Source organism: Methylobacterium sp. EM32, from assembly GCF_040593685.1.
Classification (GTDB): domain Bacteria; phylum Pseudomonadota; class Alphaproteobacteria; order Rhizobiales; family Beijerinckiaceae; genus Methylobacterium.
Genome location: NZ_JBEXZS010000068.1, coordinates 1 through 54483, shown reverse-complemented (window position 1 = coordinate 54483; position 54483 = coordinate 1). Strand labels below are relative to the sequence as shown.

Genomic DNA, 54483 nt, shown 5'->3' with positions numbered 1-54483 from the left:
GGTGGAGCAGCCCGGTAGCTCGTCAGGCTCATAACCTGAAGGTCACAGGTTCAAATCCTGTCCCCGCAACCAAACCAACAAAGAACCCCGCGAGGCGCGAGCCTCGCGGGGTTCTTTGCGTTTCGGCTCTGTCGCCGGTCAGTAATTGCGGCGCGTCACCACCCAGATGGCGTGGATCAGGCCCGGGATGTAGCCGAACAGCGTCAGCAGCACGTTCAGGATGAACTGCAGGCCGAACCCAACGGTGAACAGCACGCCGATCGGCGGGATCACGACGAGCAGGATGATGCGGATGATGTCGCCCACGGTGTCTCCGTCCTGACGCTCGGGAATGGAAAGCTCTGCTGTGAACGGCGTGCGCCGCGAACTGTTCCCGATCGGTCGGCGAAACCCCTCCCGCGCGCGCAGCGGGAGGGGAGGGGGAATCAGGGCCGCAGCAGCACCTTCCCCATCGCCTCGCGGCGCGCCAGGATGCCGAGGGCGGCCGCCGCCTCGTCCAGCGGGTAGACGCCGTGGACCTTGGCGGAGAGGCGCCCCTCGCTCACCAGCGCCAGCAGCCGGGCCTGGTTGGCGGCGTGGCCCTCGGGCTCGCGCCGGAGGAAGGCGCCCCAGAACACGCCCTGGATATCGATGCCCTTCAGCAGCGCCAGGTTGAGCGGGATCTTCGGGATCTCGCCGGCCGCGAAGCCGACGACCAGGAAGCGGCCCTTCCAGTTGAGCGAGCGCAGGGCCGGCTCGGAATAGGCGCCGCCGACCGGATCGTAGACGACGTCGATGCCGGCCTCGCCGCCGAGCCGCTTCAGCCCGTCGCGCAGCGATTCCTGGCTGTAGTCGAGGGTGAGGTCGGCGCCGTGCGCCTTGGCAAGGTCGAGCTTCTCGGCCGAGGAGGCGCAGGCGATCACCCGGGCGCCCATCGCGTGGCCGAGCTCCACCGCCGCCAGCCCGACGCCGCCGGTGGCGCCCAAAACCGCCAGGGTCTCGCCGGGCTTCAGGTTGGCGCGGTCCTGCAAGGCGTGCAGCGAGGTCCCATAGGTGACGGAGAGGCCCGCCGCCTGCTCGTCGCTGACGCCCTCCGGCACCCGGGTCAGGCCGGAGACCGGGGCGACGACCCGCTCGCGGCAGGCGCCGTAGCCGAGATGGACGATGACGCGCTCCCCGACCCGGAACGCCTCGACCCCCGGCCCCAGGGCCTCGATCACCCCGCAGGCTTCGGCGCCCGGCGAGAACGGCAGCTCCGGCTTCACCTGGTAGCGGCCGGCGATGATCAGCGTGTCGAAGAAGTTGAGCGCGGCGACCGTCACCCGCACCAGGGCCTCGCCCGGGCCGGGCACCGGATCCGGCACCTCCTCGATCACCAGGTCCTCGGGGCCGCCGAGCGCCTTGCACAGGAGCGCCTTCATGCCGTCAATCCTCCCCGCCGCACGCCGGCGGCCTGATGTCGAGTGGTGGGCCAGGCCGTCGCCCCTGGCAAGTCGGGACTGGATCAGCGCCGCTCGTAGGTGCCGACGAGTAGCCCCTTGGCGAGGACATGGCCGTGCATGGCCGCGAGCAGCGCGCCGCGACCGGGGACGCCCTCGAGCCCGAGATGCCGGTTGAGGGCGTAGACCTGGAACAGGTAGCGGTGCGGGCCGTGGCCGGTCGGCGGGTCGGGCGGCAGGTAGCCCGCCTTGAGGAAGGTGTTCTTGCCGACCTCCTCGACCGTGCCGTCCGAGCCGGGGCTCGCCAGCGCGCCCTCGGGCAGGCTGTCGCTCGCGGGGTCGAGGTCCCACGCGATGGCGTGGACGATCGGCTTGGGCGTCGGGCTGTCGGCATCCTCCACCAGCAGCACCAGGGCGGCGGTGCCGGCCGGGAGCCCGGTCCAGGCCAGCGGCGGCGAAAGTTTCTCTCCGTCCTGGGTGAAGCGGGCCGGCATCGGGGTGCCCTCGGCGAAGGCCGGGCTCGTCACCCGGATGATCGCGGGCGCAGCCTCGAACTCGGCGTGATACGCGGTCTTCTCAGGACCGGCCCGCAGCCCCGACAGGGCCTCGCCCAGAGCGTGGGGAATCTTTTCCAGCATGGACCCGTCTCCTCCCGTCGTCCCAAGGGGAAACCGGGGAGGCGGGGCGGGGTTGCTTCGCTCAGGCGCCGGGCCTCTCGGCCGCGATCATGTAGTTCACCGCCGTGTCGCGGGCGGCGCTCCAGCGGTTGGTGAGCGGGTTGAAGACGACGCCGGTCGTGTCGGTGACGGTGAGGCCGCCGGCCTCGACGGCGTCGCGCAGCTCGTCCGGGGTGACGAACTTGTCCCAGTCGTGGGTGCCCTTCGGCAGCCAGTTGAGAACGTATTCCGCCCCCACGATGGCCAGCGCGAAGGAGCGCATCGTCCGGTTGATCGTGGCGGCGAAGAACAGGCCGCCGGGCTTCACCGCCGTGCAGGCTTTGCGCACGAAGACCGGCATGTCGGTGACGTGCTCGACCACCTCCATGGCGCAGACCACGTCGAAGCGCTCGCCGGCCGCTACCACCGCCTCGATCGTCTCGGCCCGGTAGCGCACCGGCACGCCGGCCTCGTCGGCATGGGCCTGTGCGATCTTGACGTTGGTGACCGCGGGATCGAGGCCGGTCACCTCGGCGCCCAGGCGCGCCAGCGGCTCCGACAGGACGCCGCCGCCGCAGCCGACATCGACGAGGGTGAGGCCCGAGAGCGGCGCCGGCGCCAGCGGGTCGCGGCCGAGATGGCGGCAGACCGTGTCGCGGATATAGGTGAGGCGCACCGGGTTGAAGCGGTGCAGCACCCGCATCGGCCCGGCCTCGTCCCACCAGGTCACGGCGAGGCGATCGAAGCGGGCGACCTCGTCGCGGTCGATCGAGGGTCCGGTCGGTTCGCTCATCGGCGCCAGGCTTTCGTGTGGGGAAACAGATCCATCTCGACGTCGAGGTAGCGCAGCCGCCGCCCCGGGCCAACCGCCGTGGGACGTCATGCGCAGGGGATGGCATGCGCGGGACCGGCACCTCGGGTCGCAAAGTTGACACCGCCCCGGACCGCTTGTACCCGCCGGACGCCCGCGGCTTCGCGCTGCGGCAGAAGACAGTTTGTTCGATCGGATCCCCATGCCCCGCCTGGTGATGAAATTCGGCGGCACCTCCGTCGCCACGGTCGACCGCATCCGCAACGTCGCCCGCCACGTCGCCCGCGAGGTGCGGGCCGGCTACGAGGTGGCGGTCGTCGTCTCGGCGATGTCCGGCAAGACCAACGAGCTGGTGGCCTGGTGCAAGGACGCCTCGGCCCTCTACGCCCAGTCCGAGTACGACGCGGTCGTCGCCTCGGGCGAGCAGGTCACCTCGGGCCTGCTCGCCATCGTGCTCAACGAGATGGGCCTCAAGGCCCGCTCCTGGCAGGGCTGGCAGATCCCGATCGAGACCTCCGACCAGCACGGCTCGGCCCGGATCCAGGCCATCGACGGCGCCCGCCTCGATGCCGGCTTCAAGCGCGGCGAGGTCGCGGTCATCGCCGGCTTCCAGGGCATCCACGCCGAGACCGGCCGCCTGACGACCCTCGGGCGCGGCGGCTCGGACACCAGCGCGGTCGCGGTCGCGGCGGCGATCGGCGCCGAGCGCTGCGACATCTACACCGACGTCGACGGCGTCTACACCACCGACCCGCGGGTGGTGCCGAAGGCCCAGCGCCTCGAGAAGGTGGCCTTCGAGGAGATGCTCGAGATGGCCTCGCTCGGGGCCAAGGTGCTGCAGGTGCGCTCGGTCGAGCTCGCCATGGTGCACCGGGTGCCGACCACCGTGCGCTCCTCCTTCGACGACCCCGACGACGCCCGCCCCGGCACCCTCATCTGCGACGAGGACGATATCGTGGAACAGCAGATCATCACGGGCATCGCCTTCTCCAAGGACGAGGCGCAGATCACGCTTCGCCGGGTGAAGGACAAGCCCGGCATCGCCGCCGCCATCTTCGGCCCGCTCGCCGACGCCAACATCAACGTCGACATGATCATCCAGGTCGTGTCGGGCGACGGCGCGGCCACCGACATGACCTTCACGGTGCCGGCAGCGGATTACGAGCGCGCCCGCGCGATCCTCGACGCGCAACGCGGCGCGGTCGAGTTCGAGCGCATCGAGGGCGCCACCGACGTGGTCAAGGTCTCGGCGATCGGCGTCGGCATGCGCAGCCATGCCGGCGTCGCCGCCAAGGCGTTCCGGGCGCTCGCCGAGAAGGGCATCAACATCCGGGCGATCACCACCTCGGAGATCAAGTTCTCGGTGCTGATCGACACCGCCTATACCGAGCTGGCGGTGCGCACCCTCCACTCGCTCTACGGCCTCGACAAGGCCTGAACGTCTCGACCCGGACGCGCTCCGGGCTCCGACGAATCGACCGTCGACGCCCCGTCCGCGACGCCTCGCGGGCGGGGCGTTGCTGCATGGGGCGGGGGATCGGCCCCGTCCCCCGGAAAGGCCGCTTGCCCGCCGGGCGCCGGACTCGCTATACGGCAGTGACGGGGCCGATGCGTCAGGCCCGCGCAGGATCGGCCTCACGGTTGCACCGCGCCGGGCCCGGCTCGCCAAAGGGTGGAACACGACACGATGCCCGCAGCGCCTGGAGGCCCGCGCCTGCTACTGCGCCGCCTTCGCGAGGCCATGGCGGAGCCCGTCGGCCCGCAGGCGCGCCTCGACCGCATCGTCGTCCTGATCGCGTCCAACATGGTCGCGGAGGTCTGCTCGGTCTACGTCCTGCGCGACGACGGCAACCTCGAGCTCTTCGCCACGGAAGGCCTCAACCGCGAGGCGGTGCACCTCACCACCATGCGGGCCGGCGAAGGCCTGGTCGGCCTGATCGCCGCCACCGCCGAGCCGCTCTCCCTCTCCGACGCCCAGTCGCACCCCGCCTTCTCGTACCGGCCGGAGACCGGCGAGGAGGTCTACCACGCGTTCCTGGGCGTGCCGCTCCTGCGGGCCGGCAACACGCTCGGCGTGCTGGTGGTGCAGAACCGCACCTACCGGGTCTATTCCGAGGAGGAGATCGAGGCGCTCCAGACCACCGCCATGGTGCTGGCGGAGATGATCGCCTCGGGCGAGCTGCAGGCCCTGTCGCCCGGCACCGTCAGCGCCTCGCGCCGGGCGCTCAGCCAGGGTGGCGTGGCGCTCGCCGACGGCGTCGGCCTCGGCCACGTCGTGCTGCACGAGCCGCGCATCGTGGTGCGCAACCTGATCGCCGAGAATGTCGAGCGCGAGGCCACGCGCCTAGACACCGCCATCGCGGAAGTGCGCGCGGCCATCGACGACCTCGTCGAGCGCGGCGACGTCGCGGGCGCCGGCGAGCATCGCGAGGTGCTCGAAACCGTCAGGATGTTCGCCCATGACCAGGGCTGGCTCCGGCGGATGCGCGAGGCGGTGCTGTCGGGCCTCACCGCGGAGGCCGCGGTGGAGCGGGTGCAGTCGGACAACCGCGCCCGGATGCTGCGCCAGAGCGACCCCTACCTGCGCGAGCGCCTGCACGACCTCGACGACCTCGCCAACCGGCTGCTGCGCCAGCTCGTCGGCCGCCCGACGGTCGGGCCGGACGCGATGCCGGAGAACGCCATCCTGGTGGCCCGCTCGATGGGCCCGGCGGCGCTCCTCGACTACGACCGCGCCCGCCTGCGCGGCGTGGTGCTGGAGGAGGGCGGGCCGACGAGCCACATCGCCATCGTGGCGCGCGCGCTCGGCATCCCGGCGGTGGGCGAGGTGGCAAACGCCACGGCCCTGGTCGAGACCGGCGACGCCATCATCGTCGACGGCGGCACCGGCGAGATCCAGATCCGGCCCGGACCCGAGATCGAGGCGGCCTATGCCGAGAAGGCGAGGCTGCGCGCCCGGCGCCAGGAGCAGTACCGGTCCTTACGCGACGTGCCGGCGGTCACCCGCGACGGCGTCGCGGTCGGGCTGCAGCTCAATGCCGGCCTCATCGTCGACCTGTCGCACCTGAACGAGACCGGGGCCGAGGGCGTCGGGCTGTTCCGCACCGAATTGCAGTTCATGGTCGCCGAGCGGATGCCAACGGCGGCCGAGCAGCAGGTGCTGTACGAGGCAGTGTTCGACGCCGTCGGTGACCTGCCGGTGACGATCCGGACCCTCGACATCGGCGGCGACAAGGTGCTGCCCTACATGAAGGCGCTGGAGGAGGAGAACCCGGCGCTGGGCTGGCGGGCGATCCGCATCGGCCTCGACCGGCCCGGCCTCCTGCGGATGCAGCTGCGGGCGCTGCTCAAGGCCGCCCGCGGGCGGCCGCTCAAGATCATGTTCCCGATGGTCGCGACGGTGGAGGAGTTCGTCCAGGCGCGGGCGATCGTCGAGCGCGAGAAGGCGCATCTCACCCGCCACGGCCACCCGCTGCCGGTGGATTGCCGCCTCGGCGTGATGGTCGAGGTGCCCTCGCTGCTGTTCCAGATGGACGAGATCGCCGCCGAGGCCGACTTCCTCTCCGTCGGCTCGAACGACCTGATGCAGTTCCTGTTCGCGGTCGATCGCGAGAACCGCCAGGTCGCCAACCGCTTCGATCCGTTGAGCGCCGCGGCGCTCCGCGCCTTCCGGCTGATCGCCGAGCGGGCCGGGGCCGCCGGCACCCCGGCCACGGTCTGCGGCGAGATCGGCGGCCGGCCGCTCGAGGCGATGGCCCTGATCGGGCTCGGCTTCCGCGCGCTCTCGATGTCGCCGGCCTCGATCGGCCCGGTGAAGGCGATGGTGCTGGGGCTCGATGCCGGCGCCGTCTCGGCCTTCCTGGAGCGGGAACTGGCGCGGACCCGCGACGGGGCGTCGTTGCGCCCGGCGCTCGCGGCCTTCGCGGAGGAGCACGGCGTTCCGGTCTGACCGGCGCCGGGCCGATGACGCCGGCACCGCGAATTCGGCAACCTCGCCGTGCGATCGTTCCGACGTTGGGAAAGACCCTCTCCGGTTGCGAAGGCTCTGGGGCACCGGAGCTTGCGGCGGAGTTCGCCGGCCGCCGCCTTTCGAGCTGGCGCTGACCGGAGAGGGACGAGAGATGTGAACGGCTGGCCGTTCGTGACGATCACCGTCATGACGCAACCGATCGGATGGGTCGTCACCATCACGATTGGGCTCATCTAACGAAGTCTACCCAACAAGAGAGGTCACGGGGTGCTACCCGCGGCTCCTCGCCCGTAAGACAGGGCAGGCCACCTTCGTTCGTAAACGGGCGCGCGCGTCCGTCCGCCGGTGACACGGCTTTTGTCCACGGTCGCCGCGACTCCCCAACCCCCGCAGACCTGCTATACGCGGCACCATCTCCGGCACCGGGCGCGGGCCGCCCCGGATGACCCGGCTCGTCGCAATGGCCATATCCCGTTCATGATCGCGATCCCGTCCGACCGTCTCGACGCCATCCTGGCCCGCCACGACATCGTCACCGCCACCCTGAGCGCCGGGGAGGCCGAGGCGGAGAGCTTCGTGCAGCTCTCGCGCGAACTCTCCGAACTCGATGCCGTGGTCGAGGCGATCCGCGCCTTCCGGGCCGCCGAGACGGCGCTCCGCGGCGTCGAGGAGATGATCGAGGAGGGCGACCCCGAGATGCGGGCGCTCGCGGCGGAGGAGAAGCCGGAGGCCGAGGCCGCCCGCGACGCTGCGGCGCGTGCGCTCCAGCTCCTGCTCCTGCCGAAGGACGCCGCCGACGAGAAGAGCGCGATCCTCGAGGTGCGCGCTGGCACCGGCGGTGACGAAGCGGCGCTCTTCGCCGGCGACCTCTTCCGGATGTATTCGCGCTACGCCGACCTGAAGGGCTGGCGGGTCGAGGTCATCTCCGAGAGCCCCGGCACGATGGGCGGCTATCGCGAGGTCGTGGCCGAGGTGAAGGGGCGGGGCGTCTTCGCCCGGCTGAAATTCGAGAGCGGCGCCCACCGGGTGCAGCGGGTGCCCGACACCGAGACGCAAGGCCGCATCCATACCTCCGCCGCCACGGTGGCGGTGCTGCCGGAGGCGGAGGAGGTCGATATCCAGGTCAACGAATCCGACCTGAAGATCGACACGATGCGCGCGCAGGGCGCGGGCGGCCAGCACGTCAACAAGACCGAATCGGCGATCCGGATCACCCATGTGCCGAGCGGCATCGTGATCTTCGTCCAGGAAGAGCGCTCGCAGCACAAGAACCGGGCCCGCGCCATGGCGCTCCTGCGGGCCAAGCTCTACGACCAGGAGCGCAGCCAGAAGGACGCCGCCCGCGCCGCGGACCGGCGCGCCCAGGTCGGCAGCGGCGACCGCTCGGAGCGGATCCGCACCTACAACTTCCCGCAAGGCCGGGTGACCGACCACCGCATCAACCTGACCCTCTACAAGCTCGAAGAGGTGATCGCCGGCACCGCCCTCGACGAGGTGGTGGACGCGCTGATCACCGAGCATCAGGCGGCACTGCTCGCCGCCGAGGGGATGGCGTGACCGGGATCACCCCGGAGACGAGCCGGATCGCCGCCCGGGCGAAGGCCGCGGACGAACTCGCCGCCCGCGGCATCGAGACCGCCGCCCTCGATGCCCGGATCCTGGTCGAGGAGGCGCTGGGCATCACCGCCACCGACCTCGCGCTGCGCGGGGCCGAGCCGGTCGGACGGGCAGGCGCCGAGCGCCTCGGCGCCTACCTCGCCCGCCGCGCCGCGGGCGAGCCGGTGGCGCGGATCATCGGCGCCTGGGAGTTCTGGGGATTGCCGTTCGGGCTCTCGCCCGAGACCCTGGTGCCGCGGCCGGACACCGAGACCCTGGTCGAGGCGGCGCTGGGTCTGTTTCCGGAAGGCCCGCACCGCATCGCCGATCTCGGCACCGGCACCGGCTGCATCCTAGTCGCCCTGCTCACCGAGTGGCCGCGCGCCGTCGGCCTCGGCATCGACCGGTCGGTCGGCGCCCTGCGCACCGCCCGGGCGAATGCCGCCCGCAACGGCGTGGCGGAGCGTGCCGCCTTCGCGGCCGGGGACTGGGCCGCTTCGCTTGCCGGGCCGTTCGATCTCGTGGTGGCGAACCCGCCCTACATCGCGAGCGACGTCATCGCCGGCCTGTCGGGCGAGGTGCGCGACCACGATCCCCGCCTCGCCCTCGACGGCGGCCCCGACGGGCTCGACGCCTACCGCACCATCCTGGCCCAGGTGCCGCGGCTCCTGGGGCCCGGCGGGCATCTGCTGGTCGAGATCGGCTACGATCAGGAGGAGCCCCTGCGCCGGCTCGCCGCCACCCACGGCCTTAGCCCGCAGGTCCGGCGCGACCTCGCCGGGCACCCGCGGGTGGTCGCGATGACGGCAACGATCGAGACGTGACGCGGATTCTTGAGGTTCCTGTGGCCTTTGTGCATAAAATCGGCGCGAAGTCCCTTGGCGCCGCCGGCCGAACCCGCTAACGTCGCGGGGCAGATCGTGAACGGTCCGGACAACACAGCCAGGCTCAGTTCTTCGGGCGCGACATTGAGCGCGGACCTTTGGACGATCTTCCACCACCGGGCAGACCAATGAGCGCGTAGGCGGTCCGGTGCCCCGCATCTGTGGATCGACGGTGGCCGGACCGTGAGACGGCCCGCGGTCGCACAGGGCAAGGCGGACATCGCTGGGGAGACGGAACGCGGCCCGGCAGAGGCCGCCCGGCTCCGCGGACGACGACCCGCCGCGCGCGAAGTCCCGCCCTTCAAGTCGTCGAAGAGGGTCAGTCGAGGCCGATGAGACCGAACCAGAACAGGCGTATGCGTGGCCGCAACCGCAGCAACACCAAGGGGCCGAACCCGCTGACCCGGGCCTACGAGTCGAACGGCCCCGACGTGAAGATCCGCGGGACCGCCCAGCACATCGCCGAGAAATACGCCCAGCTGGCCCGCGACGCCCAGGCGAGCGGCGATCCCGTGATGGCCGAGAACTACTTCCAGCACGGCGAGCACTATTTCCGCATCATCGCCGCCGCGAACGAGCAGTATCGCCAGCAATACGGCGGCACCTACGGCCGCCAGGGCTACGACGACGAGGATGACGGCGACGATGAGGCCGCGCCGGCGAACGGCTACCCGGCCCAGGATCGCGGCCACAACGATCGCGGCGTCAATGGCTACGCCCAGTCCGGCTACGGCGCCGCCGACGATTACGGCGACCCCGGCCAGCAGCCGCAGCCCTACGACCATCGCGGCGACGACCGCCCGTCCCGCTTCGATCGGCAGGACCGTCAGGACCAGCCGCGTCAGGACCGACCTGACCGGCAGGAGCGCCGCGAGCGCTTCCAGAACCGCCAGGAGCGCCAGCAGCGCGACCGCCAGGAGCGGGCCGAGCAGCGTCCCGAGCGGCAGGACCGGGCCGAGCGCCAAGATCGCGTCGAGCGCCAAGATCGTCCTGAGCGGCAAGATCGTCCCGAGCGGCAAGGCGGCGAGCGTCAGGATCCGTCCCGCGCCGAGCAGCCGCGCCAAGAACCGGTGCGTCAGGAGCCTGTGCGTCAGGAAGCCCCGCGTCAGGACGGCTACCGCGAGGGCGGCCGCTCCGAGTACCGCCGCGAGCGCCGCCGCGAGGAGCCCCGCGCCGAGCCGATCCTGGCCGCCGACGAGCCGACCGGCCTGCCGGCCTTCCTGACCACCCCGGTGCGTCCCGTGGCCCCAGCGCCGGCTCCGGTCGAGGAGGCGCCGCCGGCGCCCCCCGCCACGCCGGTCGAGGCGGAGGCCGACGCCCCGGCACCCCGTCCCCGCCGCCGCCGCCGCACCCGGTTCGAGGGAGCCGAGGGGGCCGAGGGTGGGAGCGAGCCTTCCGGCGAGCTCTTCCCGAAGCCCGCCGAGTCGTCGGGGGAGTAGCTCCCCAGGGATGATCCGCCCGGTCTCCCGTTCGGGAGGCCGGGTTTCGAGGTCGCGCATGGTTGCCATGCCGCCGCACGAATTTTGCGCCGCCGCCCGTGGTGTTTCCGGCGCGGCTGCCTACCTGCCGCCCTGAAACGAACCCGATCTCAGGCGGAGCGCACCATGACCCACCACCCGGCACTCGCGCAGGGCCGCGTCGCCGTCGTCACCGGCGCGGCGAGCGGCATCGGCCTCGCGGCCGCCACGGCTTTCGCCCGGGCGGGCCTGCGGGTGGTGCTGGCCGACCTCCCCGGCGAGGCCCTGGACCAGGCCGGCCGCACCGTCGCGGCCGCGGCGCCAGGCGGCGCGGCGGAGGTCCGCGCGGTGCCGACCGACGTGACCAGGCCAGAGGCGCTGGAGGCCCTGCACCGCGAGGCCGAAACCCTCGGGCCGGTCGCGGTGCTGATGGCGAATGCCGGCATCGAGGCCGGCGGGCGCTTCTCCTCCGACGCCGCGACCTGGCACCGCATCATCGACACCAACCTGTGGGGCGTCATCAACGCCGTCCAGGCCTTCGTGCCGGGGATGGTCGCGGCGGGGACGCCCGGGGCGGTGATCGTCACCGGCTCGAAGCAGGGCATCACCACGCCGCCCGGCAACACGCCCTACAACGTCAGCAAGGCAGGCGTGAAGGTGACGACGGAGGCGCTGGCGCACGAGTTGCGCGAGACGGGATCCTCCGTCACCGCCCACCTGCTGATCCCGGGCTTCGTCTATACCGGCCTCACCCGCGCCCGCGGCGCGACGGAGAAGCCGGCCGGCGCCTGGACGCCGGAACAGACCGTCGACTTCATGCTCGAGCGGATGGCGGCGGGCGACTTCTACATCCTCTGCCCGGACAACGAGACCACCCGGGAGATGGACGAGAAGCGGATGCGCTGGGCCGCCGACGACGTGATCCGCAACCGCCCGGCCCTATCGCGCTGGCACCCCGACCACAAGGAGGCCTTCGCGGCCCACATGGCGGCGCCGCTGGAGGGTGGGAGCCACGGGGCGGACGAGGGCGTCAGGGAGGCCGCGGCGACGCCGGCCTCGTTCTGACGCGGCCGAGGGTCGACCGGTCGTCGCTCGACCGACTGAAAAATCCTTCCGGTCGTTCCGGGGCTGCGTCGCTGCCCCGCAACGACGCGGGAGGATGGGAGAAATGCCGCGAGAGGCGCAGACCGCGCGCCATCGACGCGAGACCGGACCGGACGAGAACGCCACGTTCGCCGAGACACAGCGGCTGGCCGCTCCCTTGCAGGGACAGCCGGCACCAGCGGGAGACCCGTCACCCGATGCACAAGATCATCCCCGTCGCCCCCTTCGATGCCGTCGTGTTCGGCGCCACCGGCGACCTCACGATGCGCAAGCTGCTGCCGGCGCTCTACTATCGCTTCCGCGACCGGCAGATTCCGGAGGAGAGCCGCATTGTCGCGGCGGCGCGCACCCGCCTCGACACCGGCGAGTACCGGGACCTCGCCGCCGCGGCCCTGGAGCGCCACGTGCCGGCCGCCGACCGCGACCCCGACACGCTGACCCGCTTCCTCGACCACCTGCGCTACGTGGCGGTGGACGGGGCCGGCGAGGCGGGCTGGCAGGACCTGGCGAACCTGCTCGCCGAGCATCCGGACCACGTGCGCCCCTACTACCTCGCCACCTCGCCGAGCCTGTACGGCGCGATCTGCCGCAACCTCAGCGCTCACGGGCTGATCGGCGAGCGCTCGCGCGTGGTGCTGGAGAAGCCGATCGGCCACGACCTCGCCTCGGCCCGGGCGATCAACGACCAGGTCGGCAAGGTCTTTCCCGAGAGCCAGATCTTCCGCATTGACCACTATCTCGGCAAGGAGACGGTGCAGAACCTCCTGGCCCTGCGCTTCGCCAACACGATCTTCGAGCGGCTGTGGAACGCCGACGTGATCGACCACGTGCAGATCACCGTGGCGGAGACGGTGGGGGTCGAGGGCCGCGGCGGCTACTACGACACGTCGGGGGCGCTCCGCGACATGCTGCAGAACCACATGCTCCAGCTCCTCTGTCTCCTCGGCATGGAGAGCCCGCTCTCGCTGGATGCCGACGCGGTGCGCGACGAGAAGCTGAAGGTGCTCCGCGCCCTGAAGCCGATCCCCGCCCACGAGGTGCCGCTGCGCACGGTCCGCGGCCAGTACGTCGCCGGCGCCGTCAACGGCCAGCCGGTGCCGGGCTACGTCTCCGACCTCGCCGAGGACCGCCAAAGCCTGACCGAGACCTTCGTCGCCCTGAAGCTCGAACTGATGACCCCGCGCTGGGCCGGGGTGCCGTTCTACCTGCGCACCGGCAAGCGGCTGCCCCAGAAGGTCTCCGAGATCGTGGTGCAGTTCCGCTCCTCGCCGTTCAGCATCTTCTCCGACGAGTTCGCCCGCGAGCCGAACCGCCTGGTGATCCGGCTGCAGCCGCAGGAGGGCATCAAGCTCGAGGTGATGACGAAGGAGCCGGGCCCCGGCGGCATGCGCCTGCGGGCGACGGGCCTCGACATCTCGTTCGAGGAAACCTTCAACCAGCGCTACCCGGACGCCTACGAGCGCCTGCTGATGGACGTGGTGCGCGGCAACGCCACCCTGTTCATGCGCCGCGACGAGGTCGAGGCGGCCTGGGCCTGGGCCGACACCCTGCTCAACGCCTGGGCCGACCGCCCGGAGCCGCCGCGTCCCTATCCGGCCGGCACCTGGGGGCCCACCGCGGCGATCGCCCTGATCGAACGCGACGGCCGCACGTGGCACGAGGATATCGGCTGACGCCGATCTGGCACGAGGATATCGGCTGACGCCGATCCGGCACGAGGATATCGGCCGGCGCGGCGGGGCTCATTGGAATAAATCCAAGATATCTCAAGAGGATGACGGCGGGAATGGACCTGTGGCGGCTTTCCTTCCGGCGCTCGCCGCTCTAGAGGAGCCGCGAGACAAAGGCCCGCTTCGCGCCCCGGGGCGCCGAGCGGGCGCCGAGGATTCCGTCATGTCGCCCTGCCGTCCCGCCCTCGCCAGCCTCCTGGTCCTCGCCGCATTCCTGGCCGGGCCCGCCCGCGCCCAGGAGGAGCCGGCGGCCGAGGCGCCCGCGGCCGAGGCCCCGGCCCACAAGCCCGCGCCGAAGCCGGCGCCCCGCCGCCCCGCGCCGAAGCCCGCGCCCGCCCCGAAGGCCGAGGCGGCGCCCGCTCCGGTGGCCGCCCCGACGGGGGTCTCCTCGACGGGGTCTTGGCCCAACGGCGCGAGCGCCGTGAGCGAGGTCTACGGCGACTGGACCGTCAGCTGCACCCGCGAGAACGAGAAGCGCCAGTGCCAGCTCTCGCAGGCGCAAGGGGTGGCCCAGACCGGGCAGCGCCGCTTCAGCATCGAGCTCAACGCCCCCCAGGACGGGCGCAGCAACGGCCTCATGCTGATGCCACTCGGCCTGTCGATCGATCCCGGCGTAACCTTCAAGCTCGACGACGCGACCCTCGGCAAGGGCGCGCCCTACACCTCCTGCGTCCAGGCCGGCTGCATCGTGCCGATCAGCTTCCCCTCCGTCGCCACCGACGCGATGAAGACCGCCGTGAACCTGCGCGTCACCGGCACCAAGCCCAACGGCGAACTCGAGACCATCACGGTGCCGCTCGCCGGGTTCGCGGCGGCGCTCGCCCGGATGTCGCAGCTCCTGAGCTGACGTCTTCACCGCCTGCTCACGGTTCGGGCGCAAGCTGGCGGGATGAGCATCGATTCCGCCTCCCTCGCCACCGGCGCCCTGGCCCAGCAGAACGCCGCCTTCAGCCAGCAGGTCGCGACCCTCGCGATGCGCCGCCAGATCGACGCCGAGCGCTCCGTCGCCGGCCTCGTGGCCGAGACGGCGAGCGCGCCAGCCGCTCCGGTCCCGCCGGGGCAGGGGCGGGTGCTCGACGTGACGGTGTGATCGCAGGGTCTGATCACGTCACACCGATCCCATCCACGACCTCGGGATGAGGTTGTAGATGGAAGGGGAGGGAGAGCAGCGAAGGGCTGCCTCCCGATCGGCTGGGACACGACATTGCGCGTCGGTCATCACGCTGCCGCCGGGCGCGCCAGCCTGTGCCTGCCCGTGAGGCAACCGGCGGCCAGAAAGCCCGGCCGGTCCCCGCGCACGTTTGGCACGAGACCTGCAATCCTTCCTCGCAGGCTGGCCGTACGGCCCGCGGGGCAAAGACGCCCGAGCCTTGGACACGGATGTCCGACAGACTGAGGAACCGGAACCGGAGCGCACCGGGCCGGAGGTCCTCACCCTGAAGCGCGTCGAAGACCCCCCGCGGGGGCTGCGTGAGGCTCCGATATGGCCAGTTTCAAGACCGTCATGAAGTCGGGTCATCCCCCGACCCTGTTCGCTGCGTTCCTGTACTTCGATTTCTGCTTCGCGATTTGGGTGCTCAACGGCGCCATGGGCCCGTTCATCACCGAGACCTACAAGCTCACGCCGGCCCAGACCGGCTTCATGATCTCGCTGCCGATCCTCGCCGGCGCGATCATGCGCTTCCCCCTCGGCGTGCTCGCCCAGTATATCGGGCGCAAGAACGCCGCGATCACCGAGATGTCGCTGATCGTCCTGGCGATGGCCTACGGATTCTTCCTGGTGCACTCGTTCAACGACGTGCTCGCCATGGGCGTGCTGCTCGGCATCGCCGGCGCCTCGTTCGGCGTGGCTTTGTCGCTGGGCTCGGGCTGGTTCCCGCCGGAGCACAAGGGCCTGGCGATGGGCATCGCCGGGGCCGGCAATTCGGGCACCGTGCTCGCCGTGCTGTTCGCCCCGCCGCTCGCCCAGGCCTATGGCTGGCAGGCGGTCTACGGCTTCGCCGGCGTGTTCATGCTGATCCCCCTTGCCGTGATGATCGTCTTCGCCAAGGAGCCGCCGGACCGCGAGCACCAGAGCTTCAAGGAGCACGTCTCCTGCCTGTTCGAGAAGGACGGCTGGGCCTTCAACCTGATCTACGTCATCACCTTCGGGGGCTTCATCGGGCTCTCCAATTTCCTGCCGACCTTCTTCTACGAGCAATTCGCCGTCACCAAGATCGAGGCCGGGCGCCTGACCATGCTGGCCGCCCTGATGGGCTCCGGCATCCGCATCCTCGGCGGCTACTTCGCCGACCGGATCGGCGGCATCCTGGTCCTGACCGTGGTGCTGCTCGCCGCCGTCGGCTCGTTCCTGGCGCTCACCGCGGCGCCGACGCTCGTCATGACCACGCTGCTGTTCATGATCTGCTTCGCGGCGCTCGGCGCCGGCAACGGCGCGCTGTTCCAGCTCGTGCCCCTGCGCTGGCCGACCAACACCGCGGTGGCGGGCTCGATGATCGGCGAGGTCGGGGCCCTCGGCGGTGCCATCCTGCCGAACGCCATGGGCCTGTCGAAGCAGTATACCGACGGCTTCGCCGTGGGCTTCCTGGTCTACGCCGCCTTCGCGGCCATCGTGCTCGGTTGCCTCGCCATGTGGTCGCGCAAGTGGGTCGGCGCCTGGGTCGGGCCCCGCGGCAAGGTCCTGGCCGCCGCCGAGACCGAGGCGCCGGCCGCGTCCGAGAGCCCGATCGGGACCGTGCAGCGCGCCTGAACGGCAGCACTGCCCGATCGCCACGCGACCGGGCAGAATTCTAGACCACGTCGCGCCCGTCGCTCACCACGCGGGCGAAGACCAGCACGTCGACCGCCGCCGCCCCGCCGCGCAGAAGCGCCCGGGCGGCGGCGTTGGCCGTCGCCCCGGTGGTCAGCACGTCGTCGACGAGGAGGACGCGCCGGCCCTGGAGGCGCGGCCGCGCTCCGTCCGGCACCCGGAAGGCGCCCTGCAGGTTCTCGGCCCGGGCGGCGCGGCTGAGACCCACCTGCTGGCGGGTCCGCCGCACCCGGGCGAGCAGCTCGGGCGCCACCGGCACGCCGCTGCCGCGCGTCGCGATGCGGGCGAGCAGGGCGGCCTGGTTGAAGCGCCGCCGCCACAGCCGCCAGCGCCAGAGCGGCACCGGCACCACGAGATCGGCCTCCGCCATCAGCTCGGCCCCCGCCCGCGCCATCATCGCCCCGAGCGCCCCCGCGAGGTCGAGCCGGTCCTCGTATTTCAGCCGCTGCACCAGGCGCCGCGCCGTCGCGTCGTAGCGCGCCACCGCGCGGGCGCGCTGATAGACCGGCGGGTCGGCGAGCGCGGCCGGCGAGAGCAGGCCCGGCGCCCCGAGATCGACCGAGAACGGCGTGCCGAGCCGCTCGCAATACGGCCGCTCGATGAAGCGCATCTCGCTCCAGCAGCCGGCACAGAGGGCGTGCGGCACCGCCGTCGCGGCCCCGCAGGCGATGCAGCTCGGCGGATAGACCAGCCCGACGAACCCCCGCAGCGCGAGGCCCGGCAGCCCGGCGAGGCGGCGCAGGCCGCTCACGCGCGCCGCTCCCCGCACCCGGACACTGCTGTATCGGCGGGCAGATCTGCCGCTCGGGAAAGCAGAGATCGGGCACCCATCATGGAGCCCTGCTGTGTTCGCGCGGAAACAGCGGGGCGCGAACGCTTAGCCGCGACTATTTCTCGGGCGAGAGGCATTGCCAGGCGGCAGCAATAGCCGCAAGATTGAGCATAACAAGAGAAACAGGAGGAAACGATCATGACGATGGCCTCGACCCTGTCCCGGCCCCACGATGTGCTCGGTGCGGCGCGGCAGGATTCGCTCCAGGCCCCTCTCGATGCCTACGGCTTCGCCGATGGTGCGGAGGCCGCCGACCGTTCGAGCTTGTGCCCGTCCTCCGTGCCGATCGAGAACCAGCGCGAGCGCGCCCAGCAGGAATTCAAGCAGATCTGGAATCTCTGCACGCTGACGCATTAGAGCATTTTCCGACGACGGGGATACCGGTTCCTCGCGGATCGCGGCACGACGCGGTCCGCGAGACCGGCCGGTCGCCGCGCACCCTCAGCGCGGCCGCACCCGCAGGGCGGCGAGGGCATCGTGGTGCAGCAGCAGCACGTCGGTCGCCGCTGCCAGCTTGCGGGCCGCCGGCGTGAACCCGGCATTCGAGACCACGGCGGCGCAATCGGCGCTCCAGTAGCTGCGGGCCGCCACCACCTCCTGCACCGCGCCGTTGCCGACCGGCTTCGCGTAGCGCTTGCACTGCACCACCAGCCTCACCCCGTCCCGCTCCGCCACCACGTCGGCGCCCTGGTCGCCCGCGGCCTTCGTGGTGCGCGCCTCCCAGCCGGCCCGCTCCAGCAGGGCGGCGCAGTAGCGCTCGTAGGCGAGCCCGTCCTCCGGCAGCGTCTCCGCCTCGTCCGGCACCGGGACGCTCAGGGATGCCGCCTCGACAGTGTCCAGGATCTCGTCCCACCGCGCCTCGATCAGGTCGCCGTAGCCCTCGGCCTCCAGCCGCGGCAGCACCGTGCGCTCGGCGAAGTAGGTGCGCTCGCGCAGCCAGCCGTCGAGGATCTCGTTGCCGTAGGGGTCGACGTAGCTCTCCTGCCGGCGGCGCAGGGCCAGGGTCTCGCGGTGGCGGCGGGCGATCGCCCGGACCCGCCGGCGGAAGCGGCCGCCGCGCCCGAGCCGGTGCACGACCAGCGCCAGCACCACCAGGCCGGCGACGGCGAGCGCCCGGGGGCCGAACCACAGGCTCGCCGCGCCCCCGGCCACGATCGGCCAGAACAGGCGGTCGGCGAGGCTGGAGGGGCGGCGCATCGGGGGACCTCTCGCGCCGCTTTCGACGTGCGGCCGGACAATCCGGACTCTCCGCGGGCCCGCCTTGTCCCCAGCCTAAGACACGGCCTGTCCCCGGAGTCATCCACAGCAGAACGCACGGGACCACACACATCCGAACCGCCCCACGGGGCCGAGCCCTGCGCGGCTTCGCCTCACGGGAGCGTGTCGAGGCAAAGCCTTCGCGGCGCTTGCATTCGGGCGGCCGGGCGGCCGATCCTGGCGTTTCGCCGAGAGCCCCGCACGGGCCGGCGCAGGGGAGTCCCCGGATGAGATCACGCGTCGTCGCGCTTCTCGCCTGCCTCGTCGTCGCGGGAACGGCCGGCCCCCCCGTTCGGGCGGGGGGCGATCCGGTCGAGGTCGACGTCGCCCTGGTACTCGCCGTCGACGTCTCCCTGTCGATGACCGGCGACGAGCAGGCGGTGCAGCGGGAGGGCTACGTCGAGGCGTTCCGCAATCCGGCGGTGCACCAGGCGATCCGCCAGGGCATGGTCGGGCGCATCGCCGTCACCTATGTCGAGTGGGCGGGCGTCGGCAACCAGCGCATCGTGGTGCCCTGGACGCTGATCGCCGGGCCCGAGGAGGCGACCGGCTTCGCCGAGAAGCTGGGCCAGAGCCCGCCCCGGCGCTCGACCTGGACCTCGATCGCCAGCGCCATCGACTTCTCGGCCGGCCTGCTCGCCGGCAGCGGCTTCGAGGCGACGCGGCGGGTGATCGACGTCTCGGGCGACGGCCCGAACAACCAGGGCCGCGCGGTGACCAAGGCGCGGGACGACGCCGTCGGCCAGGGGATCGTGATCAACGGCCTGCCGCTGATGATCCGCGAGCCGAGCGGGCCCTGGGACATCAAGGACCTCGACCTCTACTACCGCGACTGCGTGATCGGCGGCAGCGGCAGCTTCATGGTGCCGGTGCGCGAGCGCGACCAGTTCGCGGCGGCGATCCGCACCAAGATCATCCGCGAGGTCGCGGGCCGCGAGGGCGAGCCGCTGCTGCGGCGGGCCCAGGGCGAGCCCCGCGCCAACTGCTTCATCGGCGAGCGCCCCAATCCCGACTGGGATTAGGGCGCCCCATCACCGCAACTTTTAGTTGCGGCCACGGAAGCAGATCCGGCCCGCCCGCGGCTCAGTCCTCGCCGTCCAGGTCTTGACCGTTGGCAGCGCCGTCGCGCTGGAACTTGCGCCGCTGCTGCCCCAATCCCATGGTCTTCGCCAGTTCCGAGCGCGCGGCCGCGTAGTTGGGCGCCACCATCGGATAGTCCGGCGACAGGTTCCACCGCTCGCGATACTCCTCCGGCGACAGGCCGTAGCGGGTGCGCAGGTGGCGTTTGAGCGACTTGAACTTCTTGCCGTCCTCGAGACAGACGAGGTAATCCGGCATGATCGACTTCTTGATCGGCACGGCCGGGGTGAGGGGCTCGGCCGGCTCGGCGGCACCGGCACGGCCAAGGCCGTCCAGCGCGTGGTGAACCGAGGTGATCAGTCCCGGCAGATCGCCGACCGGAACCGAATTGTTGCTCACGAACGCCGCCACGATGTCCGCGGCGAGCCCGATATGGTTCGTCGACGCCTCACTCTCACTCATCACATCGGCCCTCTTCTGAAGGTAGACCCGCCGGACGCTTCGACATTCCCACCTCAGGACTCGGATGCCGCTGGGCCGGTCTGTCTTTGCTTAACGGTGCAACTATGATGTCGGCGCCGGAACCGCAAGGGAAAAAGAAGCAACGCCGGCCCAGGGTCAATCCTGCACTGCATTTCTTGTTGATCCCGGTTGCAGGGAGAGGTTGTGCTGAACTCACCGTTGGCGGGAGGGCCGTCCAACTCGACTGAGGGGCAAGGCCCGGCATCATCCTCTTTGGCTTATGCCTTCCGCGCGGCGACAGCACCTTTCGGACGAGAGGAAGAACATATATTGCTCATCGTCGATGTCAGGCAGCAGGACGTACCCCGGCGGCAGCAACCGTGAGATGGTAAGACGTCCACCGATGGTTACAGATGCATAAAATGTTTCGCAATTTCATCATGCACGAGCGGATCGACCGTGCGCGACGCTTCGCGCGTGGCCGCTCGCGCGGTCCATGTCCAAGGAAACGATTCCCGCTCTACACATGTTAGATTCGAGGCCGCCACATCCGATGGAAGCAGGCATCCCCCGATCCGAATAGCAACGACGATTGCGGCGCGACGCGGCCTCGATCGCGGGAGGGTGCGACCGTCTTGGACGAGCATAGGTCCCGGGAGGACGCTCCCGCGTCGGCGTCAGGCAGCGGCCCGGCCGGCGGCGCGCGGGGCCTGTTCCAGGGCGGCGACCGCCAGGACCTGGTCGCGCCCGCGCACCGCGTGCTCGCCGAGCGGCCGGGCCCGTACGCCGTCGGGCAGGCGCGGCAGCTTGGCCAGGAGGTCGCCGGAGATCAGCACCGGCGCGTCGAGGGTGCGGCACAGGGCCTCGAGCCGGGCGGTGACGTTCACTGCATCACCGAAATACGCGATCTTGTGCCGGTCGACCCCGACCTCGGCGGTGACGACCGGCCCGCCATGCAGGGCGGCGCGGATGCGCGGCACGGCGCCGAAGCGCTCCTGCCAGGCCGCCGCGTCCCGCGTCAGGCTCTCCTGGATCGCCAGCACGCAGGCGACGCAGCGCGCGCCTTGCAGGCCGCGGGCCATCGGCCAAGTGATCATCGCCATGTCGCCGATGAAGTCGTCGGTCGAGCCCTGGCAGCGCCGCACTGGCTCGGCGAGCGTCGCGAAGACCGCGCCGAGGAAGGCCTGGGTCTTCAGCGCCCCATGCGTCTCGGCATAGGCCGTCGAGCCGACGACGTCGACGAACAGGAAGATCCGCTCCTCCTCCACCGGCCGGTGGTAGCGTCCGACCAGGAGGTTGACGAAGACCTCGGCGCCGATGAGGTCGCGCATCCGCACCACGAAGACGAGGAGCGCCGAGACCGCGAGCGCGTAGACGAGCACCCGCAGCGAGGGCACCACCGCCACCGCGAAGGGCTCGGGCGTCAGGCCCGTGCTCCAGACGATCACGCCGCCGGTGGCGTGGCCCAGCGTGATCATTCCCACATAGGCGAGCTCGGCGATCGGCACGTAGAGGAAGGTCGGCAGGCGGCGCAGGCGCGCCTGGAGCCGCGGCAGCAGGGTGCCGCGCTCCATCAGCAGCGCGCAGGCGCCGATGAACACGCCATGGATCGCCGCCACCAGCGGGATGCCGTTCTGGAACAGCGCGTCGTAGAGCAGGCCCGCCCCGGCGCTGAGCGCGAGGATGCCGATCCAGAACCAGGCGTGCTGCGGGATCGGCAGCCCGGCCGCCCGCCAGGCTTCGGCGAGGCGCGCCGGAAAGCCGGCTTGCGCCGCCTCTCCCGATGAGCTGCGGTCGACGGGGCCGGCTGCGGGCACGGTGATGGTCTCCTGGCCGGCGCGGCTCCGGGTCCGGCCCGCGGCATTGCGGCACTTCACCTGCCATTCGCGCCGTTTTGAGGGCATCGGCAAGGGTGAAACGCACGGGGCCGCAGGAGCCGCGCGGATCGTCGCGAGACTTGGTGAAGACCTCGATGAAGTTACGGAACCGTCTTCTCGACTATGGCGTTTGGAGGACGATTCACCGCTCAAGCCTGGAGACCGGCATGTCCTTCCGCCTCGCCACCCTCGCGACCCTCGCCGCCCTCGTCACGGTTCCGGCCCTCGCCGAGGACGTGACGGTGATCCGTCGCGATTCCGCTCCCGTGGAGCGCAGCACCGTGATCGAGAAGCGCTCGGTCGAGTCGACCGGCTCGGTCGGCGGCTGCGAGACCAAGACCGTCAAGAAGACCAACGAGTTCGGCGACAGCAAGACCGTGCACAGCGAGCGCTGCGACTGATACGAGAACGGGGCGGCCCGCCTTGAGCCGCCCCGATCCAAGCCTTGAATTTATCAGTCTTAAATTTTCGAGACCTAACTCTCTAAGTCTTACTTCAGCAGACGCGCCAGGGCCTTGCCGGCCGGGGTCTTCATCTCCTTGGCGTCGAGGGTGCCGTCGTTGTCCGGGTCGGCCAACTTGAAGCGGGCCTCGACCAGGGCGAGGTACTCGTTCTTGTCCAGGGTGCCGTCGTTGTCCGGATCGGCCTGCTTCATGTCCTTGCGGCTGACGCGGCCCTGCAGCTCCTTGGTGTCGAGCGTGCCGTCCGCGTCCTTCTCGAGCTTGTCGAACACCGCGCCGGCCGCGGCCTTGGCCTCGGCGAGGTCGATCGTGCCGTCGGAATCCGTGTCGACCGCCGCGATGGTGCGGTCGGCCTTCGGCTTGGCCTCGGCCGAGGCGGGCAGGGCGAGGGGCGCGGCCAGGAGGGCGGCGAGCAGCAGGGTGCGGTTGAGGTTCATGGGAAAGCTCCGTGACGAAAGCCGGGCGCCCGATTCCTGTCTGGCGGGCAAGCCGGGATAATCTGGCAATCGGATACCTAGCCGGACGGCGAAGGTTTGCAAGTCCGATTCACGCTGGGGAAGGGCTCACGCCTCCACCTTCTCGGCCAGGACCTTGTCGACCCGGCGCCCGTCCATGTCGACGACCTCGAAGCGCCAGCCGCTGCGCTCGAACCCGTCGCCGGCGGTGGGGATGCGGCCGAGCTGGAAGATCACGAAGCCGGCGAGCGTCGAGAAGTCGTCGGTGTCGGGCCGCTCGGTGAAGCCGAGGCGCTCGAACGCCTCGACCGCCGGCATCATGCCGTCGATCAGGAGCGAGCCGTCCTGGCGCTCGACCACCATCGGCTCGTCGTCATCGGTCTCCGGGATGTCGCCGGCGATCGCCTCGAGGAGGTCGGTCTGAGTGACGATGCCCTCGAGGTCGCCGTACTCGTCGACGACGATCGCCATCCGGACGGGCTTGGCCTTGAAGGTCTCGAGCACCCGCAGGATCGGCATGCCCTCGTGCACGACGATCGGCTCGCGGATGATCGCGTCGAGGTTGATCGGCGCCCCGTCGAGGAGCTGGTTGAGCACGTCCTGCTTGCGCAGCACGCCGATGATCTCGTGGATCTCGCCCCGGCTCGCCACAAGCTGCTCGTGGCGGCAGGCCCGGATCGTCTCCAGCACCGCCTCGCGCGGGTCGTCGATGTCGATCCAGTCGACCTCGTGGCGCGGGGTCATGATGTCCCGCACCCTGCGCTCGCCGATGCCGAAGATGCGCTGCACCGCCGCCTGCTGCGCCTCCTGGATCAGGCCGGCCTCCTGGCTCGCCGCGACGAGCAGCGACAATTCGGCCGTGGAGTGCAGCGAGCCCTCGCCGGAGCCTGGCTGCAGCCCGCACAGGCGCAAGACGCCGTTGCCGAGCCCGTTGAGGAACGAGATCGCCGGGCGGAACACCAGCAGGAAGAGGCGCAAGGGCCGCACGATGGCGAGCGCCGTGCGCTCGCTGCGCTGGAGCGCCAGGCTCTTGGGCGCCAGCTCGCCCAGCACGATGTGCAGCGAGGTGATGACCACGAAGGAGAGCACCACCGCGACGGCGTGCGCCCCCACCGTGCCTGCGCCCTGCGGCAGGAAGGCGAGCAGGGGCTCGATCAGGTGGGCCAAAGCCGGCTCGCCAACCCAGCCGAGGGCGAGCGACGAGATGGTGATGCCGAGCTGCGTGGCCGCCAGATGCGAATCCAGGCTGTCGACCGCCCGTTGCAGGGCGCCGGCATTGGCCCGCTTCTCGGCGACGAGCTCCTGGACCCGGCTGCGGCGGACTGCCACCAGGGCGAACTCGGCCGCAACGAAGAACCCGTTCGCGAAGACCAGGAACACGATGGCGAACAGGCCGAGGCCCGTCCCCCAAGGACTGTCGGAGAAAATCACCGCCTCCCGTGGCGCGACCGGCCGCTCCCGGGCTCGGGCGCGGCCGGCCCCCTCATAGCAAGTCTGTCCCCCGGAGCCTATCCGTCAGACGGCGCGACCGCGCACTCCTCCACGGCCGATGCCGCCGAGTAAGCGGATGACGCCTTCTCATCCTTTCGCGGCGCAACATCTGGCTTCGACCGGCGGTTTCTGCTAGGCGCGCCCGAAATTCCTGCGCCGGCTCGGTGTCCGTCCCGTGCCCGCCCCACGACCGAAAGACTTAGGTTCATCATGGCGAGCGACCTCTCCCGCATCTCCCGCGCGCTCCTCTCCGTCTCGGACAAGACCGGGCTGGTGGAGTTCGCGCGTGCGCTCGCCGCCCGCGGCGTCACCCTGGTCTCGACCGGCGGCACCCACCGGACCCTGACCGAGGCGGGGCTCTCCGTCACGGAGGTCTCCGACCTCACCGGCTTCCCCGAGATGATGGACGGGCGGGTCAAGACCCTGCATCCGGGCGTGCATGGCGGGCTGCTCGCCATCCGCGACAACCCGGAGCACCAGGCCGCCATGCTGGCCCACGGCATCGCGGCGATCGATCTCCTCGTCGTCAACCTCTATCCGTTCGAGGCGACGCTGGCGGCGGGCAAGCCGGCGGCCGAGTGCATCGAGAACATCGACATCGGCGGTCCGGCTATGATCCGCGCGGCGGCCAAGAACCACAAGGACGTGGCGGTCGTGGTCGACGTCGCCGATTACAGTGCCGTGCTCGCCGACCTCGACGCCCATGACGGCGCCGTCACCTTCGCGACCCGCCGGCGGCTCGCGCAGAAGGCCTATGCCCGCACCGCCTCGTACGATGCCGCCATCTCGACCTGGCTCGCGGGCGAGATCGAGGCCGCGCCCGAGGCGCAGACCTTCCGGGCGCTGGGTGGGACGCTGGCGCAGGGCCTGCGCTACGGCGAGAACCCGCACATGAAAGCCGCGTTCTATCGCACCGCCGGCGCTCCGCGCCCGGGCGTCGCGACGGCGCGCCAGCTCCAGGGCAAGGAATTGTCCTACAACAACCTCAACGACACCGACGCCGCCTACGAGGCGGTGAGCGAGTTCGACCCCACCCGCGCGGCTGCGGTGGTGATCGTCAAGCACGCCAACCCGTGCGGCGTGGCGGAAGGCGCGAGCCTTCTGGAGGCCTACGAGCGGGCCCTGCGCTGCGATCCGGTCTCGGCCTTCGGTGGCATCGTGGCGCTCAACCGCACCCTCGACGCCGAGGCAGCGAAGAAGATCGTCGAGATCTTCACCGAGGTGATCATCGCGCCCGATGCCACCGAGGAGGCGGTCGCGATCGTCGCCGGCAAGAAGAACCTGCGGCTGCTGACCGCCGGCGGCATCGCCGATCCCCGCGCGCCCGGCCAGGCCTGGCGGACGGTGGCCGGCGGCTTCCTGGTGCAGGACCGCGACAACGCCGTCGTCGACGACATGCCGCTCAAGGTGGTGACGAAGCGCGCGCCGACCGAGGCCGAGCTGTCGGACCTGCGCTTCGCCTTCCGGGTCGCCAAGCACGTCAAGTCGAACGCCATCGTGTACGCCAAGGACGGCGCGACCGTCGGCATCGGCGCCGGGCAGATGTCGCGGGTCGATTCCTCGCGCATCGCCGCCTGGAAGGCGGCCGAGGCCGCCAAGGCCGCCGGGCTCCCCGAGAGCCTCGCCCGCGGTGCGGTGGTGGCCTCCGACGCGTTCTTCCCCTTCGCCGATGGCCTGCTCGCCGCGGCCGAGGCCGGTGCCACGGCAGTGATCCAGCCCGGCGGCTCGATGCGCGACGACGAGGTGATCCGCGCCGCCGACGAGGCCGGCCTCGCCATGGTGCTCACCGGCCACCGCCACTTCCGGCACTGAGGAACCTTACGGCCGGCCCGTTGACCCGTGAGCCGGCCTCGGCCAAGCCTCGCTAGAACGTGACGACAAGCGGGGCTTCTACGAGGATGCGGCTGGACGAACACCCCTTGCGGGCGCGGGTGCTGGCGGAGGTTCACGCCCGGCCCTTCACCCCGGTCAAGACGCCGCGCCGCTTCCTGCACTACGCCTTCCTGACCGACGGCGAGGCCGCCTCGGCCGACCGCGACGCGCTGGAGGCCTATTGCACCGGCCTCGGCCATCCCGGCCCGGCGCCGGGCGCCAAGCAGCACCGGGTGGTCTTTTCTGGCGCGATCCTGCGCTGGGAGAGCCACAGCGAGTTCACCACCTATACCTGGGAATACGGCGACGCCCTCGGCCACGCCTTCCAGCCCCAGCCCGACGCGCTCGAAGGCGCGATGGGCGAGGTGACCCAGCCCGGCCCGCTCCTCGTCGCGGTCGACCTCCACCTCCTGCCGGCCGTCGATGGCGGGCTGCCGACCGAGATCGTCTCGACCTTCAACGCCGCCTCGCTCGCCATGGCGGAGGCCGAGAGCGGGGCCGCGGTGATCGCCACCGACTTCCAGCCCGATCCGCACGGCTATGTCCGCATCGTCGTCGCCGACCGGCGCCTCAGCCGTCTCGGCGCCGGCGCCCTGGTGCAGCGCCTGCTCGAGATCGAGACCTACCGCACGCTGGCGCTCCTCGGCCTGCCGGAGGCGCAGAGCTTAGGGCCGACCATCCGGCACATCGAGACCGAGCTGCCGACCCTGATGGAGGCGATGCGCACCAGCGAGGGGTTCGCCGAGAACCACGCGCTCCTCGACCGGCTGATCGCGCTCGCGGCCGAGCTCGAGGCCGGGTCGTCGCGCACGATGTACCGCTTCGGCGCGACCCGGGCCTATGACGAACTGGTGCGGTTGCGCCTTACCGCGGCGAGCGAGCACGCGCTGCCCGGGCAGACCAGCTGGTCGATGTTCCTCAACCGGCGCTACAACCCGGCGATCCGCACCTGCCTGGTGATCGCCGAGCGCCAGGACCTGCTCTCCCGCCGCCTCGCCCGCGCCGCGCAGATGCTGCGCACCCGGGTCGATATCGAGTTGGAGCGTCAGAACCAGGCCCAGCTCCAGTCGATGAACGACCGGGTGCGGCTGCAATTGCGCCTGCAGCAGACCGTGGAGGGCCTGTCGGTCGCGGCGATCACCTACTACGTCGCGAGCCTCGTCCACCACGTGCTGGAGGGCGTGCATCATGCCGGCGTGCCTGTGGACGCGACGATCGGGACGGCCGTGGCGGTGCCGCTGGTGCTGGTGGGGGTGTGGTGGACGGTCAGGCGGATCCGGCGGATGCATGCGGAGCCGGGTGGGCATTGAGGGGACGGCTCCGTTCCGCTGTCCCAATGAGAACAACACCCGCCGCCTGACGCACGAGACGCAGCTCGTAAGCCTAACCCTTTCCCGGACGACTGGAGCGTCAGCGGAAGGAGATCCGGGATCCAGTAGAGACGTGCCGCGAAGCGGCTCTGCATGCTGCACCGTTGCAGACACAGGGACGCTTCGCGACTCTTCCTGCTGGATCCCGGATCTCCTTCCGCTGACGCTCCAGTCGTTCGGGAAAGGGGGAGGACAACGAAGCTCTCTTTGAACAATCTGGAATGGGGGGACGGCGACCACCGGCCGCCGCCCCTCGCCCCATCAATGCGCGTGCGCGCCCGCCGCCCCGATCCCGGTCTCGGAGCGCACGTACTGCGCCTCGAAGGCCGCCCGCTCGCGCTTCGCCCGGGCGGAGTTGTCGATCTTCGACACGCCCCAGATGCCGAGGAACGCCAGCGGCATCGAGAACAAGGCCGGGTTGTCGTAGGGAAAGAGCGCCGCCGGATGGCCGAAGGTGGTGACCCACACGGCCTTCGACAGCACCACCATGACGACCGCGCTGACGAGGCCGATCAGGCCGCCGACGAGCGCACCGAGCGTCGTGGTGCCCTTCCACAGGATCGACATCGCCAGGACCGGGAAGTTGCAGCTCGCTGCCACCGCGAAGGCGAGACCGACCATGAAGGCGACGTTCTGATTCTCGAACACGTAGCCGAGATAGATCGCCACGAGGCCGATCACGACCGCCGCGATCTTCGACAGGCGGACCTCGCCGGCCTCGGTGGTGCGCCCGCGGGCGAAGACCTGGGCGTAGAGGTCGTGGCTGACCGCCGAGGCCCCGGCGAGGGTCAGGCCGGCCACCACCGCCAGGATGGTCGCGAAGGCCACCGCGGAGATGAAGCCGAGGAAGAGCGAGCCGCCGGTGGCGTTGGCGAGGTGCACCGCCGCCATGTTGGAGCCGCCGAGAAGTCCGGTGATCCGGTCGTAGGCGCCGTTCGCCCCGGCCTTGAAGTAGCTCGGATCGCCCATCAGGAAGGTGATGGCGCCGAAGCCGATGATGAAGGTGAGGATGTAGAAGTAGGCGATCAGGCCGGTGGCGTAGAACACCGACTTGCGGGCCGCCTGCGCGTCCGACACCGTGAAGAACCGCATCAGGATGTGCGGCAGGCCGGCGGTGCCGAACATCAAGCCGATGCCGAGCGAGATCGCCGAAACCGGATCGGCGACGAGGCCGCCCGGCGCCATGATCGCCTCGTGCTTCGGGTGCTCGGCCACGGCCGCCGCGAACAGGGCCTCCGGGTTGAAGCCGTAGCGCCACAGCACGGCGAGCGCCATGAACGAGGCGCCGGCGAGCAGGAGGCAGGCCTTGATGATCTGCACCCAGGTCGTCGCCTTCATGCCGCCGAAGGCAACGTAGACGATCATCAGGATGCCGACCGCGATGATCGCGGTGAGGTAGTCGAGGCCGAACAGGAGCTGGATCAGCTTGCCGGCGCCGACCATCTGGGCGATCAGGTAGAACGCCACCACGACGAGGGTGCCGGTCGCCGACAGGATGCGGATCCGGGTCTGGTCGAGGCGGAAGCTCGCGACGTCGGCGAAGGTAAACTTGCCGAGGTTGCGCAGGCGCTCGGCGATCAGGAACAGCACGATCGGCCAGCCGACGAGGAAGCCGATCGAGTAGATCAGCCCGTCGAAGCCCGACGAGAAGACGAGGCCCGAGATGCCGAGGAACGAGGCCGCCGACATGTAGTCGCCGGCGATGGCGAGCGCGTTCTGACCGGCCGAGATGCCGCCGCCGGCGGCGTAGAAGTCCGCTGCCGATTTCGAGCCCGCGGCGGCCTTGTAGGTGATGCCCAACGTGGCGAGCACGAAGAGCAGGAACATCGCGACGGCGGTCCAGTTCGTCGCCTGCTTCTGCACGGCGCCGAGGTCGGGACCGGCGGCGAAGGCCACGCCCGCCCCGAGGAGCGTGAGGGCGGTGACGAGAACGATGCGGCGCGCGGTCATCGGCCGAGCTCCCGGTTGAGGTCGCGGGTCAGGTCGTCGAAGCGGCCGTTGGCCCGGGCGACGTAGATGCCCGTGAGCACGAAGGCCGCGACGATGACGACGAGGCCGAGCGCGATGCCGAGCGAGGTCACGCCGGAGCCGATCTTCGCCGCCATCAGGCCGTGCGCGAAGGCGACCAGCATGATGAAGACGAGGTAGATCGCCAGCATCGCGCCGGACAAGACCCAGCCGAAGCGGGTGCGTTCGGCCACGAGTTGGCGGAATTTCGGGCTCGCCAGAACCCGTGCGGTGTCTGCCTCTGCCATCGGCGGGCCTCCCTTTGTTTCGCTTCTGTGACCAGACACAGCTCCGCCGCGCGCCGAAAACGACACGAGGTGATGAAGCCGATGCTTCGGTCTGTTCGAGTGCCTGTTCACGCCAGGCTGAGCTTGCGCCGATTGCCATTTTGCGGCGCAATAATGCGGATGACCCGATTCCGCGGCGAATGCCAGCGCAAAGAGACTTAGACGCCTCTCACTACGACGAAGGTCTGATGCGCGCGACCGTCTCGCGCGGGATTAAATCGCCGGGGCCCGATCCGGGCCCCGGCGCCTTGGTCACTTGAGGCGGTTCTGCCGGTTCTCGATCAGGTCCTCGACCACCGCCGGCTCGGCGAGCGTCGAGGTGTCGCCGAGCGAGGAGAACTCGTCCTCGGCGATCTTGCGCAGGATGCGGCGCATGATCTTGCCGGAGCGGGTCTTGGGCAGGCCGGGGGCGAACTGGATCAGGTCGGGCGAGGCGATCGGCCCGATATCCTTGCGCACCCAGGCGACCAGTTCCTTGCGGAGCGCGTCGGAGGGCTCCTCGCCCTGCATCAGGGTGACGTAGGCGTAGATGCCCTGGCCCTTGATGTCGTGGGGATAGCCCACCACCGCGGCCTCCGAGACCTTCGGGTGCGCGACGAGCGAGGATTCGACCTCCGCCGTGCCCATCCGATGGCCCGAGACGTTGATGACGTCGTCGACCCGGCCGGTGATCCAGTAATAGCCGTCCGCATCGCGCCGGCAGCCGTCGCCGGAGAAGTAGCGACCCGGGAAGGTCGAGAAGTAGGTCTGGACGAAGCGCTCGTGGTCGCCCCAGACGGTGCGCATCTGGCCGGGCCAGGACTCGTCGATGCAGAGATTGCCCTCGCAGGCGCCGTCCTGGACGACGTTGTCGCCGTCCACGACCACCGGCTTGACGCCGAAGAACGGCCGCGTCGCCGAGCCGGGCTTGAGCGGCGTGGCGCCGGGGAGCGGGGTGATCAGGATGCCGCCGGTCTCGGTCTGCCACCAGGTGTCGACGATCGGGCAGCGCTCGTCGCCGACGACCCGGTAGTACCATTCCCAGGCTTCCGGGTTGATCGGCTCGCCGACCGAACCCAGCACCCGCAGGGTCGACCGCGAGGTCTTCTTCACCGGCCCCTCGCCGGCGCCCATCAGCGAGCGGATCGCGGTCGGGGCGGTGTAGAAGATGTTGACCTTGTGCTTGTCGACGACCTCCCAGAACCGCGAGATCGACGGATAGGTCGGGATGCCCTCGAACATCAGCGTCGTGGCGCCGTTCGCCAGCGGCCCGTACAGGATGTAGGAGTGCCCGGTGACCCAGCCGACATCGGCGGTGCACCAGTAGATGTCGCCCTCGTGATAGTCAAAGACGTATTGATGCGTCATCGACGCGTAGACGAGGTAGCCGCCGGTGGTGTGGACGACGCCCTTCGGCTGGCCGGTCGAGCCAGAGGTGTAGAGCAGGAACAGCGGGTGCTCGGCCTCGACATGCGTCACCGGGCATTCGTCGGTGACCTGGGCGGCCGCCGCGTCGTAATAGACGTCCCGGACCGGATCCATCTCGACGGCGCCGCCGGTGCGGCGCACCACGACGACGTGGTCGACGCTGTCGGCGGGGAGGCGCTGGATCGCCGCGTCGACATTGGCCTTCAGCGGCACCTTGCGGCCGCCGCGCAGGCCCTCGTCGGCGGTGATGACGAGCTTCGAATCGCAGCCCTGGATGCGGCCGGCCAACGAATCCGGCGAGAAGCCGCCGAACACCACCGAGTGGATCGCGCCGAGCCGGGCGCAGGCCAGCATCGCATAGGCGGCCTCGGGGATCATCGGCAGGTAGATCGTCACCCGGTCGCCCTTGGAGACGCCGCGGTTGCGCAGGACGTTGGCCATCCGGCACACCTCCGCGTGCAACTCGCGGTAGGTGATGTGGCGCGATTCCGACGGGTCGTCGCCTTCCCAGATGATCGCGACCTGATCGCCGCGGGTCGCGAGGTGGCGGTCGATGCAGTTATGGGCGGCGTTGGTGACGCCGTCGGAGAACCACTTGATCGAGACGTCGCCGGGGCCGAACGTCGTCTCCTTGACCTTGGCGTAGGGCGTGAACCAGTCGATCCGCTTGCCGTGCTCGCGCCAGAAGGCTTCCGGATCGCGGATCGAGGCCTCGTACCAGGCCTGATACTTCGCCTCGTCGATATGCGCCCGCGCGCGCGCATCCTGGCTGACCTCGACGACCCGCTGGCTCATGGCGCTCTCCCTGTGGCGGTTGTGTTGGTGGCCCGTTCGGGCTTTCGCGAGGCGCGGTGGCCGGGCCGGTTGCCGCCGGTTTAGGCGTCGGCTCGCCGCACCTGCAACCGATCATTCCGTCTAATGCAGAGCGGATTAATGCGCGGGATCGGCCGTGCCGGGCCTACTCGGTGCAGCCGTCGCAGATCCCGGTGTCGATCCGGCGCTGGATCTCGCGGTCGCGCTGCTGCAGTTCCGGCGTCAGGCCGGCATCGGGGCCGAGCGCCGCGCCCGGCGGCTTGGTCTGGCCGACGCCGGTGGTGTCGCGGGTGGCCGGGCCTAAGCGAGCCGGTGATCCCGGGATCCCGCGCCGGCGGCTCCGCTTGCGCGAGGAGCGGCGCCGGGGCGAGGGCAGCCGCCAGGAGGATGGCGAGACAGGGTTTGCGACGCATGGGGACCTCCTTCCAGGATTCGGGCTCGCGAGCCGGATCGGCGTGTTGACTATCCTCGGCGTCAACGTGCGGGGAAAGCTTGGGTTGCCAGATCTGTGCGACGCTCCGACGGTGCCGAAGTTCCTCTATCGTCATCCCGCTGCCGCTCAGCGGAAGCTGGGACCCGTAACCGCCGATGAGACAGGATGGAGCGGGATGCGATCCGCCTTGGTCTCCAGCGTCAGCGATCGTGGATCCCGGGTTCTCGTCTTCGACGATCCCCGGGATGACGGGGAGGGGTGCCGACGTGCACGCAGGATGGACTTTATGCGACGGTCAATCAGCCTCTGCGTTCAGTACGGCACCCGGTCGGCCTTGGCCTCGTAGCGCTTCCAGACCTCGATCGCCTCGGCGCGCATGATCTGGCGGATCGGGATCTTGCGCTGGTCGGCCGGCTTGCGGACCTCCTCGTAGATCATGCTGTCGTCGAAATTGCCGTGGCGCAGGGCGTCCTCGTTGGTCGAGGCGTAGAAGATCCGCGAGATGCCGGCCCAGTAGGCCGCGGCCATGCACATCGGGCAGGGTTCGGCGGAGGTGTAGAGGGTGGCGCCGGGCAGCTTGAAGCTGCCCTCCTTCCTGCAGGCGTCGCGGATCGCCGCCATCTCGGCGTGCCAGGTCGGGTCGTTCTCGGCGACGACCCGGTTGGCGCCTTCGCCGATGATCTCACCGTCGCGCACGATCACGGCGCCGAAGACGCCGCCCGCGCTCTCGACGAGGGCAGTCTGCTCCGACAGCGCGATGGCGCGCGCCATGAAGGTCTCGTCGTCGGTCATCGGGGCTCCTCTCGGCTGACCTTGCGGCTGCCCGAGGGAGCATGGCGCCGGCGGGCGGAAAGGCAAGCGGGAAGGGGAGGCGCGACGGCTTCGCAAACCCTCTCTCCCACCCGCGACCTCATCCTGAGGTGCCGGAGCGAAGCGGAGGCCTCGAAGGAGGCCTCCAGATCCCGCTGAGATCTCTGGAAGCCTCCTTCGAGGCTCACTGCGTTCGCACCTCAGGATGAGGTTGCGGGTGGGAGAGAAGGCGGCGCCCGGACTCGATCCCGCACGCCCGGTCGCCCCCTCAATACGTCCAGCGCTGCGCCTTCGCGACCAGGAAGTCCCGGAATGCCTGGACGCGGGCCACCGTCCGCATCTCCTCGGCGTAGACGAGGTAGCTCTCCAGGTTCGGCATCTCGTAGTCGCGCAAGACCTGCACCAGTTGCTCGTTCCCGTCGGCGACGTAATCCGGCAGGATGCCGATCCCGGCGCCGGTCTCGACCGCGAGCTGGAGCGCCGAGATGTTGTTGACCGTGAAGTGGATCGTGCGGTGCTCGCGGCCCTCGCGGCCGACGGTGGAGAGCCAGTGCGTCGCCATCAGGTAGGAGGGCTGGTCGCCGCCGAACGAGACCAGGCGGTGCTTGTCGAGATCGTCGATCGTCTTCGGTTCGCCGAAGCGCTTCACGTATTCGAGCGAGGCGAAGACGTGGTAGTGCACGGTGAACAGCCGGCGCTGGATCAGGTCCGGCTGTGCCGGACGGCGCAGGCGGATCGCGACGTCGGCCTCGCGCATCGCGAGGTCGAGCTCCTCGTTGGTCAGGATCAGCTCGACGCGCACGTCCGGGTGCAGGTCGAGGAACTCGGCGATGCGCTGGGCGAGCCAGGCGGTGCCGAGACCCACCGTCGTCGTCACCTTGAGGTCGCCGGACGGGCGTTCGCTCGTCTCGACGAGGCGGGCCCGGGTGGTCTCGAGCCGCATCTTCATGTCCCGGGCGGCCCGGAACAGCAGGTCGCCCTGCTCGGTCAGGATCAGCCCGCGGGCGTGGCGGTGGAACAGCGGCGCCTTCAGCTCGCGCTCCAGCGCGCTGATCTGGCGGCTGACGGCCGACTGGCTGAGCCCGATGTCGTCGCCCGCCTTGGTGAAGCTGCCGGCTTCGGCGACGTTGAGGAAAATCCGGATCTTGTCCCAGTCCACGGCCGTCAAACCCCGCGCCAGAGCCCCGGCCGGCCAGGAAGACCGGTGAGTTCAGAGCGAACGCCAAAGGCCGGGGCCGGGGCTCATCCCCGGCCCCGGTACAACTCGCCTACTCGGCCGCGGCCTGGCGCGGCTCTTCGCCGACAGCCAGGTTGGCCAGGTACTTCTCCGCCTCGAGGGCGGCCATGCAGCCCATCCCGGCGGCGGTGATCGCCTGCCGATAGACATCGTCGGTGACGTCGCCCGCCGCAAAGACGCCGGGGATCGCCGTCATGGCGGTGCCGGGCGTGACTTCCAGGTAGCCGCCGGCCCGGAAGGGCAATTGCCCCTCGAACACAGCGGTCGCCGGCTGGTGGCCGATAGCGATGAACACGCCGTCGGCCTTGCGCTCGCTGATCGCACCGGTGACGGTGTCGCGCAGGCGGAGATGGGTGACTGCGGACGGCTTGTCGCGGCCGCAGATCTCCTCGATCGCGTGGTTCCACACCACCTCGACGTTCGGGTGCTTGAACAGGCGCTCCTGCAGGATGCGCTCGGCCCGGAAACTGTCGCGCCGGTGCACGACCGTGACCTTGGAGGCGAGGTTGGCGAGGTAGAGCGCCTCCTCGACCGCGGTGTTGCCGCCGCCGACGACCACGACCTCCTTGCCCCGGAAGAAGAATCCGTCGCAGGTGGCGCAGGCCGAGACCCCGAAACCCTGGAACTTCGCCTCGGAGGGCAGGCCGAGCCACTTGGCCTGGGCGCCGGTGGCGATGATCAGCGCGTCGCAGGTGAAGACCGCGCCGGAATCCGCCTCGAGCCGGAACGGCCGCTGCACGAGGTCGACCTTGGCGATGTATTCCGAGACGATCCGGGTGCCGACATGCTCGGCCTGGGAGCGCATCTGCTCCATCAGCCACGGGCCCTGGATCGCGTCGGCGAAGCCCGGGTAGTTCTCGACGTCGGTGGTGATCATCAGCTGGCCGCCGGGCTGGAAGCCCGAGATCAGCAGCGGCTCGACCATGGCGCGGGCGGCGTAGATCGCGGCGGTGTACCCGGCGGGGCCGGAGCCGATGATCACGAGCTTCTCGTGCTGGGGAGCCTGCTTGGTGGTGGACATACGGATCTCCGGGGCTGCCGCCGGCCAGATTCTAACGAGCCTGGTGGCGGGCGAGCGCGTCGCGATGCCCGATATAGGCATTCGCCACAGCCTGCGCGATCGCGAGTGTCATGTCTAAGGGCTTGGACGGCAACGACTCAACCCGTCCGTCGAAGACATGCACAGGTCCGTGCCGTTTCAGGGCCTCGAACAGCGGCCGGTGGCGGGCATAGACGTTCTGCGGCTCGAACAGCAGCACCGGGACGCCGGCGGCACAGGCCTCGGTCACCATGTTGGCCGAATCGGCCGTCGCCACGATCGTGTCGGCGAGCGCCAGCATCGCGAGGTACGGATTCTCGCCGCGGCCGTCCCAGAAATAGCCGCCGCGGCGCCGGGCTAGGTCTGCGAGCGCCGCCCGCAGGCGTTCGGGCGTGCGCCGCGAGGTGGTGATCATCAGGCTCGCCTCGCCGGCCAGGCGCTCCAGCCCGGCGAGCAGGGCGCACGCGTCCGTCTCCGAAAAGCGCCCGTGCCGGCTGTCGCCGCCGACCAGCACCGCGGCGCGGGGGGAGGGCAGGCCGGACAACCGCGAATCGGGATCGTTTCGCGCGGCGGCGAGGCGGGCGGGGGAGACCGGGTGCGGGCCGATGTCGGTCACGATCACGTTGGGCGCGCGCAAGCCGTCATGGGCCGGCACCCAGATCAGGTCGGCCGCGCGCGCGCCGATGCGCGGATCGCGCAGGAACACCGTGAAGGTTTTTCGGCCCGAGCGGCGTTTGACCGCGCGCAATGCCGGCACCGCCCGGCGCCCGGTGGCGATGGCGAGGTCGGGCCAGGGAGGCGTCAACGCCTGCTCGCGCGGGTCGGCCGGGCCGCGGGGCGCGAGCCAGGAGAAGGGTGGGCGCGGCGCAATCACGCGCTCGTCGGCCGCCACCCCCAGGGCCTCGGCGAGACCGCGGCAGGGCGCGAGATCGCCAGCCTTGCCGTCGGTGATCAGCCACGCCGTGGTGCCGGCGGGCAGAAGGGGGGAGAGGGAGGCCACGGGCCCGCGATGCGGGCCGGGGCAAGGTCTGTCAAGCGCGAGCTCTCTCAGGCGGTCCGGCCACCGCGCGATTGCGCCCCGCTCGGCCGATGCTCTACGAGAGCCGGCATGACTCCCGTCGTTCGCTTCGCTCCCTCGCCCACCGGCTTCCTCCATATCGGCAATGCCCGGCCGGCCCTGTTCAACGCCTTGTTCGCCCGACGGGCGGGCGGGCAGTTCTGGCTGCGCCTCGACGACACCGACACGGCGCGCTCGACGCCTGAATTCGCCGCGGCGATCGGGGAGGATCTGGCCTGGCTCGGCATCGTCCCGGACGGGACCTTTCGCCAGTCCGAGCGCCTGGCGATCTACGACGCGGCCGCCGAGCGGTTGAAGGCGGCTGGCCGGCTCTACCCGGCCTACGAGACCGCCGAGGAGCTGGAGCGCCGTCGCCGGCGCCAGCTCGGCCGCGGCTTGCCGCCGGTCTACGACCGCGCCGCCCTGAAGCTCACGCCGGAGGAGCGCGCCGCCTTCGAGGCCGAAGGGCGCCGGCCGCACTGGCGCTTCCGCCTCGATCCCGGCACCGTGACCTGGGACGACCTTGTGCGCGGGCCTTGCCACGTCGAGGCCGACAGCCTGTCCGACCCGGTGCTGATCCGCGAGGACGGCAGCTACCTATACACCCTGCCCTCCGTAGTCGACGACGCCGAGACCGGCGTGACCCACGTGATCCGCGGCGAGGACCACGTCACCAACACGGCGGTCCAGATCCAGATCTTTTCCGCGCTCGGCGCCCCGGTGCCGGTCTTCGCCCACCACAACCTGCTCACCACGGCGAGCGGCGAGGGGCTTTCGAAGCGCCTCGGCCACCTCTCCCTGCGGGGCTTGCGCGAGTCCGGCTACGAGCCGATGGCCGTCGCGGCTCTGGCGGTGCTGACCGGCTCGGCCGAGGCGGTGCGGCCGGTGGCCGATCTCGACGAACTGGCCGCGCTCGTCGACCTCGCCCACGTCTCGCGGGCCCCGGCGAAGTTCGACGAGCACGAGCTCGACGGTCTCAACGCCCGCGTCGTCCACGGGCTGCCCTACGCGGCGGTGGCCGAGCGCCTGGCGGCGGCCGGCGTCGCGCCGGAGAAGGGGCAAGCGTTCTGGGAGGTCGTGCGGGCGAACCTGACCCGGGTGTCGGACGCCGCCGAATGGTGGCGGGTGGTGCAGGGCCCGGTGACCCCGGTGACCGGCGAGACGCCGGACCTTTTCGCGGTGGCCCGCGAGGCGCTGCCGCCGGAGCCGTGGGATGCCGGCACCTGGAAGCGGGTGACGGAGGCGGTACGCGCCGCCACCGGCCTCAAGGGCAAGGCGCTGTTCCTGCCCTTGCGCCTCGCGCTCACCGGCCTCGACCACGGCCCGGACCTCGCTGGCCTGCTGCCGCTGATCGGGCGGGAGCGGGCGTTGGCACGGTTGAAGGGGGAAGTGGCGTAATGCAACCGGCGCTCGCTTTACTCCTGTATCGGCAAAACGCGGGCTTTCCCCTCTCCCCGCGGACGACCCGCACCCGCAATAGATGGGACGCGGTGCCTGATCTCTCTTTGAACAAGACTTGCGGAAGCCGTCTGGTTCTGGTCAGGCCACCACCGGCCACGGCCTCAACGCCGGCCGGATCTTTTCGAACGCCCGCGCCAGTCGCAGCACCCCGATATCGTCGAAGCGCTTGCCGACGATCTGTAACCCCACCGGCAACCCCTCCGGCGTGAACCCCGCCGGGACCGAGATCGCCGGCTGCTCCGACATGTTGAACGGCACCGTGTAGGCGATGTGGGCCATCGCCCGGGCCGGATCGTTGGTCGGCGAGGCGTGCTCGGCCGGGAAGGGCGGGTTCGGCGAGACCGGGCCGACCAGGAAATCGAACGGCCGGATCGCCGCGAGCGCGGCGTCGCGCATCGCCGCCATCTGGCCCATGCCGTGGAAGACCGCGGCACCGCTCAAGTTCCGGCCGCCCGCCGCCCAGTCGCGGATGAAGGGCAGCACCCGGGCGCGGCGGGCCTCGTCCAGGGCCTCGATGTCGAGGGAGGCGCGCTGGCGCCAGAACAGGTCGAGCCCGTCGAGCATGCCTTGGGTGAGGAAGGCCGGGACCGGCTCGATGACCGCGCCGGCCTCGGCGAGAAGCCGCACCGCCTGCTCCACCACCGCTCGGTTCCCCGGATCGAGGGGAAGGCCCGCCCCGCTCTCCATCACCAGCCCGAGGCGCAGACCCGTCAGTTCCAGCCCGTCGAGATCGAGCCAGGGCAGGTCGGCCGGCGGCAGGCCGGTCGGGTCGCGGTCGTCCGGACGGCTGATGCTGTGCATCGCCAGGACCGCGTCGGCGACGCTGCGGGTGAGGGGGCCGGCGCAGCGGCCGTAGAACGCGTTGTCGAGGGGCACTCGTCCGTGGCTGGGTTTCAGGCCGACGACCCCGCACCAGGACGCGGGCAGCCGGATCGAGCCGCCGATATCGGTGCCGAGATGGATCGGCCCGTAGCCGGCAGCCGCCGCCGCGCCCGAACCGGCCGAGGAGCCGCCCGGGCCCTTGGTCAGGTCCCACGGGTTGCGGGTGAGGGGATGGAAGCTGGAGAGCCCCGAGGACAGCATGCCGTAATCCGGCATGGTGGTGCAGGCGACGATCACCGCCCCGTCCTCGCGCAGGCGGGCGGTGGCGGGCGCGTCGCGCGGGCTCGGGGGCACGTCGTCCCGGGCGGCGGTGCCGAGCGGCATCGGCACGCCCTCGACGGCGATGTTCTCCTTGATGGTGACCGGCACCCCGTCGAGGGGCAGGGCCTCGCCCCTCATCCACCGTGTCTCGGAGGCGCGGGCGGCGGCCAGCGCCGCCTCCGGCGCGAAGGCGTAGAGCGCGTGCAGGTGCGGCTCGGCGGCCTCGGCGCGGGCGATCACGGCCTCCGTCACCGCGACCGGCGAGAGGGCGCGGCCGGCGTAGAGGCGCAGGAGTTCGGTGGCGGGCAGGTCGGCCGGGTTCGCGGCGGAGGGCGGAGCCATTGTCTCAGCGCGCCTCGGGCGTCTTGTCGGGCCGCCCGGCCAACGCGACGTAGAAGCCGAGGCCGTCCTGCGACGGCAGGGTCTGGAGCCGCTCGACCCAGCCGCGGCGCTTGGCGTCGAGGAGCTGGCGGCCGACCGGCTGGAACAGGGTCTCGCCCCCGCCGGGCACCGGTCCGTCGAGCCGCACCGCCACGGTCTTGCCCTTGGCGAAGCGGCTGCGTTCCAGCATTTCGGCGAGCGAAGCCTCGGCCTGCGGCCGGGGGGCGCCGCGCAGGTCGAGCACCGATTCGGCGTCGGTCACCCCGAGGGAGCCGCGCAGCTTGTTGGCGTAGAATTCGTCGAAATGGGGCAAGGGCGGCTCGGGAATCAGAGGGGGATGCCGTGATAGAGGGCGGCGACCGGAACCTCGCCGCCGAGATCGGGAAGCGGAATCGCGTCGTTTCGGCCGAGAACGCGCAAGGACCAGTCCGGACCGTCACCGCGCGGCCAGACCTCGACCCGGGCTTCGTCCTGATAGACGATCAGGTAGGCGCGGAGGGTCTGAAGGCTTTGGTAGAATTCGACCTTGCGACCCCGGTCGACGTGCAGGGTCGCGGGCGACAGCACCTCGGCGACGACGATCGGATCGCGGGCATGGCCGCCGGGCAGGAGCGGGCCGCAGCGCACGACCACGTCGGCGACCGGCGCGCAATCGTCGATCTCGTCGTTGAGGAGCCCGAACCCGATCAGCGATCGTCCGCCGCGCGCCTTCGCAAGCGGGTACAGCGCCATGGCGAGGTTCGTCACGATGAGCTGGTGGCGCTCGAACGGAGGCTGTGCCAGCACCGCCTCGCCGTCGAGAAGCTCCCAGCGCTCCTCGTCAGGGCGGTCGCGAATCACTTCCAGAAATTCGGCGACCCGCATCCGCGGGGCGCGCCGCAGCGCGAGCGACATGACGGCTCCCTGTCACCGCCCCGATCGTAGCACCGGGCGGGGACGGGCGACAGCCCGCGGCGGTGAGGCACCGCGCCCGAACAAGGGGCGCGGTGCCTCGAACTTGCGCGTTACGCGCCGTGCACCAGCACGTTGCGGAACTGCCAGGGGTCGCTCTCGTCGATGTCCTCCGGGAAGAGGCCCGGGCGGCCCGAGAGCGGCGTCCAGTCGGTGTAGACCCCGATCACGGGACCGAGATACGGCGTCTGCACCTCGAGGCAGCGGCGGAAATCGATCTCGTCGGCCTCGACGATGCCGGCCTCAGGGTTCTCGATCGCCCAGACCATGCCGGCGAGCACGGCGGAGGTCACCTGGAGGCCGGTGGCATTCTGGTAGGGGGCGATTGCCCGGGTCTCCTCGATGGAGAGCTGCGAGCCGTACCAGTAGGCGTTCTTGCCGTGGCCGTAGAGCAGCACGCCGAGCTCGTCGATGCCGTCGACGATCTCGTTCTCGTCGAGGATGTGCTGCTTCTCCTGCACCTTGCCGGCCTGGCCCCACATCTCGTGCAGCGAGAGCACCGCCTCGTTGCAGGGATGGTAGGCGTAGTGGCAGGTCGGCCGGTAGACCGCCTTACCCTCCTGGCGCACCGTGTAGTAGTCGGCGATCGAGATCGCCTCGTTATGCGTCACCAGGAAGCCGAACTGCGCCTGCGCGGTCGGGGTCCAGGAGCGCACGCGGGTGTCGGCGCCGGGCTGGAGCAGGTAGATCGCCGGCGCATCGTTCGGGAGCGTGCGGCCGTTCTCCGGCATCCAGGTCTCGTGGGTGCCCCAGCCGAGCTCGGCCGGCTGGTTGCCCTCGGAGACAAAGCCCTCGACCGACCAGGTGTTGACGAAGACGCCCTGCGGCTTCTCCGACTTGGCGCGCTGGGTGTCGCGCTCGGCGATGTGGATGCCCTTTACGCCGGTCTCGCGCATCAGCGCGGCCCACTCGTCGCGGGTCTTCGGCTCGGGCGTCTGCAGGCCGAGGTCGCTCGCGACGTTGAGGAGCGCCTGCTTGACGAACCATGACACCATGCCGGGATTGGCGCCGCAGCACGACACCGCGGTCGGGCCGCCGGGCTTGCGGCGGCGGGCGTCGAGGATCTGCTCGCGGAGCGCGTAGTTGGTGCGGTCGGCGGGGCCGGCATTCTTGTCGAAGTAGAAGCCCGGCCACGGCTCGGCGACGGTGTCGATGTAGAGTGCGCCGATCTCGCGGCACAGCTCCATGATGTCCCGCGACGAGGTATCGACCGAGAGGTTGACGCAGAAGCCCTGGCCGCCGCCCTCTGTGAGCAGGGGCGTCAGGACCTCGCGATAGTTGTCCTTCGTCAGCGCGACCTGCTCGAAGCGCAGGCCGTGCTTGTCGGCGAGCGCCTTGTGGGCGTCCGACGGCTCCACCACCGTGAACCGGGCCTTGTCGTAGGTGAAGTGGCGCTCGATCAGGGGCAGGGTGCCCCGGCCGATCGAGCCGAAGCCGATCATCACGATGGGGCCGCTGATGCGGCCGTGGACGGGCCAGTCGGTCATGGCGCTCAAGGTCTCCGGACATGTGGTTAGCGATGGGCCCCGCCCACGGGGGCGAGTCCCCCGGGCCGGTCGGCTCGCCTAGCAGGCCAGCATGACGCGCGGGCGACGGGGCACGCGACCGGGTGATTGACGCGTCGGGTTCCTGGGGTCAACCCCGGTCAACCCGTTGGCCCCAAACACCGAAGCGTAACCGCCAGGTTAACCGGGCCGCAGGCCGCGGCATGTCGGATGCGCATGGCGCCGCTGCACCCGTGACGCTTGTGTGCAGCGCGGCAGCGTCCATATTGCGTTGCAACAAGAACATCGGAAACGCCCGCGCGCAATCTCACAGGAGATCCCCATGCTCGCGGTCATCACTCACTCTCTGCTCGCCCCGGTCGAGGAGCGCTCCGCCGTGGAGCCCGGCATCCTCACCCTCGTCAGCCGCATCGTCCGCTCGGTCCACGCCGCCAACCAGCGCCGCCAGGAGCAGCGCATCGGCGAGTTCGTCGAGACCCGCGGCGGCCGCATCACCGACGATCTCGAGCGCCAGATCGGCCAGTACTTCTGCTGATCGCTCCGCCCCGGTCCGCCGGGGCGACGCACTCGATGTGTCCAGCAAGGCGCCAGGGGCGGGACAAGCGCCCCTCAGGCGCCTTCTTGGTGTTTGGGGGATCGCTTGGGCTTCATCGTGAACCCGGAAGTGCCGCAGGGTCCGCCCAACGCAGGGACTCTGCTTGTCCTATCCACGACCTCATCCTGAGGTGCCGCGTAGCGGCCTCGAAGGAGGCCTCCAGGAACCGCTGCGACTTCTGGAGGCCTCCTTCGAGGCCGCTACGCGGCACCTCAGGATGAGGTCGTGGATAGGAAAGGATAAACCCTCGCATGTCGGCACAGCGAGAGGAAAAATCCTACTCGACCCGCCCCAGAACCACCTTCCGCTCCGCCACCACCTCCGACCCGACCTGATAAGCCGCCACGATCTCGGCTTCCGCCCGCGCGGCCGCCGCCTCGCTGCGGGCATGCACCACCGCGAGCGGCCGGTCCGGCCCGACCTCGGCGCCGACCGGCGCGAGGTCGGTGACGCCGACGGCGTGGTCGATATTGTCCTCCGGGCGGGTCCGGCCACCGCCGAGCCCGATCACCGCGACGCCGATCGCCCGCGTGGCGATGGCGGCGACCCGGCCTTCCTGAGGCGGGACGACCGGGCGCGTCACGGGCGCGGCGGCCAGGTGGCGCTCGGGATGCGCCACGAGGTCGATCGGTCCGCCGAGCGCCGCCACCATGCGCGAGAAGGTCTCGGCGGCCCGGCCCGAGGCCAGGCTCTTCTCCAGGCGCGCGGTGGCCTCGGTGACGTCGGGGCTCAAGCCTCCGAGGACCAGCATCTCGGCGCCGAGCGCCAGGGTGACGGCGTGGAAGCGCGCCTCGCGCCGGCGGCCGGTCAGGTAGTCGATGGCGTAGGCCACCTCGGCGGCGTTGCCGGCGACGGAGGCGAGCGGCTGGTCCATGTCGGTGAGGAGGGCGCGGGTCGGCACGCCGGCGCCGTTCGCCACCGTGACCAGGCTCTCGGCGAGGCCGTAAGCCTCGTCGGTGCGGGCCATGAAGGCGCCCGATCCCGCCTTCACGTCCATGACGAGGCCCTGAAGGCCGGCCGCGAGCTTCTTCGCCAGGATCGAGGCGGTGATCAGGTCGAGCGATTCCACCGTCCCGGTGACGTCCCGGATGGCGTAGAGCCGCCGGTCGGCGGGGGCGAGGTCCGGGGTCTGGCCGATCACCGCGCAGCCGACCGCGCGGGTGACGCGCCGGAACAGGTCGACGTCCGGCTGCGAGACATAGCCCGGGATGCTGTCGAGCTTGTCGAGGGTGCCGCCGGTATGCCCGAGGCCGCGGCCGGCGATCATCGGCACGAAGCCGCCGCAGGCTGCGACCATCGGGGCGAGGGGGAGGCTCACCGTGTCGCCGACGCCGCCGGTCGAGTGCTTGTCGACGACCGGGCCGGGCAGGTCCCAGGTCAGCACCGTGCCCGAGCGCATCATCGCCCGGGTCAGCGCCACCCGCTCCGGCAGCGACAGGCCGCGGAAGAACACCGCCATCGCGAAGGCCGCCGCCTGCCCCTCGGTGACCCGCCCCTCGGTCAGGCCGAGGATGAAGGCCTCGATCGCCTCCGGCGGCAGCGCATGGCCGTCGCGCTTGAGGCGGATCAGTTCCTGCGGCAGCAGCGTCATGGGAGGGTTCCGTGGAAAGGGATCAGAAGTCGCCGGAGAGCAGAGCGGTCACGAGCCGCCCGACATCCTCCGCGGCCTGCGCCGCCACCCGCTTGGTCTCGGCGTGGTGCGGGGCACCGTCGGCGAAGCCCGCGGCGTAGTTTGTGACCAGCGAGAGCGCCGCGACCCGGAGGCCGAAGAAGCGGGCGAGGATCACCTCCGGCACCGTCGACATGCCGACGAGGTCGGCGCCGAGACCCTTCGCCATGCGGATCTCCGCCGGGGTCTCGAAGCTCGGACCCGAGAACCAGGCATAGACCCCCTCGTGCAAGGCTATGCCGCTCGCGGTCGCCGCGGCCTTCAGCGCCGCCCGCAGGCCGGGGTCATAGGCCTCGACCATCGGCACGAAGCGGGCGTCGGAGGGCTCACCGTAGAGCGGGTTCATCCCTGACAGGTTGATGTGGTCGGTGATCAGCGCGAGGCGGCCGGGGCCGGCCTGGGCTAGGAGCGAGCCGGCGGCGTTGGTGAGGAGGAGCGGCGGCCCCCCGAGCGCCGCCACCACGCCGACCGGCACCCGCATCGCATCCGCCTGGCCGTGCTCGTAGGGGTGGGCCCGGCCCTGGAACAGCAGCACCCGGCGCCCGCCGAGGCGCCCCGCCACCAGCCGCCCGGCATGGCCCGAGACGCCGGAGGCCGGGAAATGCGGGATCTCGCCGTAGGGTATGGCGACCGGCTCCTCGACCCGCTCCGCCAGCGGCCCGAGCCCGGTGCCGGTGACGAGGGCGAGCGCGAAACCGCCGTCAATGCCGCGCGCCCGCAGGAAACCGGCGGCCTCGGCGACACGGGGATCGTCGGACGGGGCGCTCACGCGAGGTTGTCCGGGCCGAAGGAGGCGGGCAGCAACTCGTCCAGGGTGAAGGTCTTTCGCACACCGAGCGGCCCGGCGACGTGGATCGGGGTGTCGGGGGCGGCGAATTCGCGGATGCGCTGGCGGCAGGCGCCGCAGGGAGTGACCAAAGCCTCGCCGTCGCCGAGCACCAGGATCGCCGCGATGCGCCGGCCACCCTGCGCGATCATCGTGGCGATGGCACCGGCCTCGGCGCAGGTGCCGACCGGATAGGCGGCGTTCTCGACGTTGCAGCCGGCATGCACCGCCCCCGCCTCGTCGCGGATCGCGGCGCCGACGCGAAACCGCGAATAGGGCGCGTGGGCCCGCGCCTGGGCCGCGCGCGCGGCGGAGAGCAGGGTGTCGGTCGGATCCATCCTCGTCCCGGTGACCGTTACGGACGCGCCGGATCATGGCCGGCCGGACGCCCGCCGTCGAGCCCGTCGACAAGCCGCCCCGCGCGCCCTACACCCGCTTTCTTTCCACCAAGAGGAATTTTCCGATGCTCGGACGGTTCGAGCGCGGCGGGTCCGGCGAGGCCGTCGTGGAGTATGGCGACAGCAACCTGCGGGTGGTGCGGCCCGGCCGCTTCGTGCGCTGCGCGGTGACCGGGGTCGAGATCCCCCTCGACGCCCTGCGCTACTGGAGCGTCGAGCGCCAGGAGGCCTATGCCGATCCCGACGCCGTGATGGTGCGCCTGCGCGACTCGTCAAAGTCCGCGTAGGAGGGCGCAGAGCGCTTCGGGCTCCTCGAGCGCCAGCCCCACCGGCAGCGTCGCCACCGGCAGCGCGGGGGGCAGGCGCACCCGGTCCTTCTCGGTCGTCACCAGCAGGAGGTTCCGGCGCGAGGCCTCCGCCGCCAGCGCCTCGGCCTCGGCCGCCGTGAAGGCGTGATGGTCCGGGAAGGCGCGGGTCTCGCGCAGATCCGCCCCGACCTCGCGCAAAGTCGCGAAGAATTTTTCCGGCCTTCCGATCCCCGCGAAAGCCAGGACCGGGCGCCCGCGCAAGGACGCGGCGACGGCCGGATCCGGCACGAGCCGGCCGCGCAGCGCCGGCAACCCGCGCGCCCTCGCCTCCACCAGTACCCGGGCGCCGGGCGCGCCCTCGCCGATCACCAGGGCGGCGTGAACACGCGGCCACTGCACGGCCGCCGGCGCCCGCAGCGGGCCGGCCGGAAAGACCCGCCCGTTGCCGAGGCCGACCGCGCCGTCGACCACCGCGATCACGAAAGTCTTGGCGAGGCTCGGGTTCTGCAGCCCGTCATCCATCACGATGATGTCGGCGCCGGCCGCGCGGCAGGCCTGCGCCCCCGCCACCCGGTCGCGGGCCACGATCGCCGGGGCGGCGCGGGCCAGCAGCAACGGCTCGTCGCCGACCTCCGCCGCCCCGTGGCGCGTAGGCTCGACCCGCACCGGTCCGGCCAGGCGCCCGCCATAGCCCCGGCTCAGGAAGACCGGGCGCCGGCCGAGATCGCCGAGTAGGCCGGCCACCGCCAGGGCCGTCGGCGTCTTGCCGGCGCCGCCGAGGGTGAAGTTGCCGATGCAGACCACCGGGCAGGGCGCCTCGGCGCCGGCCCGCGCCATCCGGCGGGCGGCGAGGGCGCCGTAGACGGCCCCGAGGGGCGCGAGCAGCCGGGCCGCCGGAGTCGGGTCGTCCCGCCACCAGAAGCCCGGCGCCCGGATCACGAGGCGAACCGCCCGGCGATCTTCAGCTGGCAGATGAAGGGTTCGATCGCCGCCATCGCCCGGTCGGTGGCGCCGCCGGCGCCCTCGATCGCCGCGGCGCCGGCCTGCGCCATCGCCCGGCGGGCGGCCGGATCGGCGAGGAGCTGGCCGACCGCCGCCGTCAGCTCCTGTCCGTCGCGCACGATCCGGGCGCCGCCGGCGCGCTCGAGCGCGCCGTAGACCTGAGCGAAGTTGCGCACGTGCGGCCCGGACAGGATCGCGGCGCCGAGGCGGGCCGGCTCGATCGGGTTCTGCCCGCCGTGGCGGGCGAGCGACCCGCCGACGAAGACCAGCGGGCACAGGCGGTAGAACAGGCCGAGCTCGCCCACCGTGTCGGCGACGTAGAGATCGACCTTGTCGTGCGGCTGGCCGCCGGCCGCGCGGCGCCCGACGCGCAGGCCCGCCGACGCCGCGTCGGCGGCGACCGCCGGACCACGGTCGGGGTGGCGCGGCACCACGATGGTGAGGAGGTCGGGGTAGCGCCGGGCCAGCGCCCGGTGGGCCGCGGTGGCGGCGGCCTCCTCGCCCGGATGGGTCGAGGCGGCGAGCCAGACCGGGCGCCCGGCGATCACCCCGCCGAGCTGGCGCAGCTGCTCGGGATCCGCCGGGGGCGGTCCGGCGTCGAATTTCAGGTTGCCGCCGGGCTCGACCCGGGGGGCGCCGAGCCGCGCGAACCGCTCGGCCTCCTCCTGGCTCTGGGCGAGGCAGAGCGCGACGCGCGACAGGATGGCGCGCGCCACCGCCGGGGTGCGGGCCCAGCCGCGGGCCGAGCGCTCGGACATCCGCCCGTTGACCAGGATCAGCGGCACCTCGCGCTCGTGCAGGGCCAGGATGGTGTTGGGCCAGAGCTCCGATTCGGCGACCAGCGCCAGGTCCGGCCGCCAATGGTCGAGGAAGCGGGCGAGGTAGCGCGGCGCGTCGAGGGGCGCGAACTGGTGCAGCGCGCCCCGCGGCAGCCGCCGCGCCAGGAGTTCGGCCGAGGTGCGGGTGCCGGAGGTGACGAGCACGGAGAAGCCGCGCCGGGTCAGGCGCTCGACGAGGCCGATGAGCGACAGGGCCTCGCCGATGCTGGCGCCGTGGGCCCAGACGAGGGGCCCGGCCGGCCGCGGCTTGCCGGGCCGCCCGGTGCGCTCGGGCAGGCGCACCGGATCCTCCTTGCCGCGCCGGCGCCGCCAGGCGAGCAGGCCCGCGAGCGCCGGCTCGCCGGCGATCAGGCCGTAATGATAGGCGCGCAGCAGCGCCGGCACATCCTGGCGCCTCATCGGGCGGGGGCCTCTTTGCGGGTATGCACCGGGTCGATCCGGCCGACCTGCGCGAAGGCGCGGGCATGCACCGCGTTGAGGTCGGTCTCGATGCGCAGGCGCGCCGCCTCGATCCCGGCGGCGTCGAGGTCGCGGGCGACCATGATCGGCTCGCCGAAGGCCATCACGCCGCGGCCGAAGGGCAGGCCGAGGCTCGCCCGGTCCCAGCTGTCGAATTGCAGGTAGCGGCTCGTGACGACGGCGGTCGGCACCACAGGCCGGCCGGAGAGCCGCGCCAGCATCACGATGCCCTCGCCGCAGCGCCGCGACACCTTCGGCACGTCGGCGCTGAACGCCACCGATTCGCCGTCCTCCAGCGCCTTGAGGCAGCCGCGCAGGGCCTGAATCCCCCCCTTGGCCCAGACGTCGCTCGCGCGCCGCGCGCCCGAGCCGCGCATCACCCGGACCCCGAAGCGCTCCAGCACCGCGGTGTTCACGCCGCCATCGACGGAGCGCGACACCATGGTGGCGACCCGATCCCCGGGCCGGCGGACGAACGGAACCATCAGGTGCTGGCCGTGCCACATCGCGGCGATGAACGGCCGCAGCGGCGTCAGCCACTCGTAGGCATCGGGCGGATCGAGGCTGAAGCGGTTCGTGCGGCGCACCAGCTTCAGGTAGCTCGCGCCGAGGAAGCCGAGGCTCTCCTGGGCCGCCCGGCTGCGGGCGATGCGGGTGACGACGCTCATTCGGCCACTTCGTGGAGGGGAACGCTTCAGGGGAGATGCGGGGAATCCGGTCCGGCGCGGGCCCCGCGAATCCGGGCGCCGTCATGCTCCGTTCGGGCCCGCGAGGCAACCGCCGTCAGGTTGTGGAGGCGTGACGGGGCGTGCGGCACCGCACCCGTGGGGAGCGATGGTGAGCTTCCCGTCCAGGCCGGGAGCCTCGATGCGTACTTGGAGAACCGTGACCTGCAGGTTACAGATTGGCATGTTCGAGATCCAGCAGACCGATACCTTCACGGCCTGGTTCGACCGGCTTCGCGATATTCGCGCCCAGGCACGGATCACGGCTCGGCTTCGCCGACTCTCGACGGGCCATCTCGGCGACGTGAAGCCGATCGGTGAGGGCGTCAGCGAATTACGGATCGATTACGGCCCCGGATATCGAATCTATTTCACGCAGAGAGGAAGAACCATCATCCTTCTCGTCTGCGAGGCGATAAATCGAGCCAGGCGAAGGACATCCAACGGGCGAAGGAGCTTGCAAGATGACGGCGAAAATCACCCCCTGGGACGCAGCCGACTTTCTCACGACACCGGAGAGGGTCGCCGAATACCTTGATGCCGTGTTCGACGATGGCGACCCCGCGACGATCGCGGCAGCTCTCGGCGATGTTGCGAGGGCCAAGGGCATGTCGCAGGTCGCGAAGGATACGGGTCTCGCGCGGGAGGCCCTCTATCGGGGCCTTTCCGACAAGGGCAATCCGCAGCTCGCGACGGTTCTCGACGTCTTGAAGTCGTTCGGCCTGAAGCTCTCCGTGACGCCGATCGGCGATACGGCGTGACGGTAGCGTCCTGGCCGAGATCGGGCTGGGGTTGTCGGCAGGCGAGAGTGGCGAACCTGCGCTGGCTCGTCGAACAGGGCCGCGCGCAACCTGCAAGCCAGAGCGAGACCGGGATTCACGAAAGCCTTGTTTGGAATGGCTCCAATCTATAGATTGGAGCCATTCCAAACAGGATCGCACGCATGAAAGCCCTGACCGATCTCACCGAGCGCGAGGTGCTGGCCCTCGCCATCGCCAGCGAGGAGGAGGATTCCCGCATCTACCGCAGCTTCGCCGAGAGCCTGCGGGCCGACCTGCCGGGCTCCGCCGGTCTGTTCGAGGCGATGGCCGACGAGGAGCGGGGCCACCGCGACGACCTCTACGCGGCCTATCGCGCGCGCTTCGGCGAGCACCTGCCGCCGCTGCGGCGCGAAGACGTGCGCGGCTTCCCGCGCCGCCGTCCGTTCTGGTGGCAGGGGCTCGATGCCGGCCGGATGCGGCGGGAGACGGAGGCAATGGAGGCGCAGGCCGCCGGCTTCTACGAGCGGGCGGCCACGCTCACCCGGGATCTCGGGGTGCGCCAACTCTTCACCCGCCTCGCCGAGATCGAGCGCGGCCACGGCCGCCGGGCCGAGGCGCTCAGTGCCGAGCAGGAGACCGGGAACGCCGCCGCCGCCGAGGCGAAGGCCGCCCACCGGCTGTTCGTGCTGCGCTACGTCCAGCCCGGCCTCGCCGGGCTGATCGACGGCTCGGTCTCGACGCTGGCGCCGCTCTTTGCCGCCGCCTTCGCCACCCACAACAATGGGCAGACCTTCCTCGTCGGCCTCGCCGCCTCGATCGGCGCCGGGATCAGCATGGGGTTCACCGAGGCCCTGTCCGACGACGGCAGCATCACCGGCCGCGGCTCGCCCTGGCTGCGCGGCCTCGTCTGCGGGATCATGACGACGGTCGGGGGCCTCGGCCACACGCTGCCCTACCTGGTGCCGGATTCCTGGACCAACGCCTTCGCGATCGCGACTTTGCTCGCCGCCCTGGTGGTGGCGGTGGAACTCCTCGCCATCTCGGCGATCCGCACCCGCTACATGGAGACGCCGTTCTGGCGCGCCGCCCTCCAGGTGGTGCTGGGCGGCGTCCTGGTGCTGCTCGCCGGCGTCGCGATCGGCAGCGCCTGAGATGTCATGCGGCACCGTGCGCGGGAGGCGGCCCGGAAAGCCGCTCCCGCCACCTTGAAAATGATCTAGATACGGGACGCGAAGGCGCTGAAGAATCGCCCCCCAAGGACCCGCCCCGAGGAATCGCCGTGCAGACCAGCTTCACCCTCGCGCAGCTCGCCGACCCGGCCATGGCGGCCTCGGAGAAGATCCTGCGCACCTGCGTGCATTGCGGCTTCTGCACCGCCACCTGCCCGACCTACCTGCTGCTCGGCGACGAGCTCGATTCGCCGCGCGGGCGGATCTACCTGATCAAGGACATGCTGGAGGGGGGCAAGCCGGCGAGCCCGGAGGTGGTCAAGCACGTCGACCGCTGCCTGTCCTGCCTGTCCTGCATGACGACCTGCCCGTCGGGGGTGCATTACATGCACCTCGTCGACCATGCCCGCGCCCATATCGAGAAGACCTATGCGCGCCCGGTGGAGGACCGTTTCCTGAGAGCGGTGCTGGCCCGCGTGCTGCCCTACCCGAACCGCTTCCGCCTGGCGCTCCTCGGCGCCACCCTCGGCCGGCCGTTCCGGGGGATCGCGTCGAGGATGCCGAAGATCGGCAATCGGCTCGCCGCGATGCTCGACCTCGCCCCCGCCGCGCTGCCGACCCGCTCGGCGCAGGACAAGCCCGGCCGCTTCCCGCCCGCTGGCCCGCGCCGCGGCCGGGTGGCGTTGCTGCGCGGCTGCGCCCAGAGCGTGCTGCGGCCGGACTTCAACGAGGCGGCGATCCGGCTCCTCAACCGCCACGGTGTCGAGGTGGTGCAGGCCAGGGGCGAGGGCTGCTGCGGCGCGCTCACCCACCATATGGGCCACGAGGAGTCGTCGCACGCGCTCGCCAAGCGCACCATCGATGCCTGGATCGCCGAGATGGACGGCGAGGGGCTGGATGCGATCGTGGTCACGGCCTCGGGCTGCGGCACCACGATCAAGGATTACGGCTTCATGTTCCGCGACGACCCGGCCTACGCGGCGAAGGCCGCGCGGGTCGCGGGCATCGCCCGCGACGTCACCGAATACGTGACCGGCCTCGGCCTGTCCGAGCCGGTGGTCGAGACCGACCTCGTCGTCGCCTACCACTCCGCCTGCTCGATGCAGCACGGGCAAGGATTGCGCACCGAGCCGAAGGCGCTGCTGGCGCGGGCCGGCTTCACCGTGAAGGACGTGCCCGAGGGCCATATCTGCTGCGGCTCGGCCGGCACCTACAACATCCTGCAGCCGGAGCTAGCCGCGCACTTACGCGCCCGCAAGGTCGCCAATATCGAGCGCGTCCGGCCCGACGTGATCGCCACCGGCAATATCGGCTGCGCGACGCAGATCGGGAAGGGCACCGCCATCCCGATCGTCCACACGGTGGAGCTGCTCGACTGGGCGACCGGCGGCCCGCGGCCCGCAGCGCTGGACGGGGTGGCGGAGACGCGGCCGGCGCTCGCGGCGGCGGAGTAGGGGCAGGGCGACGGGGAGAGGCGAGGGCTTTCTCCTCTCCCCGCCCGCGGAGAGAGGAGAGAACCAGCGCCGCCCCTACGTCACCACCGACGGCTCGGTCCGCCCAGTATGCTGCACGATCCCGGCGACCGCCTCGGCGGCAGCCACGACGGGGGCCAGCATCTCGGCGGTCGGGGCGTCGAGCCGGTCCTTCGAGAAGCGCTCGAGATAGACCCGCAGGGTCGCCCCGACCGTGCCGGTGCCCGACAGGCGGAACACCACCCGGGCATCCTCGCGAAACAGGATCCGCACGCCCTGGCGCGTCGTCACCGAGCCGTCGACCGGATCGGTATAGGCGAAGTCGTCCGCCGCCTCGACGGTCAGTTCGCCGATGCGCTGCCCCGGCAGCCCGGCCAGCTTCTCGCGCAACGCGCCCATCAGCCCCTCGGCGGCGGCGCTCTCCACCTCTTCGTAGTCGTGGCGGGCGTAGTAGTCGCGGCCGTAACGAGCCCAGTGGTCGTGCACCACCTGGTCGGCGCGCTTGCCCGTCGCGGCGAGCAGGTTGAGCCAGAGCAGCACCGCCCACAGCCCGTCCTTCTCGCGCACGTGGTTCGAGCCGGTGCCGGCACTCTCCTCGCCGCAGAGCGTGATCCGCCCGGCATCGAGCAGGTTGCCGAAGAACTTCCAGCCGGTCGGGGTCTCGAAGGCCGGAATGCCGAGCGCCGCCGCGACCCGGTCGGCGGCGCGGCTCGTCGGCATCGAGCGGGCGACGCCCGACAGCCCGTCCTTGTATCCGGGCGCCAGATGGGCGTGGGCGGCGAGGATCGCCAGGCTGTCGCTCGGGGTGACGAAGAGGTGGGGGGCGACGATCATGTTGCGGTCGCCGTCGCCGTCGGAGGCGGCACCGAAATCGGGCGCGTCCGGGCCGGTCATCAGCGCCATCAGGTCGTGGGCGTGAACCGGGTTCGGGTCCGGGTGGTGGCCGCCGAAATCGGGCAGGGGCTCGGCATTGACCACCGTGCCGGCCGGGGCGCTGAGGCGCCGCTCCAGGATCTCCTTGGCGTAGGGCCCGGTCACCGCGCTCATCGCGTCGAATTGCATCCGGAAGCCGGACGCGAACAGGGCCTTGATGGCGGGAAAATCGATCAGCGTCTCCATCAGGGCGGCGTAATCCGCCACCGGATCGATGACCGTGACGGTGGCGTCACCGAGAGCCACGTCGCCGAGCGCGTCGAGGTCGATATCGGGGGCCTCGACGATGCGGTACTCGGTGATCGCCTTGGTGCGGGCAAAGATCGCCTCGGTCACCGGCTCGGGCGCGGGACCGCCGTTGCGGCCGTTGAACTTGATTCCGAAATCGCCCTCGGGACCGCCGGGATTGTGGCTCGCCGAGAGCACCACGCCGCCGATCGCGCCGTATTTCCGGATCACGCAGGAGGCGGCGGGGGTCGAGAGCAGGCCGCCGCGGCCGACCATGATGCGCGAGAAGCCGTTCGCCGCCGCGATCTTCAGGGTCGTCTGCACCACCTCGCGGTTGAGGAAGCGCCCGTCGCCGCCGACCACCAGGGTCGTGCCGGCCCGGTCGGGCAGGCAGTCGACGATCGCCTGGACGAAGTTCTCCACGTAACCGGGCTGGCGGAAGACCGGGACCTTCTTGCGCAGGCCCGAGGTGCCGGGCTTCTGATCGGGAAAGGGCTGCGTGGGAACGGCCTTGACGGTCATGGGGTCTCGTCTCGGTGGAGGCGGTGGGACCGAGCGGTTGCCGGCCGGTCCCTCGGTCTCGGCTTATGCCGCCTCCCGCCGCCGCGTGCCAGCCTGTGCGGGCGGATTCACGCCGCGGCCTCCTCCCCGCGCGGCCGGCCGGTGGTCAGGTGGCGGAAGGACTCGATCGGGGCCGGGCGGCCGAACAGGTAGCCCTGCGCCTCGTGGCAGGCCTCGGCCCCCAGGAAGGCCAGCTCGGCCGAGGTCTCGACTCCCTCGGCGAGGACAGGCAGCCCGAGGCCGCGGCCGAGCCCCAGCACCGTGCGCACGATCGTGGCGGCCTGCTCGCTGGTATCGACCGAGCGGGTGAAGGAGGAATCGATCTTGATCTTGTCGAACGGGAAGGCGCGCAGGTTCGACAGCGACGAGTAGCCGGTGCCGAAATCGTCCATCGCGATCCGCACCCCCATCGCCT

The 54483-nt window shown here is 71.1% G+C and carries 52 protein-coding genes; 22 read left to right on the top strand and 30 right to left on the bottom strand.

The genetic code is table 11. The features are described from left to right. Positions 1-138: 138 nt before the first annotated feature. From ABZT49_RS10460 to ubiG, 4 genes are all read right to left on the bottom strand, one after another. Positions 139-306 carry a YqaE/Pmp3 family membrane protein gene (locus tag ABZT49_RS10460; RefSeq protein ID WP_064504300.1) on the bottom strand — a complete coding sequence of 56 codons (168 nt, stop codon included), beginning with the start codon at positions 304-306 and terminating at the stop codon, positions 139-141. A gap of 119 nt (positions 307-425) precedes the next feature. Then, positions 426-1400, bottom strand: coding sequence for an NADPH:quinone oxidoreductase family protein (locus ABZT49_RS10455; RefSeq protein WP_355285955.1), 975 nt, complete (start codon positions 1398-1400; stop codon positions 426-428). An 83-nt stretch (positions 1401-1483) separates the two neighbouring features. Beyond that, a complete protein-coding gene (locus ABZT49_RS10450) occupies positions 1484-2056 on the bottom strand; it encodes a YbhB/YbcL family Raf kinase inhibitor-like protein (RefSeq protein ID WP_355285953.1) in 573 nt (190 codons plus the stop codon). Between the two features lie 61 nt (positions 2057-2117). Further along, a complete protein-coding gene (ubiG, locus tag ABZT49_RS10445) occupies positions 2118-2867 on the bottom strand; it encodes a bifunctional 2-polyprenyl-6-hydroxyphenol methylase/3-demethylubiquinol 3-O-methyltransferase UbiG (RefSeq protein ID WP_355285951.1) in 750 nt (249 codons plus the stop codon). A gap of 220 nt (positions 2868-3087) precedes the next feature. Here ubiG and ABZT49_RS10440 point away from each other — a divergent pair, with 220 nt between their 5' ends. The 10 genes from ABZT49_RS10440 to ABZT49_RS10395 all read left to right on the top strand — a co-directional run bounded on the left by ABZT49_RS10440 (position 3088) and on the right by ABZT49_RS10395 (position 16375). Beyond that, complete coding sequence (locus ABZT49_RS10440) at positions 3088-4323, top strand: aspartate kinase (protein ID WP_355285949.1); 1236 nt, start codon at positions 3088-3090, stop codon at positions 4321-4323. Between the two features lie 249 nt (positions 4324-4572). Then, positions 4573-6834: a phosphoenolpyruvate--protein phosphotransferase gene (gene ptsP / locus ABZT49_RS10435; RefSeq protein WP_355285947.1), complete on the top strand. Its 2262-nt coding sequence runs from the start codon at positions 4573-4575 to the stop codon at positions 6832-6834. A 498-nt stretch (positions 6835-7332) separates the two neighbouring features. Continuing rightward, positions 7333-8412, top strand: a complete 1080-nt coding sequence (gene prfA / locus ABZT49_RS10430) for a peptide chain release factor 1 (RefSeq protein WP_355285945.1) — start codon at positions 7333-7335, stop codon at positions 8410-8412. Further along, positions 8409-9275 carry a peptide chain release factor N(5)-glutamine methyltransferase gene (gene prmC / locus ABZT49_RS10425; protein WP_355285943.1) on the top strand — a complete coding sequence of 289 codons (867 nt, stop codon included), beginning with the start codon at positions 8409-8411 and terminating at the stop codon, positions 9273-9275. The genes prfA and prmC overlap by 4 nt, the downstream gene beginning before the upstream one ends. A 416-nt stretch (positions 9276-9691) precedes the next feature. Further along, the gene (locus ABZT49_RS10420; RefSeq protein WP_355285941.1) at positions 9692-10774 is read left to right on the top strand and encodes a DUF4167 domain-containing protein; all 1083 of its coding nucleotides are present in this window, start codon (positions 9692-9694) and stop codon (positions 10772-10774) included. Between the two features lie 165 nt (positions 10775-10939). Then, the gene (locus tag ABZT49_RS10415) at positions 10940-11857 is read left to right on the top strand and encodes an SDR family NAD(P)-dependent oxidoreductase (RefSeq protein WP_355285939.1); all 918 of its coding nucleotides are present in this window, start codon (positions 10940-10942) and stop codon (positions 11855-11857) included. 236 nt (positions 11858-12093) lie between these two features. Then, positions 12094-13569: a glucose-6-phosphate dehydrogenase gene (zwf, locus tag ABZT49_RS10410; protein WP_355285938.1), complete on the top strand. Its 1476-nt coding sequence runs from the start codon at positions 12094-12096 to the stop codon at positions 13567-13569. 220 nt (positions 13570-13789) lie between these two features. Further along, positions 13790-14473, top strand: coding sequence for an invasion associated locus B family protein (locus ABZT49_RS10405; RefSeq protein WP_355285936.1), 684 nt, complete (start codon positions 13790-13792; stop codon positions 14471-14473). A gap of 42 nt (positions 14474-14515) precedes the next feature. After that, positions 14516-14716, top strand: coding sequence for a hypothetical protein (locus ABZT49_RS10400; protein WP_355285934.1), 201 nt, complete (start codon positions 14516-14518; stop codon positions 14714-14716). Between the two features lie 393 nt (positions 14717-15109). Beyond that, positions 15110-16375: an MFS transporter gene (locus tag ABZT49_RS10395; protein WP_355285932.1), complete on the top strand. Its 1266-nt coding sequence runs from the start codon at positions 15110-15112 to the stop codon at positions 16373-16375. 40 nt (positions 16376-16415) lie between these two features. On the opposite strand, the gene ABZT49_RS10390 is transcribed toward ABZT49_RS10395, so the two are convergent. Next, complete coding sequence (locus tag ABZT49_RS10390; protein WP_407943482.1) at positions 16416-17177, bottom strand: ComF family protein; 762 nt, start codon at positions 17175-17177, stop codon at positions 16416-16418. 228 nt (positions 17178-17405) lie between these two features. On the opposite strand from ABZT49_RS10390, the gene ABZT49_RS10385 reads away from it, so the two are divergent. Next, positions 17406-17624, top strand: coding sequence for a hypothetical protein (locus ABZT49_RS10385; RefSeq protein WP_355285929.1), 219 nt, complete (start codon positions 17406-17408; stop codon positions 17622-17624). 84 nt (positions 17625-17708) lie between these two features. Here the strand turns inward: ABZT49_RS10385 and ABZT49_RS10380 are convergent, their stop codons facing one another. Beyond that, positions 17709-18464, bottom strand: a complete 756-nt coding sequence (locus tag ABZT49_RS10380; RefSeq protein ID WP_355285927.1) for a restriction endonuclease — start codon at positions 18462-18464, stop codon at positions 17709-17711. Positions 18465-18751: 287 nt separating this feature from the next. On the opposite strand from ABZT49_RS10380, the gene ABZT49_RS10375 reads away from it, so the two are divergent. Then, complete coding sequence (locus ABZT49_RS10375; protein ID WP_355285925.1) at positions 18752-19546, top strand: DUF1194 domain-containing protein; 795 nt, start codon at positions 18752-18754, stop codon at positions 19544-19546. 61 nt (positions 19547-19607) lie between these two features. On the opposite strand, the gene ABZT49_RS10370 is transcribed toward ABZT49_RS10375, so the two are convergent. Both ABZT49_RS10370 and ABZT49_RS10365 read right to left on the bottom strand, forming a co-directional pair. Beyond that, positions 19608-20066 carry a MucR family transcriptional regulator gene (locus ABZT49_RS10370; RefSeq protein WP_355285924.1) on the bottom strand — a complete coding sequence of 153 codons (459 nt, stop codon included), beginning with the start codon at positions 20064-20066 and terminating at the stop codon, positions 19608-19610. A gap of 677 nt (positions 20067-20743) precedes the next feature. After that, the gene (locus tag ABZT49_RS10365) at positions 20744-21787 is read right to left on the bottom strand and encodes an adenylate/guanylate cyclase domain-containing protein (RefSeq protein ID WP_355285961.1); all 1044 of its coding nucleotides are present in this window, start codon (positions 21785-21787) and stop codon (positions 20744-20746) included. A gap of 323 nt (positions 21788-22110) precedes the next feature. Between ABZT49_RS10365 and ABZT49_RS10360 the strand changes: the two genes are divergently transcribed. Further along, positions 22111-22344: a hypothetical protein gene (locus tag ABZT49_RS10360; protein ID WP_099908470.1), complete on the top strand. Its 234-nt coding sequence runs from the start codon at positions 22111-22113 to the stop codon at positions 22342-22344. A gap of 89 nt (positions 22345-22433) precedes the next feature. Here ABZT49_RS10360 and ABZT49_RS10355 read toward each other — a convergent pair whose 3' ends face one another. After that, positions 22434-22841, bottom strand: a complete 408-nt coding sequence (locus ABZT49_RS10355; RefSeq protein ID WP_355285922.1) for an EF-hand domain-containing protein — start codon at positions 22839-22841, stop codon at positions 22434-22436. Between the two features lie 126 nt (positions 22842-22967). Further along, entirely contained in the window at positions 22968-24290 is a 1323-nt protein-coding gene (locus ABZT49_RS10350; protein ID WP_355285921.1) for a hemolysin family protein, read from the bottom strand. A 270-nt stretch (positions 24291-24560) separates the two neighbouring features. Between ABZT49_RS10350 and purH the strand changes: the two genes are divergently transcribed. Further along, a complete protein-coding gene (gene purH / locus ABZT49_RS10345) occupies positions 24561-26162 on the top strand; it encodes a bifunctional phosphoribosylaminoimidazolecarboxamide formyltransferase/IMP cyclohydrolase (RefSeq protein WP_355285919.1) in 1602 nt (533 codons plus the stop codon). A gap of 86 nt (positions 26163-26248) precedes the next feature. Further along, positions 26249-27532 (top strand): DUF3422 domain-containing protein, encoded by a 1284-nt coding sequence (locus ABZT49_RS10340; protein ID WP_355285917.1) that lies wholly within the window; start codon positions 26249-26251, stop codon positions 27530-27532. Between the two features lie 321 nt (positions 27533-27853). Here ABZT49_RS10340 and ABZT49_RS10335 read toward each other — a convergent pair whose 3' ends face one another. The 8 genes from ABZT49_RS10335 to ABZT49_RS10300 all read right to left on the bottom strand — a co-directional run bounded on the left by ABZT49_RS10335 (position 27854) and on the right by ABZT49_RS10300 (position 36625). After that, on the bottom strand, positions 27854-29542 hold the full coding sequence (locus tag ABZT49_RS10335; RefSeq protein ID WP_355285916.1) for a cation acetate symporter: 1689 nt from the start codon (positions 29540-29542) through the stop codon (positions 27854-27856). Next, a complete protein-coding gene (locus ABZT49_RS10330; protein WP_355285914.1) occupies positions 29539-29847 on the bottom strand; it encodes a DUF485 domain-containing protein in 309 nt (102 codons plus the stop codon). Before ABZT49_RS10330 ends, ABZT49_RS10335 begins: the two co-directional genes overlap by 4 nt. A gap of 291 nt (positions 29848-30138) precedes the next feature. Then, the gene (gene acs / locus ABZT49_RS10325) at positions 30139-32088 is read right to left on the bottom strand and encodes an acetate--CoA ligase (RefSeq protein ID WP_355285912.1); all 1950 of its coding nucleotides are present in this window, start codon (positions 32086-32088) and stop codon (positions 30139-30141) included. A 163-nt stretch (positions 32089-32251) separates the two neighbouring features. After that, positions 32252-32584 (bottom strand): hypothetical protein, encoded by a 333-nt coding sequence (locus ABZT49_RS10320; protein WP_355285910.1) that lies wholly within the window; start codon positions 32582-32584, stop codon positions 32252-32254. Positions 32585-32851: 267 nt separating this feature from the next. Next, positions 32852-33331, bottom strand: coding sequence for a nucleoside deaminase (locus ABZT49_RS10315; protein ID WP_355285908.1), 480 nt, complete (start codon positions 33329-33331; stop codon positions 32852-32854). Positions 33332-33617: 286 nt separating this feature from the next. Further along, complete coding sequence (locus ABZT49_RS10310; RefSeq protein WP_355285906.1) at positions 33618-34508, bottom strand: LysR family transcriptional regulator; 891 nt, start codon at positions 34506-34508, stop codon at positions 33618-33620. Between the two features lie 109 nt (positions 34509-34617). Next, positions 34618-35607 (bottom strand): thioredoxin-disulfide reductase, encoded by a 990-nt coding sequence (gene trxB, locus ABZT49_RS10305; protein WP_355285904.1) that lies wholly within the window; start codon positions 35605-35607, stop codon positions 34618-34620. Positions 35608-35638: 31 nt separating this feature from the next. Next, positions 35639-36625, bottom strand: a complete 987-nt coding sequence (locus ABZT49_RS10300; protein WP_355285903.1) for a mitochondrial fission ELM1 family protein — start codon at positions 36623-36625, stop codon at positions 35639-35641. A 108-nt stretch (positions 36626-36733) separates the two neighbouring features. On the opposite strand from ABZT49_RS10300, the gene gltX reads away from it, so the two are divergent. Next, a complete protein-coding gene (gene gltX / locus ABZT49_RS10295; RefSeq protein ID WP_355285901.1) occupies positions 36734-38080 on the top strand; it encodes a glutamate--tRNA ligase in 1347 nt (448 codons plus the stop codon). A 141-nt stretch (positions 38081-38221) separates the two neighbouring features. On the opposite strand, the gene ABZT49_RS10290 is transcribed toward gltX, so the two are convergent. The 4 genes from ABZT49_RS10290 to ABZT49_RS10275 all read right to left on the bottom strand — a co-directional run bounded on the left by ABZT49_RS10290 (position 38222) and on the right by ABZT49_RS10275 (position 42105). Next, positions 38222-39628 carry an amidase gene (locus ABZT49_RS10290; protein WP_355285899.1) on the bottom strand — a complete coding sequence of 469 codons (1407 nt, stop codon included), beginning with the start codon at positions 39626-39628 and terminating at the stop codon, positions 38222-38224. A gap of 4 nt (positions 39629-39632) precedes the next feature. Continuing rightward, on the bottom strand, positions 39633-39980 hold the full coding sequence (locus ABZT49_RS10285) for a hypothetical protein (RefSeq protein ID WP_355285898.1): 348 nt from the start codon (positions 39978-39980) through the stop codon (positions 39633-39635). 14 nt (positions 39981-39994) lie between these two features. Next, the gene (locus tag ABZT49_RS10280) at positions 39995-40561 is read right to left on the bottom strand and encodes a Uma2 family endonuclease (protein WP_355285896.1); all 567 of its coding nucleotides are present in this window, start codon (positions 40559-40561) and stop codon (positions 39995-39997) included. A gap of 110 nt (positions 40562-40671) precedes the next feature. Beyond that, positions 40672-42105: a saccharopine dehydrogenase NADP-binding domain-containing protein gene (locus ABZT49_RS10275; protein WP_355285894.1), complete on the bottom strand. Its 1434-nt coding sequence runs from the start codon at positions 42103-42105 to the stop codon at positions 40672-40674. A 340-nt stretch (positions 42106-42445) separates the two neighbouring features. On the opposite strand from ABZT49_RS10275, the gene ABZT49_RS10270 reads away from it, so the two are divergent. After that, complete coding sequence (locus ABZT49_RS10270; protein WP_093570299.1) at positions 42446-42658, top strand: hypothetical protein; 213 nt, start codon at positions 42446-42448, stop codon at positions 42656-42658. A gap of 337 nt (positions 42659-42995) precedes the next feature. Here ABZT49_RS10270 and deoA read toward each other — a convergent pair whose 3' ends face one another. Genes deoA through cdd form a run of 3 tightly spaced genes read right to left on the bottom strand, consistent with a single transcriptional unit; the run spans position 42996 to position 45551 of the window. Next, positions 42996-44309: a thymidine phosphorylase gene (gene deoA / locus ABZT49_RS10265; protein WP_355285892.1), complete on the bottom strand. Its 1314-nt coding sequence runs from the start codon at positions 44307-44309 to the stop codon at positions 42996-42998. A 22-nt stretch (positions 44310-44331) separates the two neighbouring features. Then, the gene (locus ABZT49_RS10260) at positions 44332-45156 is read right to left on the bottom strand and encodes a purine-nucleoside phosphorylase (RefSeq protein WP_355285890.1); all 825 of its coding nucleotides are present in this window, start codon (positions 45154-45156) and stop codon (positions 44332-44334) included. Beyond that, positions 45153-45551, bottom strand: coding sequence for a cytidine deaminase (gene cdd / locus ABZT49_RS10255; RefSeq protein WP_355285889.1), 399 nt, complete (start codon positions 45549-45551; stop codon positions 45153-45155). Before cdd ends, ABZT49_RS10260 begins: the two co-directional genes overlap by 4 nt. A gap of 125 nt (positions 45552-45676) precedes the next feature. Between cdd and ABZT49_RS10250 the strand changes: the two genes are divergently transcribed. Beyond that, positions 45677-45898 (top strand): DUF2093 domain-containing protein, encoded by a 222-nt coding sequence (locus ABZT49_RS10250; RefSeq protein ID WP_355285959.1) that lies wholly within the window; start codon positions 45677-45679, stop codon positions 45896-45898. Here the strand turns inward: ABZT49_RS10250 and lpxK are convergent. The 3 genes from lpxK to ABZT49_RS10235 are packed head-to-tail and all read right to left on the bottom strand — an operon-like array spanning position 45884 to position 48887. Then, positions 45884-46855, bottom strand: a complete 972-nt coding sequence (gene lpxK, locus ABZT49_RS10245; RefSeq protein WP_355285957.1) for a tetraacyldisaccharide 4'-kinase — start codon at positions 46853-46855, stop codon at positions 45884-45886. The genes ABZT49_RS10250 and lpxK overlap by 15 nt on opposite strands. Continuing rightward, positions 46855-48159, bottom strand: coding sequence for a 3-deoxy-D-manno-octulosonic acid transferase (locus tag ABZT49_RS10240; RefSeq protein WP_355285887.1), 1305 nt, complete (start codon positions 48157-48159; stop codon positions 46855-46857). The genes lpxK and ABZT49_RS10240 overlap by 1 nt, the downstream gene beginning before the upstream one ends. Next, positions 48156-48887, bottom strand: coding sequence for a lysophospholipid acyltransferase family protein (locus ABZT49_RS10235; RefSeq protein ID WP_355285885.1), 732 nt, complete (start codon positions 48885-48887; stop codon positions 48156-48158). Before ABZT49_RS10235 ends, ABZT49_RS10240 begins: the two co-directional genes overlap by 4 nt. Here ABZT49_RS10235 and ABZT49_RS34260 point away from each other — a divergent pair. The 4 genes from ABZT49_RS34260 (at position 48868) to glcF (ending at position 52328) form a co-directional block, all read left to right on the top strand. Further along, positions 48868-49482, top strand: coding sequence for a type II toxin-antitoxin system RelE/ParE family toxin (locus ABZT49_RS34260; protein ID WP_407943481.1), 615 nt, complete (start codon positions 48868-48870; stop codon positions 49480-49482). The genes ABZT49_RS10235 and ABZT49_RS34260 overlap by 20 nt on opposite strands. Further along, positions 49409-49705, top strand: coding sequence for an addiction module antidote protein (locus tag ABZT49_RS10225; protein ID WP_355285883.1), 297 nt, complete (start codon positions 49409-49411; stop codon positions 49703-49705). Before ABZT49_RS34260 ends, ABZT49_RS10225 begins: the two co-directional genes overlap by 74 nt. Before the next feature lie 182 nt (positions 49706-49887). After that, a complete protein-coding gene (gene mbfA, locus ABZT49_RS10220) occupies positions 49888-50856 on the top strand; it encodes an iron exporter MbfA (RefSeq protein ID WP_355285881.1) in 969 nt (322 codons plus the stop codon). Between the two features lie 128 nt (positions 50857-50984). Then, positions 50985-52328, top strand: coding sequence for a glycolate oxidase subunit GlcF (glcF, locus tag ABZT49_RS10215; RefSeq protein WP_355285879.1), 1344 nt, complete (start codon positions 50985-50987; stop codon positions 52326-52328). Positions 52329-52403: 75 nt separating this feature from the next. Here glcF and ABZT49_RS10210 read toward each other — a convergent pair whose 3' ends face one another. Continuing rightward, positions 52404-54029 carry an alpha-D-glucose phosphate-specific phosphoglucomutase gene (locus ABZT49_RS10210; RefSeq protein WP_355285877.1) on the bottom strand — a complete coding sequence of 542 codons (1626 nt, stop codon included), beginning with the start codon at positions 54027-54029 and terminating at the stop codon, positions 52404-52406. A 107-nt stretch (positions 54030-54136) separates the two neighbouring features. Further along, a partial coding sequence (locus ABZT49_RS10205) for an EAL domain-containing protein (protein ID WP_355285875.1) occupies positions 54137-54483 on the bottom strand: 347 nt, incomplete at its 5' end.

Excerpts from the sequence above, each read along its gene's own strand:
- ABZT49_RS10235 (WP_355285885.1), bottom strand. The coding sequence starts at position 48,887 with ATGAGCGTCGTCACCCGCATCGCCCGCAGCCGGGCGGCCCAGGAGAGC.
- trxB (WP_355285904.1), bottom strand. The coding sequence starts at position 35,607 with ATGTCCACCACCAAGCAGGCTCCCCAGCACGAGAAGCTCGTGATCATC.
- ABZT49_RS10340 (WP_355285917.1), top strand. The coding sequence starts at position 26,249 with ATGCGGCTGGACGAACACCCCTTGCGGGCGCGGGTGCTGGCGGAGGTT.
- ABZT49_RS10315 (WP_355285908.1), bottom strand. The coding sequence starts at position 33,331 with ATGACCGACGACGAGACCTTCATGGCGCGCGCCATCGCGCTGTCGGAG.
- ABZT49_RS10455 (WP_355285955.1), bottom strand. The coding sequence starts at position 1,400 with ATGAAGGCGCTCCTGTGCAAGGCGCTCGGCGGCCCCGAGGACCTGGTG.
- mbfA (WP_355285881.1), top strand. The coding sequence starts at position 49,888 with ATGAAAGCCCTGACCGATCTCACCGAGCGCGAGGTGCTGGCCCTCGCC.
- ABZT49_RS10275 (WP_355285894.1), bottom strand. The coding sequence starts at position 42,105 with ATGACCGACTGGCCCGTCCACGGCCGCATCAGCGGCCCCATCGTGATG.
- cdd (WP_355285889.1), bottom strand. The coding sequence starts at position 45,551 with ATGGATCCGACCGACACCCTGCTCTCCGCCGCGCGCGCGGCCCAGGCG.
- purH (WP_355285919.1), top strand. The coding sequence starts at position 24,561 with ATGGCGAGCGACCTCTCCCGCATCTCCCGCGCGCTCCTCTCCGTCTCG.
- ABZT49_RS10405 (WP_355285936.1), top strand. The coding sequence starts at position 13,790 with ATGTCGCCCTGCCGTCCCGCCCTCGCCAGCCTCCTGGTCCTCGCCGCA.
- ABZT49_RS10420 (WP_355285941.1), top strand. The coding sequence starts at position 9,692 with ATGCGTGGCCGCAACCGCAGCAACACCAAGGGGCCGAACCCGCTGACC.
- ABZT49_RS34260 (WP_407943481.1), top strand. The coding sequence starts at position 48,868 with ATGCGGGTGACGACGCTCATTCGGCCACTTCGTGGAGGGGAACGCTTC.
- ABZT49_RS10385 (WP_355285929.1), top strand. The coding sequence starts at position 17,406 with ATGACGATGGCCTCGACCCTGTCCCGGCCCCACGATGTGCTCGGTGCG.
- deoA (WP_355285892.1), bottom strand. The coding sequence starts at position 44,309 with ATGACGCTGCTGCCGCAGGAACTGATCCGCCTCAAGCGCGACGGCCAT.
- ABZT49_RS10240 (WP_355285887.1), bottom strand. The coding sequence starts at position 48,159 with ATGAGGCGCCAGGATGTGCCGGCGCTGCTGCGCGCCTATCATTACGGC.
- ABZT49_RS10225 (WP_355285883.1), top strand. The coding sequence starts at position 49,409 with ATGACGGCGAAAATCACCCCCTGGGACGCAGCCGACTTTCTCACGACA.
- ptsP (WP_355285947.1), top strand. The coding sequence starts at position 4,573 with ATGCCCGCAGCGCCTGGAGGCCCGCGCCTGCTACTGCGCCGCCTTCGC.
- ABZT49_RS10450 (WP_355285953.1), bottom strand. The coding sequence starts at position 2,056 with ATGCTGGAAAAGATTCCCCACGCTCTGGGCGAGGCCCTGTCGGGGCTG.
- ABZT49_RS10395 (WP_355285932.1), top strand. The coding sequence starts at position 15,110 with ATGGCCAGTTTCAAGACCGTCATGAAGTCGGGTCATCCCCCGACCCTG.
- ABZT49_RS10270 (WP_093570299.1), top strand. The coding sequence starts at position 42,446 with ATGCTCGCGGTCATCACTCACTCTCTGCTCGCCCCGGTCGAGGAGCGC.
- ABZT49_RS10440 (WP_355285949.1), top strand. The coding sequence starts at position 3,088 with ATGCCCCGCCTGGTGATGAAATTCGGCGGCACCTCCGTCGCCACGGTC.
- ABZT49_RS10280 (WP_355285896.1), bottom strand. The coding sequence starts at position 40,561 with ATGTCGCTCGCGCTGCGGCGCGCCCCGCGGATGCGGGTCGCCGAATTT.
- gltX (WP_355285901.1), top strand. The coding sequence starts at position 36,734 with ATGACTCCCGTCGTTCGCTTCGCTCCCTCGCCCACCGGCTTCCTCCAT.
- ABZT49_RS10290 (WP_355285899.1), bottom strand. The coding sequence starts at position 39,628 with ATGGCTCCGCCCTCCGCCGCGAACCCGGCCGACCTGCCCGCCACCGAA.
- acs (WP_355285912.1), bottom strand. The coding sequence starts at position 32,088 with ATGAGCCAGCGGGTCGTCGAGGTCAGCCAGGATGCGCGCGCGCGGGCG.
- ubiG (WP_355285951.1), bottom strand. The coding sequence starts at position 2,867 with ATGAGCGAACCGACCGGACCCTCGATCGACCGCGACGAGGTCGCCCGC.
- ABZT49_RS10210 (WP_355285877.1), bottom strand. The coding sequence starts at position 54,029 with ATGACCGTCAAGGCCGTTCCCACGCAGCCCTTTCCCGATCAGAAGCCC.
- prfA (WP_355285945.1), top strand. The coding sequence starts at position 7,333 with ATGATCGCGATCCCGTCCGACCGTCTCGACGCCATCCTGGCCCGCCAC.
- ABZT49_RS10250 (WP_355285959.1), top strand. The coding sequence starts at position 45,677 with ATGCTCGGACGGTTCGAGCGCGGCGGGTCCGGCGAGGCCGTCGTGGAG.
- ABZT49_RS10355 (WP_355285922.1), bottom strand. The coding sequence starts at position 22,841 with ATGAACCTCAACCGCACCCTGCTGCTCGCCGCCCTCCTGGCCGCGCCC.
- ABZT49_RS10360 (WP_099908470.1), top strand. The coding sequence starts at position 22,111 with ATGTCCTTCCGCCTCGCCACCCTCGCGACCCTCGCCGCCCTCGTCACG.
- ABZT49_RS10380 (WP_355285927.1), bottom strand. The coding sequence starts at position 18,464 with ATGCGCCGCCCCTCCAGCCTCGCCGACCGCCTGTTCTGGCCGATCGTG.
- ABZT49_RS10330 (WP_355285914.1), bottom strand. The coding sequence starts at position 29,847 with ATGGCAGAGGCAGACACCGCACGGGTTCTGGCGAGCCCGAAATTCCGC.
- zwf (WP_355285938.1), top strand. The coding sequence starts at position 12,094 with ATGCACAAGATCATCCCCGTCGCCCCCTTCGATGCCGTCGTGTTCGGC.
- ABZT49_RS10375 (WP_355285925.1), top strand. The coding sequence starts at position 18,752 with ATGAGATCACGCGTCGTCGCGCTTCTCGCCTGCCTCGTCGTCGCGGGA.
- ABZT49_RS10335 (WP_355285916.1), bottom strand. The coding sequence starts at position 29,542 with ATGACCGCGCGCCGCATCGTTCTCGTCACCGCCCTCACGCTCCTCGGG.
- ABZT49_RS10400 (WP_355285934.1), top strand. The coding sequence starts at position 14,516 with ATGAGCATCGATTCCGCCTCCCTCGCCACCGGCGCCCTGGCCCAGCAG.
- ABZT49_RS10415 (WP_355285939.1), top strand. The coding sequence starts at position 10,940 with ATGACCCACCACCCGGCACTCGCGCAGGGCCGCGTCGCCGTCGTCACC.
- ABZT49_RS10370 (WP_355285924.1), bottom strand. The coding sequence starts at position 20,066 with ATGAGTGAGAGTGAGGCGTCGACGAACCATATCGGGCTCGCCGCGGAC.